General features: G+C 69.3%; 48 protein-coding genes and 2 pseudogenes. 25 read left to right on the forward strand and 25 right to left on the reverse strand.

Translation table 11 applies throughout. The features are described from left to right. The first annotated feature begins 153 nt into the window (after positions 1 to 153). Positions 154 to 336 carry a hypothetical protein gene (locus ACFVH5_RS06505; RefSeq protein WP_385832518.1) on the forward strand — a complete coding sequence of 61 codons (183 nt, stop codon included), beginning with the start codon at positions 154 to 156 and terminating at the stop codon, positions 334 to 336. A gap of 86 nt (positions 337 to 422) precedes the next feature. Here the strand turns inward: ACFVH5_RS06505 and ACFVH5_RS06510 are convergent, their stop codons facing one another. Next, positions 423 to 1,625, reverse strand: a complete 1,203-nt coding sequence (locus ACFVH5_RS06510; protein WP_385832469.1) for an MFS transporter — start codon at positions 1,623 to 1,625, stop codon at positions 423 to 425. Between the two features lie 280 nt (positions 1,626 to 1,905). On the opposite strand from ACFVH5_RS06510, the gene ACFVH5_RS06515 reads away from it, so the two are divergent. Both ACFVH5_RS06515 and ACFVH5_RS06520 read left to right on the forward strand, forming a co-directional pair. Beyond that, positions 1,906 to 2,994 (forward strand): NADH:flavin oxidoreductase, encoded by a 1,089-nt coding sequence (locus ACFVH5_RS06515; RefSeq protein ID WP_385832470.1) that lies wholly within the window; start codon positions 1,906 to 1,908, stop codon positions 2,992 to 2,994. Positions 2,995 to 3,034: 40 nt separating this feature from the next. Further along, positions 3,035 to 3,868, forward strand: coding sequence for an alpha/beta fold hydrolase (locus tag ACFVH5_RS06520; RefSeq protein WP_385832471.1), 834 nt, complete (start codon positions 3,035 to 3,037; stop codon positions 3,866 to 3,868). On the opposite strand, the gene ACFVH5_RS06525 is transcribed toward ACFVH5_RS06520, so the two are convergent. Then, entirely contained in the window at positions 3,820 to 4,194 is a 375-nt protein-coding gene (locus ACFVH5_RS06525; protein ID WP_385832472.1) for a MerR family transcriptional regulator, read from the reverse strand. The two genes, ACFVH5_RS06520 and ACFVH5_RS06525, sit on opposite strands and share 49 nt — an antisense overlap. 83 nt (positions 4,195 to 4,277) lie before the next feature. Between ACFVH5_RS06525 and ACFVH5_RS06530 the strand changes: the two genes are divergently transcribed. The 5 genes from ACFVH5_RS06530 to ACFVH5_RS06550 all read left to right on the forward strand — a co-directional run bounded on the left by ACFVH5_RS06530 (position 4,278) and on the right by ACFVH5_RS06550 (position 8,377). Beyond that, positions 4,278 to 4,844, forward strand: coding sequence for a TetR/AcrR family transcriptional regulator (locus ACFVH5_RS06530; protein ID WP_385832473.1), 567 nt, complete (start codon positions 4,278 to 4,280; stop codon positions 4,842 to 4,844). 327 nt (positions 4,845 to 5,171) lie between these two features. After that, positions 5,172 to 5,552: a hypothetical protein gene (locus ACFVH5_RS06535; protein WP_385832474.1), complete on the forward strand. Its 381-nt coding sequence runs from the start codon at positions 5,172 to 5,174 to the stop codon at positions 5,550 to 5,552. Between the two features lie 394 nt (positions 5,553 to 5,946). Beyond that, entirely contained in the window at positions 5,947 to 7,023 is a 1,077-nt protein-coding gene (locus tag ACFVH5_RS06540) for an NADH:flavin oxidoreductase (protein WP_385832475.1), read from the forward strand. A gap of 60 nt (positions 7,024 to 7,083) precedes the next feature. Then, positions 7,084 to 7,809, forward strand: a complete 726-nt coding sequence (locus ACFVH5_RS06545; protein ID WP_385832476.1) for a hypothetical protein — start codon at positions 7,084 to 7,086, stop codon at positions 7,807 to 7,809. 277 nt (positions 7,810 to 8,086) lie between these two features. Then, positions 8,087 to 8,377, forward strand: a complete 291-nt coding sequence (locus tag ACFVH5_RS06550; protein WP_385832477.1) for a hypothetical protein — start codon at positions 8,087 to 8,089, stop codon at positions 8,375 to 8,377. Between the two features lie 37 nt (positions 8,378 to 8,414). On the opposite strand, the gene ACFVH5_RS06555 is transcribed toward ACFVH5_RS06550, so the two are convergent. From ACFVH5_RS06555 to ACFVH5_RS06570, 4 genes are all read right to left on the reverse strand, one after another. Then, positions 8,415 to 10,070: a nickel transporter gene (locus ACFVH5_RS06555; RefSeq protein WP_385832478.1), complete on the reverse strand. Its 1,656-nt coding sequence runs from the start codon at positions 10,068 to 10,070 to the stop codon at positions 8,415 to 8,417. Next, positions 10,067 to 11,404 carry a tetratricopeptide repeat protein gene (locus ACFVH5_RS06560; protein ID WP_385832479.1) on the reverse strand — a complete coding sequence of 446 codons (1,338 nt, stop codon included), beginning with the start codon at positions 11,402 to 11,404 and terminating at the stop codon, positions 10,067 to 10,069. The genes ACFVH5_RS06555 and ACFVH5_RS06560 overlap by 4 nt, the downstream gene beginning before the upstream one ends. Positions 11,405 to 11,487: 83 nt before the next feature. Next, entirely contained in the window at positions 11,488 to 13,050 is a 1,563-nt protein-coding gene (locus ACFVH5_RS06565) for a DUF4331 domain-containing protein (protein ID WP_385832480.1), read from the reverse strand. Positions 13,051 to 14,831: 1,781 nt separating this feature from the next. Further along, entirely contained in the window at positions 14,832 to 15,275 is a 444-nt protein-coding gene (locus ACFVH5_RS06570) for an ATP-binding protein (protein ID WP_385832481.1), read from the reverse strand. A gap of 847 nt (positions 15,276 to 16,122) precedes the next feature. On the opposite strand from ACFVH5_RS06570, the gene ACFVH5_RS06575 reads away from it, so the two are divergent. Together ACFVH5_RS06575 and ACFVH5_RS06580 are read left to right on the forward strand one after the other, a co-directional pair. Then, the gene (locus ACFVH5_RS06575) at positions 16,123 to 16,458 is read left to right on the forward strand and encodes an STAS domain-containing protein (protein WP_385832519.1); all 336 of its coding nucleotides are present in this window, start codon (positions 16,123 to 16,125) and stop codon (positions 16,456 to 16,458) included. Between the two features lie 67 nt (positions 16,459 to 16,525). After that, a complete protein-coding gene (locus ACFVH5_RS06580) occupies positions 16,526 to 18,226 on the forward strand; it encodes a SpoIIE family protein phosphatase (protein WP_385832482.1) in 1,701 nt (566 codons plus the stop codon). A 66-nt stretch (positions 18,227 to 18,292) separates the two neighbouring features. Here ACFVH5_RS06580 and ACFVH5_RS06585 read toward each other — a convergent pair whose 3' ends face one another. Then, positions 18,293 to 18,538: a hypothetical protein gene (locus tag ACFVH5_RS06585; protein ID WP_385832483.1), complete on the reverse strand. Its 246-nt coding sequence runs from the start codon at positions 18,536 to 18,538 to the stop codon at positions 18,293 to 18,295. A gap of 423 nt (positions 18,539 to 18,961) precedes the next feature. Between ACFVH5_RS06585 and ACFVH5_RS06590 the strand changes: the two genes are divergently transcribed. Together ACFVH5_RS06590 and ACFVH5_RS06595 are read left to right on the forward strand one after the other, a co-directional pair. Further along, positions 18,962 to 19,318, forward strand: a complete 357-nt coding sequence (locus ACFVH5_RS06590) for an STAS domain-containing protein (protein ID WP_385832484.1) — start codon at positions 18,962 to 18,964, stop codon at positions 19,316 to 19,318. Between the two features lie 1,020 nt (positions 19,319 to 20,338). After that, positions 20,339 to 20,548, forward strand: a complete 210-nt coding sequence (locus ACFVH5_RS06595; RefSeq protein WP_385832485.1) for a hypothetical protein — start codon at positions 20,339 to 20,341, stop codon at positions 20,546 to 20,548. Between the two features lie 113 nt (positions 20,549 to 20,661). On the opposite strand, the gene ACFVH5_RS06600 is transcribed toward ACFVH5_RS06595, so the two are convergent. Both ACFVH5_RS06600 and ACFVH5_RS06605 read right to left on the reverse strand, forming a co-directional pair. After that, positions 20,662 to 20,904: an ANTAR domain-containing protein gene (locus tag ACFVH5_RS06600; RefSeq protein ID WP_385832486.1), complete on the reverse strand. Its 243-nt coding sequence runs from the start codon at positions 20,902 to 20,904 to the stop codon at positions 20,662 to 20,664. A gap of 272 nt (positions 20,905 to 21,176) precedes the next feature. Beyond that, positions 21,177 to 21,749 carry a hypothetical protein gene (locus tag ACFVH5_RS06605; protein WP_385832487.1) on the reverse strand — a complete coding sequence of 191 codons (573 nt, stop codon included), beginning with the start codon at positions 21,747 to 21,749 and terminating at the stop codon, positions 21,177 to 21,179. A 265-nt stretch (positions 21,750 to 22,014) separates the two neighbouring features. Between ACFVH5_RS06605 and ACFVH5_RS06610 the strand changes: the two genes are divergently transcribed. Further along, the gene (locus ACFVH5_RS06610; RefSeq protein ID WP_385832488.1) at positions 22,015 to 22,803 is read left to right on the forward strand and encodes an alpha/beta fold hydrolase; all 789 of its coding nucleotides are present in this window, start codon (positions 22,015 to 22,017) and stop codon (positions 22,801 to 22,803) included. Between the two features lie 231 nt (positions 22,804 to 23,034). Next, entirely contained in the window at positions 23,035 to 23,355 is a 321-nt protein-coding gene (locus ACFVH5_RS06615; protein ID WP_385832520.1) for an STAS domain-containing protein, read from the forward strand. 494 nt (positions 23,356 to 23,849) lie between these two features. Here ACFVH5_RS06615 and ACFVH5_RS06620 read toward each other — a convergent pair. Next, a pseudogene (locus ACFVH5_RS06620) lies at positions 23,850 to 24,607 on the reverse strand (ABC transporter substrate-binding protein); the annotation flags it as partial. Positions 24,608 to 25,102: 495 nt separating this feature from the next. Between ACFVH5_RS06620 and ACFVH5_RS06625 the strand changes: the two are divergent. From ACFVH5_RS06625 to ACFVH5_RS06645, 5 genes and pseudogenes are all read left to right on the forward strand, one after another. Next, positions 25,103 to 25,297, forward strand: coding sequence for a hypothetical protein (locus tag ACFVH5_RS06625; RefSeq protein ID WP_385832489.1), 195 nt, complete (start codon positions 25,103 to 25,105; stop codon positions 25,295 to 25,297). 31 nt (positions 25,298 to 25,328) lie between these two features. After that, entirely contained in the window at positions 25,329 to 25,676 is a 348-nt protein-coding gene (locus ACFVH5_RS06630; RefSeq protein ID WP_385832490.1) for an ArsR/SmtB family transcription factor, read from the forward strand. Between the two features lie 4 nt (positions 25,677 to 25,680). Continuing rightward, positions 25,681 to 26,115: an SRPBCC domain-containing protein gene (locus tag ACFVH5_RS06635; RefSeq protein WP_385832491.1), complete on the forward strand. Its 435-nt coding sequence runs from the start codon at positions 25,681 to 25,683 to the stop codon at positions 26,113 to 26,115. 149 nt (positions 26,116 to 26,264) lie between these two features. After that, positions 26,265 to 26,792: a ferredoxin gene (locus ACFVH5_RS06640; protein ID WP_385832492.1), complete on the forward strand. Its 528-nt coding sequence runs from the start codon at positions 26,265 to 26,267 to the stop codon at positions 26,790 to 26,792. A gap of 329 nt (positions 26,793 to 27,121) precedes the next feature. Then, a pseudogene (locus tag ACFVH5_RS06645) lies at positions 27,122 to 27,256 on the forward strand (ATP-binding protein); the annotation flags it as partial. A 297-nt stretch (positions 27,257 to 27,553) separates the two neighbouring features. On the opposite strand, the gene ACFVH5_RS06650 reads toward ACFVH5_RS06645, so the two are convergent. From ACFVH5_RS06650 to ACFVH5_RS06665, 4 genes are all read right to left on the reverse strand, one after another. Further along, a complete protein-coding gene (locus tag ACFVH5_RS06650) occupies positions 27,554 to 28,441 on the reverse strand; it encodes a DUF317 domain-containing protein (RefSeq protein WP_385832493.1) in 888 nt (295 codons plus the stop codon). Between the two features lie 379 nt (positions 28,442 to 28,820). Next, positions 28,821 to 29,942, reverse strand: coding sequence for a DnaB-like helicase N-terminal domain-containing protein (locus ACFVH5_RS06655; protein WP_385832494.1), 1,122 nt, complete (start codon positions 29,940 to 29,942; stop codon positions 28,821 to 28,823). Next, positions 29,942 to 31,144, reverse strand: a complete 1,203-nt coding sequence (locus ACFVH5_RS06660; RefSeq protein ID WP_385832495.1) for a DNA cytosine methyltransferase — start codon at positions 31,142 to 31,144, stop codon at positions 29,942 to 29,944. The genes ACFVH5_RS06655 and ACFVH5_RS06660 overlap by 1 nt, the downstream gene beginning before the upstream one ends. Continuing rightward, positions 31,141 to 32,025 carry a hypothetical protein gene (locus tag ACFVH5_RS06665; RefSeq protein WP_385832496.1) on the reverse strand — a complete coding sequence of 295 codons (885 nt, stop codon included), beginning with the start codon at positions 32,023 to 32,025 and terminating at the stop codon, positions 31,141 to 31,143. Before ACFVH5_RS06665 ends, ACFVH5_RS06660 begins: the two co-directional genes overlap by 4 nt. Between ACFVH5_RS06665 and ACFVH5_RS06670 the strand changes: the two genes are divergently transcribed. Beyond that, positions 32,024 to 33,451, forward strand: coding sequence for a tyrosine-type recombinase/integrase (locus ACFVH5_RS06670; protein WP_385832497.1), 1,428 nt, complete (start codon positions 32,024 to 32,026; stop codon positions 33,449 to 33,451). The two genes, ACFVH5_RS06665 and ACFVH5_RS06670, sit on opposite strands and share 2 nt — an antisense overlap. A gap of 160 nt (positions 33,452 to 33,611) precedes the next feature. Here ACFVH5_RS06670 and ACFVH5_RS06675 read toward each other — a convergent pair whose 3' ends face one another. The 5 genes from ACFVH5_RS06675 to xylB all read right to left on the reverse strand — a co-directional run bounded on the left by ACFVH5_RS06675 (position 33,612) and on the right by xylB (position 40,527). Further along, positions 33,612 to 35,135 carry an aldehyde dehydrogenase family protein gene (locus tag ACFVH5_RS06675; protein ID WP_385832498.1) on the reverse strand — a complete coding sequence of 508 codons (1,524 nt, stop codon included), beginning with the start codon at positions 35,133 to 35,135 and terminating at the stop codon, positions 33,612 to 33,614. A gap of 107 nt (positions 35,136 to 35,242) precedes the next feature. Next, complete coding sequence (locus ACFVH5_RS06680) at positions 35,243 to 36,511, reverse strand: GAF domain-containing protein (RefSeq protein ID WP_384811237.1); 1,269 nt, start codon at positions 36,509 to 36,511, stop codon at positions 35,243 to 35,245. 174 nt (positions 36,512 to 36,685) lie between these two features. Beyond that, positions 36,686 to 37,297 (reverse strand): N-acetylmuramoyl-L-alanine amidase, encoded by a 612-nt coding sequence (locus ACFVH5_RS06685; protein WP_385832499.1) that lies wholly within the window; start codon positions 37,295 to 37,297, stop codon positions 36,686 to 36,688. Positions 37,298 to 37,762: 465 nt separating this feature from the next. Further along, positions 37,763 to 38,974 (reverse strand): ROK family protein, encoded by a 1,212-nt coding sequence (locus tag ACFVH5_RS06690; protein WP_385832500.1) that lies wholly within the window; start codon positions 38,972 to 38,974, stop codon positions 37,763 to 37,765. 107 nt (positions 38,975 to 39,081) lie between these two features. Next, complete coding sequence (gene xylB, locus ACFVH5_RS06695) at positions 39,082 to 40,527, reverse strand: xylulokinase (RefSeq protein WP_385832501.1); 1,446 nt, start codon at positions 40,525 to 40,527, stop codon at positions 39,082 to 39,084. Positions 40,528 to 40,716: 189 nt separating this feature from the next. Between xylB and xylA the strand changes: the two genes are divergently transcribed. After that, on the forward strand, positions 40,717 to 41,883 hold the full coding sequence (gene xylA / locus ACFVH5_RS06700; RefSeq protein WP_385832502.1) for a xylose isomerase: 1,167 nt from the start codon (positions 40,717 to 40,719) through the stop codon (positions 41,881 to 41,883). Between the two features lie 415 nt (positions 41,884 to 42,298). Then, positions 42,299 to 42,883 (forward strand): hypothetical protein, encoded by a 585-nt coding sequence (locus ACFVH5_RS06705; protein WP_385832503.1) that lies wholly within the window; start codon positions 42,299 to 42,301, stop codon positions 42,881 to 42,883. A 96-nt stretch (positions 42,884 to 42,979) separates the two neighbouring features. Here ACFVH5_RS06705 and ACFVH5_RS06710 read toward each other — a convergent pair whose 3' ends face one another. The 3 genes from ACFVH5_RS06710 to ACFVH5_RS06720 form a co-directional block, all read right to left on the reverse strand. Next, the gene (locus ACFVH5_RS06710; protein WP_385832504.1) at positions 42,980 to 44,320 is read right to left on the reverse strand and encodes an esterase-like activity of phytase family protein; all 1,341 of its coding nucleotides are present in this window, start codon (positions 44,318 to 44,320) and stop codon (positions 42,980 to 42,982) included. A gap of 191 nt (positions 44,321 to 44,511) precedes the next feature. Further along, on the reverse strand, positions 44,512 to 45,780 hold the full coding sequence (locus ACFVH5_RS06715) for an SWF or SNF family helicase (RefSeq protein WP_385832505.1): 1,269 nt from the start codon (positions 45,778 to 45,780) through the stop codon (positions 44,512 to 44,514). Beyond that, positions 45,777 to 48,719, reverse strand: a complete 2,943-nt coding sequence (locus ACFVH5_RS06720) for a DEAD/DEAH box helicase (protein ID WP_385832506.1) — start codon at positions 48,717 to 48,719, stop codon at positions 45,777 to 45,779. Before ACFVH5_RS06720 ends, ACFVH5_RS06715 begins: the two co-directional genes overlap by 4 nt. Before the next feature lie 271 nt (positions 48,720 to 48,990). Here ACFVH5_RS06720 and ACFVH5_RS06725 point away from each other — a divergent pair, with 271 nt between their 5' ends. Both ACFVH5_RS06725 and ACFVH5_RS06730 read left to right on the forward strand, forming a co-directional pair. After that, positions 48,991 to 50,034 carry a fatty acid desaturase family protein gene (locus ACFVH5_RS06725; RefSeq protein ID WP_385832507.1) on the forward strand — a complete coding sequence of 348 codons (1,044 nt, stop codon included), beginning with the start codon at positions 48,991 to 48,993 and terminating at the stop codon, positions 50,032 to 50,034. 105 nt (positions 50,035 to 50,139) lie between these two features. After that, positions 50,140 to 50,322 carry a hypothetical protein gene (locus tag ACFVH5_RS06730; protein ID WP_385832508.1) on the forward strand — a complete coding sequence of 61 codons (183 nt, stop codon included), beginning with the start codon at positions 50,140 to 50,142 and terminating at the stop codon, positions 50,320 to 50,322. A 204-nt stretch (positions 50,323 to 50,526) separates the two neighbouring features. Here the strand turns inward: ACFVH5_RS06730 and ACFVH5_RS06735 are convergent, their stop codons facing one another. From ACFVH5_RS06735 to ACFVH5_RS06745, 3 genes are all read right to left on the reverse strand, one after another. After that, positions 50,527 to 51,420 (reverse strand): hypothetical protein, encoded by an 894-nt coding sequence (locus ACFVH5_RS06735; RefSeq protein ID WP_385832509.1) that lies wholly within the window; start codon positions 51,418 to 51,420, stop codon positions 50,527 to 50,529. 150 nt (positions 51,421 to 51,570) lie between these two features. Beyond that, entirely contained in the window at positions 51,571 to 51,888 is a 318-nt protein-coding gene (locus tag ACFVH5_RS06740) for a hypothetical protein (protein WP_385832510.1), read from the reverse strand. Positions 51,889 to 52,141: 253 nt separating this feature from the next. Beyond that, a complete protein-coding gene (locus ACFVH5_RS06745) occupies positions 52,142 to 52,750 on the reverse strand; it encodes a class I SAM-dependent methyltransferase (protein WP_385832511.1) in 609 nt (202 codons plus the stop codon). Positions 52,751 to 52,920: 170 nt separating this feature from the next. On the opposite strand from ACFVH5_RS06745, the gene ACFVH5_RS06750 reads away from it, so the two are divergent. After that, the gene (locus tag ACFVH5_RS06750) at positions 52,921 to 53,721 is read left to right on the forward strand and encodes an MHYT domain-containing protein (protein WP_385832512.1); all 801 of its coding nucleotides are present in this window, start codon (positions 52,921 to 52,923) and stop codon (positions 53,719 to 53,721) included. Positions 53,722 to 53,829 lie beyond the last annotated feature (108 nt).

A 53,829-nucleotide genomic window follows, 5' to 3' on the forward strand; every position in this document is an offset into this window, starting at 1 on the left:
CCCGGGGGTTGTCGGCCCGCGGGGCCCGGGCCCCCCCCCCCCCCACGCCAACTGAAATGGCGTCAGGCCGGCATCGGCGCCTCGATCGGCAGCGTGGGCGACGCCCTGGACAACGCGCTCATGGAGTCCTAGATCGGCCTCTGCAAGACGGAGCTGATCAAGCCCCGCAGGCCCAGGCGCGGCCTGGCCGACGTCGAGCTCGCCACTGCGGATTGGGTCGACTGGTTCAACAGCCAGCGTCTTCACGCAGAGATCAGAGATATCCCGCCTCACGAACGCGAGAGCAACTACTACGCTCAGCACCAGCCCCGACGGACAGCTGAGATCAACGCATAGAGCCTCCACCGATCCCGGAGCGGTTCAATCTGAGTGCTGGCCGAGACGATCAAAGGCTTCGTAGGCAAGGCCGGTTCGGCGAGCCGTCAACTTCGCGCACGGGGTCCGGGGAATGCGTGAGTGCGTGCGAGGACCACGACGATCACTGTGAAGACGGCGAGGACCGCAACCGCGATCATGAGCGACGCGGATCCGAGGCCGGCCAGGAGGATGCCGCCGATCAGGCCGCCGAGTCCGATGCCGCCGTTCCACATCGTGACCATCAACGGCTGGGCGGCGTCGGCGTGTTCGCGCGATGCTGTCATCAGTGCGCCCTGGAAGAGGGTCGCGGCCCCGCCGAAGGCGAGTCCCCATGCGGTCACCGCGACATGGTCCACGACCACGTTCCCGGACCAGAGGGTCAGTGCCACCGCCGCCGCGGCGAAGAACACCGTGCTGAGGATGACAAGGCGCCGGTGGTGCCGGTCGACGAACACGCCGGTGAGCCAGATGCTCAGGATCGAGGCGATACCGAAGGTGAGCAGGATCCACTGCACCTGGTCCGCGAGCCCGACTCCCGCCAGCACGGGCGCGATGTACGTGTAGAGGATGGTGTGTGCGAGCACGTACACGCCCGTGACGGCCAGGATGGTGCGAAGGCCTCCGATGCGCAGGAGGCGGCGAAGGGGCAACCGCTCGGCGGCCTCCTGGCCGGGGACGTTGGGCAGCTTCCACATCGCCCAGACGATGAGCAGCCCGCTCAGCACCGACATGAGGCCGAAGGTCACCTGCCAGCCCACCATCTGGCCGAGGAATGCCCCGATGGGAACACCCAGGGCGAGCGCGACGGGCGTACCGGCGAAAGCGAAGGCCATGGCCCTGCCCTTCAACGCGTCCGGAGCTATGCGCTGCGCATAGCCGCCGAGGATGCTCCACGTGACACCGGACGCCGCGCCCGCGACGAACCGCGCCACCATCGTGACCGTGTAGTCGACGGATATGGCCGTGCCGAGGTTGGCGATGAGGAATCCGATGAGCGCGACGATGAGGAGGTGTCGTCTGGGCCAGTTCGTCGTGGCGACCGCCACGGGGATCGCCGTGAGCATCGTGGCGAGGGCGTAGATGGTCACCGTCTGCCCGGCCATCGATTCGGAAACACCGAGCGCACGGCTCATCTCGGGGAGCACCCCTGCGGGCAGGGCCTCGGTGAGCGTGGTGATGAAACCTGCTGTGAAGAGTGCGACGAGAGCCGCGACGGGGAGGCGGTCCTCTCTCTGCGCATGCGGGATCGTGTCCTGAACCTTGGTCATTTCTTCTTCCTCCCGGCAGGCCGGAGCCGAAGCTCGACGGCCTGCCACGTCTCGGTGCATCACGTCTGCGTGCACCGCGTTCGCGGAACGTGGAGGATCCTGCAACTTTGACATCAATGTGAAGGCAAACAGGGCTGCCAGCGGCTTTTCTGGGGGGTGGACGGCTTGCCTTCTCATTGATGTGAAGGTGTGAACGTGGGTCACGCGCCGCCGGTCCGAGTGAACGACGAGCCGGCCGCACCCGTCCGCCGAGTGACCGCTGTTGAACTGGAGACTGTCCGTGACCGTTTCAGACCTCTTCGAGCCCCTCCCTCTTCTGCACGGCCCTGCGATGCGAAACCGGTTCATGATGGCGCCGCTGACAAGTCAGCAGAGTGAGCCGGGCGGTTTCCTGTCCGAGTTCGACAAGGACTGGATGCGCCAGCTGGCCCGAGGCGGCTACGGGCTGGTCCAGACGGGCGCGACGATCGTCGAAGCCGGTGGGATCGCGTGCGCTCGACAGCCGGGCATCTTCAGCGATGAGCACCTGCCCGGGCTGACAGAGGTGGCCGCTTCGATCCGCCGGAACGGCGGCCTGTCCGCGGTCCAGCTCCACCACGCGGGTCACCGTGCGAACCCGCGCTTCGGCGGTGTGCCGTCGCCTGCCTCCGGCAAGACGCTCCCCGACGTCTCGGCGCTGTCGACGGCAGAGGTGGAGCGCATCCGGGACAGTTTCATCGCAGGCGCCAAGCGAGCCGAGGCGGCCGGGTTCGACGGAGTCGCGGTCCACGGCGCCTTCGGTTGGATCCTGTCGGAGTTCATGTCCTCGATGCTCAACGACCGGACCGACAGGTACGGCGGCAGCCTTGGGAATCGCGCACGTTTCACCATCGAGGTGATCGAAGGGATCCGCCGGGAATGCGGACCCGACTTCCAGATCGGATGGCGTCTGTCGATCGAACGGTACGGCCTGCGCCTCGGAGAACTCCGGGAGATGACCGCGGAGATCCTCGACCGAGAGCTGATCGACTACCTGGATCTGGCCCTGTGGGACTACGGCCAGATCGTCCAGGAGGGTGCGTTCCGAGGGCGCACGATGCTCAGTGTCTTCGCTGATCTGCCGCGCAAGGGCGTCCGGCTTGGTGCGGCGGGCCGGATCAGGAGCGCCGAGCGTGCCGCGCGACTGCTGGACGAGGGATGCGACTTCGTGCTGATCGGCCGGGCCGGCATCCTGGAGCGGAACTGCCCCGTTTTGGTGGAGTCGGACTTTTCCCACCGGAGCCCGGCTCTTCCCGTGTCCGCGGACTTCCTGCGGAGAGGCGGATTGAGCGAGCGCTTCATCGACCATCTGCGCGGCTGGGGAGACTTCGTACGGCCCGGCAGCCTTTAGGAAGGGGACTGACCGGATCCGGCTGGAAGGATGCGAAGCGATGGAACTGGACTGGCACGGAGAGACACTTCACTACACCGACGAGGGCATCGCCGGTGACGCGATCCTGTTCCTCCATGATCTCGGCGGCAACGCGAACAACTGGCTGCATCAGCGCCGGGCCTTCGCACGGCATCATCGCGTGATCACCCTGGACCTGCCCGGTCACGGGCGATCCACGGGAACGAGAGTCCCGTTCGGGCACTACGCGAACGCCGCTCACGCGGTGCTCGACCATCTGCGAGTGGACCAGGTCTCAGTCGTGGGACTGGCGATGGGGGCGAGAGTCGGCATCATGCTCGCGGCACGGTCACCGCATCGTGTCAGGCGTCTGACGATCGTGAACGGGTACCTGGAGCTCCCGCCGCACGAGCGCCGGCAACGCGCCGAACTCTACGACCTGCTCCTGCGCCCGGGTGGTGCCCGCACATGGGCGGAGCTGCTGCTCGACGGCATGGGCGTCCACGGACACGCCGGCATAACGAGAGGTCTTCTGAAGTCGGCGGACCGCATCGATCCCGCACACGTGAACGCCGTCTTCCACCAGGTCGACGAGGCCGATCAGGTCGAGGAGTTCCGTGCATTGACCGTTCCCGTGCAGCTGATCGTGGGGGAGCGGGACCGCCTCGTCCCGTCGTCGTCCACCGATCAACTGGCCTCGCTCGCAGGTGAGGTGACGATCAGTCGTCTCTCCGGCAGTGGACACCTTCCCTACTTGGAGGATCCGGCGACGTTCAACCGCGTGCTCGGTGAGTTCGTGCACGGTGAGGATGGGTTCGTGCACGGTCAGGCGGCATCGGCGGACGACGCACCCCGGGACACAGCGCTCAGATAGTCGTCCAGAGCGTTCAGGTTCCGTGTCAGAACGGTGACGCGCTCCCGCAGCCGGTCTCGTTCTGCTGCGATCCGGCGAACGAAATCGGGGTCGTCGTACTGAGAACACGCGGCGGCGGCCAAGCACGGGAGGACCTCACGGATGATCTCGGTGGTCAGCCCCGCCCCCAACAGACCGCGGATCTGCCCGACCCTCTCCACGGCCGCCTCTTCGTAGCACCGGTAGCCGTTCTCCTCGCGACGAGGAGCGAGGAGACCCTGCTCCTCGTAGTAACGCAGAAGACGGGTCGACACACCGACCCGCTCCGAAAGCTCCTTGATCCTCATCAGCGCCCCTGCGGTTGAACGTCATACGTCGGCCGGCGTCGGCCTCGCCTTCAATGTTACCGAAAGTTCGGTAACATTGAAGAATGGCGCGTCCCCCCTCCATCGGCGAGGCTCAACTACTCGACCTGCTCATGCCCGTCTTCCGCGAGAAGGGCTTCGAAGGAGCCCTGATCGGCGACCTCTCGGCGGCCTCGGGCCTGCAGCGGGCGAGCCTTTACCACCGGTTCCCCGCCGGGAAGGAAGGGATCGCGGAGGCGGTCCTCACCGCCGTGGGCGAGCGTTTCCTGTGGATCCTGGAACCGCTGCGGACGGAGTCCGACGTCTCGCAGGGGATGGACGAGACCGCTCGCCGGCTGAGTGACTTCTACGGGGCGGGGGCGTTGTCGTGCGTCCTCGACACCATGACGCTGGCGGGCGCTCCGGCGAAGGTTCGTGAACACGCCCGCTCGCTCGCCGTGACGTGGATCGAGGCGATGGTCGAAGCCGCGCAGCGCGCGGGTCGGGGCCCCGATGACGCGCGGCGCGTCGCCAAAGACGTGTTCCTGCGGATCGAGGGGGCCTTGGTGCTTGCCCGGGTGTTGGGTGACACGGAGCCCTTCACGGAAGCCGTGGCCCTTTTGCCGACCCTTCTGGCGCCCGAGCGGGTCTAGGTGCCTGTCTGAACCGGGCTGGAGGCCGAGCGCCGCTGTTCCCGGGATTCCGGCACCGGCCCTTCTCCCGTAGCGCCTCGGCAGCTGCCGCACGGTGACTGTCCACCCACCGGCCGCCCATGCGCTGATGTCGATGAGCGGCCTGCGAGTCGTGCCCGGCCGACCCTGCGGACGCTGGCCGCACTCCACCGAACGCGCCGCAAGAGCTGAGCCCAGGAACGCGACACGCACCTTCACGAATGTGGCACAGGTCACTTTTGCAAGTTTACCGAACGTACGGTAAAAATGAACTCGTCCACCTCGTACGACTCTTGAGGAGCATCCGTAATGAGCAGTAAGACCGCAGTCGTGGTTCTGTCCGACCCGTCGACCGGTACTGACGAAGCGCTGGGGCGGGTCTTCGACGCCCTCGCCACTGCCTGGGAGTTCGCGCAGGAGGGCGAGGCCCTGGTGCTGTTCCAGGGAACCGGCACGCGCTGGCCCGCCGTGCTGGCCGACTCGGATCACCCCGCCCATGAGCTCTACGCGGCGGTGAAGAAGCAGGTTGCCACGGTGGCCTCCTCGGGCTGCACGACCGTCTTCGGCGCGAACAAGGGCATCGAGGATGAGGGGATCAAGCAGATCGGCCAGAACCAGGCGCCCGGCACCCCGGGCGTCGCGAGCATCCGGGAACTGGTGGAGTCCGGCTACCGGATTCTGACCTTCTGATGCCACGGCGCCTTTCGCCGCTCATGGAGCGCGGCAGGGCGCTGTGATTCTCCGGGAGCGGTCGGAGAGCCCGGAACCTGGAGTAGCCGGAGTAGCTGGAACAGGGAGAGGGCTGCGGCCGATCACCTCGCCCGGCCCATGCGGGGGAAGTGCATGTTCCCTTGCTGTCGGTGGCCGTCCCGCACGCTGCGGGACGGCCACCGGAACGGTTCCCTCGGTCCCTCAGCCCCTTGGGCGAGGTTGCGCGAAGGTACCGGCGACGCGAGACGAGGCGGCCGGATGCCGGCCCCACGCGACGGCCGCTCAGGACGCCCTCTACGCCGTATGACGTTGGGCGCGTCGTTGTACATCCCTCTGGCCTGTGCCCTCGCCCCCACGACCACCTGGAGTCTTGATGTCAGTCCCAGATCTGTTCAATCCGCTCACTCTTTCGCACGGTCCTGCCATGCGAAATCGGTTCATGCTGGCGCCGCTCACCAATCAGCAGAGTGAACATGACGGTTCCGTGTCCGCAATCGATCAGGAGTGGATCAGGCAGCTCGCGCAAGGCGATTACGCCTTGATCCAGACTGCTGCCGCCACCGTCGAACCCGGCGCCAAGGCATTCGTGCGCCAGCTCGGAATCCACAGTGATGAGCATCTTCCCGGCCTGGCCGAAATGGCCACTTCGGTCCGGGAGGGAGGGGCCTTGTCGGCAGTACAGCTGCACCACGCCGGCCATCGCGCCCGCCCGGAACTGGGAGGCGTTCCGGCTCCGGCTTCCAGCAACACGGTGCCGGGTGTCAAAGCACTTGCAACGGAACAGGTGGAGGGCATCCGCGACAGCTTCATCGCGGCCGCGGTCAGGGCGGAGAGGGCAGGATTCGACGGCGTCTCCGTGCACGGCGCTTTCGGATGGATCTTGTCAGAGTTCATGTCCCCCCTGCTCAACAACCGTACGGACAAATACGGCGGAAATGCTGAGAATCGAGCACGCCTCACCATCGAGGTGATCGAAGGGATCCGCAGGGCGTGCGGTCCCGAATTCCAGATCGGCTGGCGTCTGTCGGTCGAGCGTTACGGGCTGCGTCTGGCGGAACTGCGCGAGATCGTCACCGAGATCCTTGATCAGGAATTGATCGACTACCTAGATCTTGCCCTGTGGGACTCCGCACAGATCGTGCAGGAGGGGGAGTTCCGCGGAAAGACGATGCTCAGCGTCTTCACGGACCTTCCCCGAAAGGGTGTGCGCGTGGGAGCCGCGGGAAAGGTCAGGAGCGCCCGGCGTGCTGGGCAGTTGCTGGACGAGGGCTGCGACTTCGTACTGATCGGCCGAGCCGGCATTCTCCAGCGGGACTTCCCCCGGCAGGTGAGGTCCGACCCGCTGTACGAGAGTCCGGAACTTCCCGTGACGGCGCAGTACTTGCGGGAGGGAGGGCTGAGTGAGCGCTTCATCAACTACGTCAAGGGATGGCAGACCCTGGTCTACTGAACCGGCACCGTTCCAGCACTCATCGCACAGGAAATCACCCGACCCAGGATTGTGGCCACGATGACGAAGAAAGCCGACATCAACTTCTACTTCGACCCCGTCTGCCCCTTCGCATGGATGACGAGCAAGTGGATTCGGCTGGTTCAGGCACAGCGCGAGTACACCGTCGAGTGGCGGTTCATCTCCCTGCGCCTGATCAACTCGCACCTCGACTACGACAGTCACTTCCCCCCGGAGTACGCGGCCCAGCACACGGCGGGCCTACGGCTGCTGAGAGTGGCCTCGGCGGCCCGGGAGAGACACGGTCGCGACGTGACCGGACCGCTCTACCAGGCCTTCGGCGCGCGCATCATGGAGGCCGGCCCCGACGACGGGCGGGCCCCCGGGTGGCAGGCCGACCCTGCCCTCGTCTCGGAGGCCCTCGCGGAGGCCGACCTCCCGACCTCGCTCGTCGACGCACTCGACGACACGGCCCGCGACGTCGAGATCCAGGCCGAGTCCGACGAAGCGCTGTCACTGACGGGCAAGGACGTCGGCACACCGATCGTGCACTTCGAGCCGCCCCAGGGCGTCGCCTTCTTCGGGCCGGTGATCAGTCGGCTGCCCGACGAGGAACAAGCAGGGGTGCTGTGGGATCACGTCATCGGTCTCGCCCGATTCCCCGGCTTCGCCGAGCTCAAGCGCAGTCTGCGTGAGCGGCCGCAACTGCCCTCGTTCGGGGTGACGCCAGGGCAGACGGGCACGACCGAGGACTGGCACGCGGGAAGCCGCCGACTCAAGAAGTAGGCGCAGTGGCGCATCGGTGGCGACCGGCCCCAGCTCTGACAAGTACGAGCTCCCGGTTTTGGAGGGGCCGGCCGGGACGGGCCCAAACTGTGAGGGCTGACGCACTCGGGCTGGAGGCGTCCTCGCGGATCCAGGCCCGCCCGCTGAACGAGATGGGTGGCATCGCCCGGAGCGCGGGCTGCTCGGGAGCCCCGTACGCGATCGCGGTCGGTCGGCTACTGCTTCGATCCCGCGGAGTCGGCCGGCTTGCCGGAGAAGGGACTGGAGCCGTCGGCGCGTGAGCTTCGCTGCGGCGGTGGGTGTGGGAACCGCGGCAAGGATCCACCTCGCCGCCCACACCGGACTCGCGCCCGCGGACCGGACCACGAGCGGTCGGCCCGGAGAGGGTGGGCAGCACTGGCGCCTGGTCGGCGGAGGCAAGGGTGAGGCATACGCCTGGGGGTTCTGGAAGACGGCGGGGCCAGGACGCAGGCTGCTGGTCCGGGTCGATGCCCAGAAGCGTGTGCTCAGGACACGGGAGCGCAGGAAGCAACTCCAGCGCTGGACTCACCGCCGCGACCGACTCTAGACCTCTTTGAGGCGCAGAAGGGAGTCGCGCTGAGGGCTCAAGCGGACGCGATGACCGCTTGGGCGGTGAGGCCTAGGCCGACGATTACGACCAGGAGAGCGGTGGCCACGGGTCCGAGGCGGGTGAGGACGCGAACGGCGCGAGTGTGGCTGCCGGATGACGATTTCAGGCGGGCTTCCAGGCGTTCCCGCAGTCCCACCAGGAGGAGGCCGACGAGGGTGAGAGTCGCGGCCATGCCTAGGCCGTAGGCGATGACCAGGAATACCCCGAAAGCGGTCCGGCCCAGCGCTACGGCGCCGAGGAGGACGACGAGGGCGGACGGGCTGGGTACAAGGCCGCCGGCGATGCCGATCCCGATGAGGCCGCCCCGGCCGGCGCGGCTGGGCTCGGTGTGGTGGTGGGCGGCGCCGAGAGGTGCGGCGTCCGCGGGCTTGACGAGCGTGGCCACGGCGCCGCTTCTGCCCGGCTGAGGAGCCCGGCGCCGTGGGAGGAGTTCCCTGAGTTCCTTGAGGCTGCTACTGACTGAAATGGGGTCATGGTTCTCATGGCTGTGGTGGCTGTGGTGGCTGTGGTGGCTGTGGTGGTGCCCGTGGTCGTGGCCTTCGCCGTGCTGGTGGTGGTGACCGAGATGGGGCTTGTTGCGCAGGGCGGAGGCGAGGAGCCACAGCCCGATGCCCGTGACGATCAGGCCGCTTGCCGCGCCCAGCCAGGTCAGGACGGTCTCGCCAGCCAGGTGGGTGGCGACGGGGAGAGCGAGTCCCAGTACGAGCACACCTGCCGTGTGGGTCAGGGTGACAGTGGCGCCGACCGTTACCGCGTCGCGTCGCGTACCGCGCCGACCGGCGAGGTAGGAGGCCATGATGGTTTTCCCGTGCCCTGGCAGCACAGCGTGCGAGGCTCCGAGAACCAGCGCCAGTAGCAGGGCCAACAGGCCGATGGGCAGGGTGAGTTCGCGGGCGCCGACGAGCGAGTCGAAGGCGGCTGAGGTCTTCCCCAGGACCTGGTCGAACCAGCCCGCGCCGGGCAGGGCGGTCCCGCCCGAACTCGCCTCTGCGCTCGCGCCCGGCACCGTGCGCAGTCGGGCGGCTCGTTGATCCAGCGGGCTAGCCGCCGGGTCATCCGGGTAGTGCCTCAGTTCGTCGGTGCGGGAGACGCTCGGCAGGTCGGTACCGGGGATGCGGACGCCGTCGCCCGACACGGTCATCTCGCGCCAGCCGATGCGCTGTGCGGGGTAGTTCGTACGGATGCCGATGTTTGCGGGGCGGGAGAGGTCGGCGGCGGTCGTGTAGGCGCAGGTGAGGCGGCTGGTTGTGAGGCCCGCATCGCCGCGTTCGTAGGTCAGTCCCGACGAGATTACTCGCCAGGCGACGGGGGTTTCCCGCACGGTGGCATGGAGTTGGTCGGCGAGAGCCGAGCAGCCGACCTCGGCGTATGCGCGTGCCTCGGTGGGGGAGATGGCGCCGTCGAAGTCGTCGTCGATGTCGGCGCGTTCCTGCAGTGTTGCGATCTCCGCTCGGTCGACGATGACTGTCGCGTTGATCCGGTCGGGGTGCAGGCGGAGACCGGTGTGGTAATTGACGGTGAAGTTGCCCAGGGGGTGTGCGGGCGCCGCGTCGGCCGGGGAGAGCCCGCCTGCGGTGGCCAGGGCGATCGAGACGGCTGTGAGTGTGGCGCGTTGCAGGGCGTGGTTCATGAGGTGTCGTCGATCCGTTGGAGCAGGGCACGTGCCGTGGCCGCGTGCAGGGGATGGAAGTGCGGCTCGGTACGCAATGCCGTCTTGAGGTCCGAGCGCGCCGCGGTGTCGTCGCCGAGGGAGTGGTGGATGACCGCGCGGTGGTACAGGAACAGTGCGCTGCGGGTACCGAGGTTGAGTGCATGGTCGGCCTGTCGCAGTGCCTCGCGGTTCTGGCCGTCGCGGTGCAGGGCCCAGGCCAGCGCGTCGTGAACGGCGATGAACGGCCGTGCGCGCAAAGTCTCCTGCGCCATCGTCACCGCTTGTGCGGGGCGGCCGTGGTCGGCTTCGAAGAGGATCGCGTCGGTGTCGGCCGGGGTGGCGCCGGAGCGGCGGATGGCTTCCTGGCCGCGCAGGACGGCGTACTGTGCCTCGGCTTCCTGCGGATGGCCGAGTGACTGCTGGAGTTCACCCAGGCCGAGCAGGTAGTGGGGCAGCGGGGCGATGGCGATCGCGGCCCGGTAGTCGGCAAGAGCCTGACGGGTGTTTCCCAGGGCTGCCTGAGCCCGCGCGCGGGCTTCGAGGAGGGCCGAGTCGCGCGGTGCCTGGCGCAGACCTGCCTGCGCCTCACGTTGCGCCTGACGGGCGTCGCCGCTCTGCAGGGCGAGGGTGGACAGGACGGCGTGGGCGAAGGACCGCTCGCCGGTGGTCGAGGCGGCGTTCAGCGAACGCCTCATGAGTGTGACTGCCTGGCCGGTGTCGCCGCGCAGCTCGAAGGTGTACGAGGCGCGGGCGAGGGCGGGTGCGTCCGGGCGCAGGTCGTTCATCCGCTGAACAGCCCGGTAGGCGGCGGGATACCGGCCGAGCTGGGTGTAGGCGTCGGCGAGGACTCCGTAGGCGACCGGGTTGTACGGGTTGCTCGCGGTCGCCTGCCGGGCCCAGTCGAGTGCGGTGCGGAAGTCGTGGCGTGCTGCCGCGAGGGCCCCCATGCCGATCTGTGCGTTGGTGTTGTCGTCGGGTTGTGCGGCCAGCGATCGCCGCAGGGCCTTCTCGGCACGGTTGTAGGTACCGGGATCGGCGGTGGTGCGGGCCTGCTGGACGTAGGCCATGCCCAGAGCGGCCCACGCGCCGGCGTCCTGAGGCACGTGGTGTACGCGGTCCTGCAGGGCGCCGAGCGTGCCTCTGGCCGGTGCCGGGCGGCCGGTGGCCTCGGCCGCCGTCGTGGTGTTTGCGTCCGGAGTCAGGACTACGGCGCCGGTGGTGAACAGGGCCGCGCCCAGTGCCAGGGTGACGACGGCACTGCGCAATCGGCGGCTGGCCCGTGAGGGGCCCGGTGTGGAGGCTTGGTTGTGCATGAGGGCTCCCTGCTGAGGTAGCCGGTGCCCGGCCCGCTGTGGCAGGGGCGGACACCGGCGCAATGCCTCGTGACCCGAAGGCGTCAGCTGGTCTTGTTGCGGCGGCGCAGCCGCCAGCCGCCGACGCCCAGCATCAGGGAGCCCAGAGCACCGGCACCGGCGGCGCTGGAGGTCCTCAGCGACGACTGCTGTGCCTGGGTTCCGCCGGGCCCGCTGTTCACGGACTTGGTGTGGGGCAGGGCCAGGTAGGGGAACGACGTGTCGAAGGGCCGGTCGTTGGCATTGACCTTGTCGCCGTCGGCCAGTGCGGGGACGAGCGTGCCGGTCTGGGCCGCGCCCTCCACGGCCTGGAGCGAGATGTCGATGGCGTCGTCGGTGAGGCGACGACCGTTGGGGAATCCCGCGAGGTCTCCGGCGAGCACGCCGTACCGCTGGGGGTTGGCGGTGGGAGGCACGGCCATGTTCAGGCGCAGTTCCTCGGCGGGCACGATCTGCTTGCGGCTTGCGTCCCTGTTCAGCCGGTGGGCGTTGAGGTCGGCCTTGATGGGCCCGCATGCCTTGCAGATGCCGGTCAGGTAGATCTCTGCGAGGTCGTTGCGGGGAGTGGCGGGTGCCGGAACTCCGTAGACCTTCTGGATCAGCTTGGGCAGGATGGGGTCGTAGACCTTGTCCACGACCGGCTTGACGGTGCGGTCCTGGTCCGGGTTGAGAGTGTTGAAGGCGTCCTTGTACTTCAGCGGGACGACGACCTCGTTGACCAGCGGATTGCCCAGCCGTGAAACCTGCCGCCACTTGTCGTGGCGGGTGCGCGAGTCGGCGACCTGTACGCCCTCGCGGTCGGTGGTGGACCAGACGCCGATGACCGGGTTGCGTGAGCTGTTACCCCTGAGCGCAAGCTCCTTCTTGGGGATCTGCAGGGCGACGGAGTTGACGTTGTAGCCCGCGAGGGTGTCCTGTCCTCGCTCGGACAGGTTGCCGCCGTACAGGAGGTCGAAGACGCGCAGGTCCGCGAAGAACGGGTCGTCGGCCTGCCCCGCGAAAGTCTTGCCGCCCCCGGCGAGGGAGCTCACCGCCTGGTTGCGCAGCGCGCCGTAGTTGGGCATCGAGGCAGGTCCCACCCGTGACGGTGCCACCGGCACGTTGGACTTGAGGACCCGGCTCCTGCCGTTCTTGGTGAGGACCAGGTCGTAGACCTGGCGGAAGTTCAGGTCCGGGTCGGTCAGTGAGGTGACCTGTCCGGTGTTGTAGAGGAACTGGTTGGCCGCGTCGCGGACCTGGTTGTGGAAGCGCCAGGTGTAGGTGACGTCCGACACCCCGTCACCGTTGTTGTCGATCTTGATGTTGTAGCGGGCGTCGTCCGCGAAGGCGTAGAAGTTCGGACCGCCGTTGGGCTCCTCGAACGGGATCCAGTTCGCGACGAGAGTGACGCTGTCGGACTTGTCGGGACTGGTGAATGCGTAGACGTCGGTGTTGTCCGCCCGCGGGTCACCGGCGATGAGCGGCGCCTCACGGTGACTGGACGCCTCACTGACACCGGGCGCCAGGCTCACAACGCTCACCGAGACGGCCAGAGTGCCGGTGCCGAGTGCGAGCAGGGAGTGGTCCAGGACACGTCGCGAACGGCGTCTTGCGGTCGTTGCCTTCACAGAGTTCCTTCCAGGGGCAGACAGGCTTCACCCGACACCCTGTGGACGGGATCGGATGGAGATATGGGAGACGGATGGCATTGACGGTCGGCACCGCGGCGAAAGAACACGCACTGTCCGGAGCGACAGAAAGGCAACGGGGCTGTCGGTCCGGGACACACCACCACGCAATTGCTGCGCAAGCAGCATGAAAGCATGCCAAGCGGTCGGCGGGGTGGAGTTCTGCCTCCGGCCGGATGGTCGGCTGGCCCCATGCGGCGGCGAATTCACATGTCAGGGCGGCGTTCCCGGGCTGGACCGCCACCCAGATTCCGTCTCCGACACGAAGGAATCCGCTAGTCCGAACGATGAATCGCCTCCTTGTCGCATGAGGTGCGCAATGAGATTGGTGAAGCAACGAGACTGCCGGTAGGCGCTGTTGGCCATCCGCCGGTCGCGCGACCAGGGCTGGGCCGGGGACATGACCGGGCATGGAGGCGCAGCGGGCGGCGGTGCCGAAGCCGCCGCCCGCACGGATCCCCTTGCCCGTACCGCTCCTGATCAAAGTGGCGCACTGCGCCAGCCATGATCCGGACAAGGGGACCATCCGGTCCATGGCGCCCCGTTAACGGCCATGGACTGGAGCATCAGGGCGTCGCGGAGCGACGCTGCCGGGTACGTGGCTCGTACCTGGCACTGACCCTCACCACGTATTCCGGTACGGCAAGCCGGATGGCTCGCTCCGAGAGCTCTCTTTCGCTCGATCGGCCTATCGCTGACGTCGCTCAGTGGGGGTGGTGGCACCGTCATGGAGGGTGGAGCTGTCCCGAAGCTGCTGGTTCGCTCCGGCTGCGAGCTCAGCTACGGTGCCGCCGTATCCGCAGTGGTGGACAGCACTTTGTTTTCCTGCCTCATGCCGAGGGCGGTGAGGAAAGGCCGGGGGCGCTGGAGGCTGCCTGAGTGTCGGTCCCCGTGGTGACTTCACCTATGGGGTTCTTCACGTTAAGTGATGCGGAGGCCCAGGGGGCCGGGCAGGGTTCGGGCTTCCACGACACGCATTTGCTCAATGAGGGAGGGGGAGCCGGTGCCGGACCTGTCCAAAGGCCGGGGCTGGCATTGGATGCGCTGGCCGGCCGGGATGTGCCTGCGCCCGTCGATGCGGCATGAGCCCGCGTCGAACCTGCTCGACGCTGCGCCGGGGCAATGCGGTAGATCATGAGGCGGCGCTGTTGCGGTCAGGTTCCGGCTGCCGAGGCGGGCGTGACGTCGGCGGTGTTCACCAGAGGGCGGGAACGGTTTGGCGAACGTCGTTCCCGCAGCGAGATGAAGCTCTCCGGCAGGGGCAACATTCGCGGTTGCCCCTGGCGAACGGCCTCGGGCCCCTGTGCTCCCGAGATCGGGCCATGTGTGCTGCACACCCACTCGTGTCCGATGGAGCCTCGTCGTCTTCCTCGTCGCCCGGAATCCGAGGACCGGACGAGGGGACTGGCGAAGGCGTTGTTGTGGTCCACCGTCTCCGAAAGGGCCCAGGTGTGAGCGTTTTTCGGGCGGGTATCGGTCGCGCCGGACTCGCCTTGATGACGGACGCCAGCGGGAGACCGCCAGCATCCGTGAGAGCAGGGGCCGTGTGAGCCACCGGCGGCAGCACGCGGCTTTCCGAGCCCGGCCCGCTCCGTACTTCACGTTGCTTGGCGACGGCACCTGATGGTGGGACGCCGCAGCCGAGTGCCTCTCCGCACCTGCTATGGCCGTCCCGTCAACAAAGAAGGATCAAGCAGACGGCTGAGGTGCGAGCTGAATGGCTAGGCGGTGAGAGGGACGCGGGCGCTGACGCGTTTGCCGGAGGGCTGGAGGCAGACGTGGAAGTGGCTGGCGACGGCTTTCACGATCTCAAGTCCGTGCTGGCCGATCCGTTTGGGGTCTGCGGAGCGTGGGATCGGCCGGATCCGGGTGCTGTCCTGGACGGTCACTTCGACCATGGGACCGGTGATGCGCAGTTCCATTCGGATCGGGCCGGGGGCGTGGCGGTGGGCGTTGGTGACCAGTTCGCTGACGACGAGCTGGGTGAGGTCCACGGCGCGCTCGGAGACGGTCACGTTCTTCTCGGTTTGGGCGCGGGTTAGGAAGTCGGCAGCGAGGCGGCGTGCGTGGGCGATGCAGAAGGTGTCTCCGTTCAGAGGTGTTGCGAGGGACAGGGGACGAGGGGTGTCCGGCGTGTGTTCACCGTCGTCCCGGATCGACTTCATCTATGTATGCCCGCCTTCGCTATTGCTTGTCCGCCCCGGGTACCCGTATGCGCCCTGCCCCAAGCAGTTCCAGCCGGACCGGACGGTGTGGCCGTGCATGCTGCTCGGCGTTTCCGGGGCAGTATGGGGATATGGGCTCGGTTTCGAACACGTCAGCGAACGCAGTCGAGGACACGGTGGCCACGTCGCGCTCCGCACAGCCCGGCTTGCTGTCGGCCGGTTCCACCAGCATCGACGGCGTGCACGTCGTCACCCTGCGCGGCGAACGGACCACACGGCACGCGAGCACGCGGGGAAGGCACTCGCTCCTGCGGCCGGTGATACGCCCGCGAGGACGGTGACCGACTCCAGCGGTGTCGGCGTGCTCATCGACGCCTGCAAGGCAGGAGAGGCGACTGGGTACGGGTGGCCGGCGCGCAGGCGCCGGTGATGCGCCTGCTGAGCTGGTCGGCCTGGACACCGTCATCGTCTGCTACCCCACAGTGGATCAGACCTTGAAACGCTGACGCCGCCAGGCGCGGCCAAGCCGGATACTTCCCCGTGCCCGTGCCCGTGCCCGTGCCCGTGCCCGGTCGGCGCTGGGATGCGGCGTCCGGCCCACGCCCCGCGGTGTTAGCGAAAAAAGGCCCGGGTAGGTCTGCCACGAGGGCGCCGCGATCCCTTGCGGCCGCTCGCTGCTCCACACATGAACGGTCCCGCGGGGACGGGGCCCTTCGACGCCGCGCACCGATCCGGCCGGGGGCCGGGGGGATGGCGTCGGCTTCCGCGCGTGCCGGTGGCTGGCCGGGCGTCCGCCTGGTGGGATGATCGGGCTATATGAGGTGGGGAGGGACCCCGGGTGTCCGGTGTGGAGCGCTCCCGTGACTGTGGGACGTGGGCGGTTTTGACGCTGTCCGGTGAGATGGACCTGGCAACGGTTCCGCTGCTGCGTGAGGCGGTCGACGAACTGGTCGTGGCGGGCCGGGCGCATCTGGTGTGGAACCTGCAGGCGGTGAGTTTCATGGACTCCAGCGGGCTGGGAGTGCTGGTCTACGCGATGCGCTCGACAGAAGCCGTGAAGGGCTGCGTGCGGCTGGCCGGCGCCGGCCAACAGATCCGGCAGCTGCTGGAACTCACCGGACTGGACACAGTGATCGAGCAGTACCCCGATGTGCCTTCAGCGACAGGCCCGGTGACCGCATGAAGACCCGGAGCGCCGTCGGAGGGCCTCCCTCTTCGCGCGGGGAAGAGGGTTCGGCACAATACGGCGGGTGGAGAGTTTCACTGAAACAGGCATCCCCGCCGCCCCGCTGGCGGGCGATGCGCTGATGTCTGCCCTGTTCGCTGCCGCCGGGGCCGGCATCTACGCCATCGACAGCCAGGGACTGGTGATCGCCTGCAATCCGTGGGCGGAACACCTGCTTGGCTACCAGCCCGGAGCCCTGATCGGCGTCAACGCACACGACGCGCTCAATCCCGCCGCCGGCAACACGGAGGGCCTGCGCGAACAGCGGTCGGTCCTCAAGGACGTCGCCCAGGGCAAGCGGATCAGCGGTGACCGTGCGGTACTGCTGCGCGCGGACGGCAGCGCGCTGCCGGTGTGGTGGTCGGCGCTTCCCCTGCCGCCCGAAGCCGGGCACGGCAACGGCGCGGTCGTCGTCTTCCACGACGCGTCCGCCCAGCGCGAGCGCGCCGAACGGCGGGCGGACCGCTACGCGCACAGCGAGACGATGCGCGAACAGGCCGAGTACGACCTCGCGGAAATCACCTGGCTCAGCGAACTGACCCTGGCCATGGTCAGCACCCTGGACGCGGAACAGGCACTGGAACGTCTGGTACGCCAGCTGGTTCCCCGCCTGGCGGACACTGCGCTGATCGACCTGGCCGACGGGCCCACCATGCGCCGCGTGGCCTGGGCCCACCACGCGCCTGGCGTACTGCCCGTCACCCCCGCGGACCTCAACGTTCCCGAACACCCCGAACACCGGGCCGCCCTGGTCCGCATCCGTCAGGGCGGCACCGCCCAGCACCTGCCGCAACCGGCCACAGGAGCAGGCGAGGATCTGCTGAACCTGGTGGAAGCCGCCGACGCCTTGATCGTCCCACTGCGGATGCGCGCACTCACTCTGGGAGCGCTCACCCTGATCCGCGCCGCCGCCAGCCCCCCGTTCAACGAAGCCGACCGCCTCGTGGCCGAGGAGATCGCCCGCCGCACCGCCCTGGGCCTGGACAACACCCGGCTGCACGCCGCCCAGGCCGACATCGCCGCCACACTCCAGCGCGCCCTGCTCACCGACCTGCCCCACGTACCCGGTCTGGAACTGGCCGCGCACTACCAGCCCGCCCAGCACGCCGCCGAAGTGGGCGGCGACTGGTACGACGCCTTCCCCCTCCCCGACGGCGACACCGCACTGGTCATCGGCGACGTCACAGGCCACGACATCAAAGCCGCCTCCCGCATGAGCGAACTGCGCAACATGCTCCGCGCCCTGGCCGTCGACCGCCCCGAAGAGAACCCCGGACAGATCCTCCAGCGCCTCGACACTGCCCAGGCCCACCTGCGCCTCGCCGACTCCGCCACCGTCGTCCTCGCCCGCCTGCACCCTCACCCCGACGGCACCTGGGAACTGTCCTGGTCGGTCGCCGGCCACCCGCCACCCCTGCTCCTCGCCGCAGGCAGCACCAGCACCTACCTCACCGGCCCCCACGCCATGCTCCTGGGACTGAGACCGACCATGCAACGCCCCACCGCCCGCATGACCCTGCCCCCCGCGGCCACCCTCGTCCTGTACACCGACGGCCTCGTCGAATCCCGCACCCAGAACCTCGACACCGGCATGACCCGCCTGCGCCAGCACCTCGACACCCACCACGACCTGCCCCTGCCACGCCTGTGCGCCCGGCTCGCGCAGGAACTGGGCGACACCCGCGACGACATCACCCTCATCGCCGTCCGCACCCCCACCTCCTGATCCCTGCCCGGGCCGTCTTGCCGCCGACGGCGATCAGCGTCCCGATAATCGGCTCAATGACAGACGTCAGCCGGTCACAGGCTGGGGGCCGGCGAGTTGTTGCGCGGTGAGGCGTTCGAGGAGCTTGCCCAGCGTCGCCACATCCTCCGGGTCCCACCCGGCGGACCGCGCACGCTGCCAGCGGTCGTCGGCGTCGTAGGCGGACGACGCGTACATCGCCCAGAAGGAATTCGCCGAGGGGCCCGCAGCGCTCGTCACGGGTCTGCGGACCGCGGTGGTGGTGTTCCCCGCGGCCCTCGGTGCCGGGATCACTCTCCTCTGCACCGCCCGCACGTACCGCCTCACCCGCCGCGCGCAGATCACCGACCGCTTCACCAAAGCCCTCGAACGCAGCGCATCAGACGCGAACAGGACCGGGGCGTGTACTGGTCTGCGGACTCATCCCGCGCCTTTCAGATCATGAAAGTCTTTGCCCTGCCCTACGAACTCCACCTTGGATGGCAGGACACCTGGCATCCCTGACAGCACCGACACCCGCGACGAGATCCGCTCGGCAGACGAGATCCGCACGGCATTGGACTGGGCTCTGGCCGCCGTCCGATCCGCGTGAAGTCGAAGGCCAAGGGGAAGGACTTTGCCGTCCGGCCGCTTTCTTGGCCCGCGCCTCGGTGCGGGTATGCGCGGGTGGCTTGTCAGCGGCTGGTTGGGCGTGTGCGCCGGCGCCATACTGTCCCGGTGGATGTTGTGCCGTCGTTTACTGTGCTGGGAAAGCAGTACGCGTGCCGTGGGGCGTGGGTGGTGTCGGTACGCGGTGATCTCGATCTTGCCTCGCTGGCGGATCAGCGCATGCGTCTGCAGGGCACGGCGGCCGCCGTGCCTGTCCTGGTTCTGGAACTGAGCGCGGTCACGTTCGCCGACTCCACCTTCTTGAACCTTCTGCTGCTGTTGCGCCAGGCCACGGACCTGCGGCTGGCGGACGTGCCGCACGCGATGGTGCGTCTTTTGGAACTGACCGGCGCTAACGAGGTGCTGCGCCTGTATCCGAGCGTCCAGGACGCGCTTCCCGAGACGAAGCCCGGCACCGGCCGCTGACCACGGGGCCCTCCCGTCCGGAAGGATCTGCTGGCGGTGCGCGACGACGCGGGCGCCTGCGCAGTGGTGAGGGGCGAACCGGTGGCCCTTCCCGGCCGGAAGGTGAAGGATGACGCCGGCCCGGCAGGCCCTGTGCCGACAATGGCGGTGGCGGATTATCTGATTCAGACCAGAAGCGGTCTCGGCACGGCAGGGGCCGGCTGCGCGTGCTCCCCCTGTTGCGCAGCCGGGCCTGCCTCCAACCGCATGCGCCGCAAGGGCGGGAGAACCTCGGGTGCCTGCGGGAGTACCGCCGTGTACTCCATCGGCGCGAGCACACGGCCTATTGAACGGTTTGCCGGTCCGGCGTTTTCCACACCTGCCGCGCGCGCACCTCAACCGTGCCCGCTTGGCCCACGCTCTCTACGAACGGCTGGACCGGCTCGGCGAGACCCGCACCGCTTACTGACAGCTGATGGTGCCACGGCTTCGTGAACAACGTGATCGAAGGAGAGGGAATGACGAACTCCGTCCCCGTCAGCTTTGAGCCCCTGAAATTCGGCGCGTGCGCCCTCCCTGTGAGCCACCCCGACTACGCGGCCTACGTGATCCGGGTAATGGTCCGCCCTGGGGCCAGTGGGCGATCTTCCATGCCGGTCCGCAGGGTGGTCACGGTGGCACGTACCTGAGTGCCGACGGCACCTCCTGGTCCCGCGAGGAACACCTCTTCGATCTCGAAGAGGCACGTGCCCTCGCCATGGACGCAGCCTTGATTGTCTCTGTGCACGGCCGCACCGTGGCCGACGTGATCGCCGCGGACACGTCGGCAGTGGTCCGCTGACCACGCAGGTTCTCAGAGGCTGATGCCGGGAGAGCCGTTCGAGCTGGGGGTTGCTGCGCCGGTTGAGGGACGACAGGACGCGGAAGACCTCCCGGCCCATGGGACGGATGCGGGCCATCTGCGGGGCGGTGTCGAACGCGGTCGACAGGTTCTCCAGCGCGCCCCCGCGGTCGCCAATGCCGAGTTGAGCGCGCGCGTAGTTGATCCGGGTCGGCGAGACCCGGATCGGCGGCAGGCCAGGCGAGCGCGTCGTCCAGGTTGTCGGTGAGGGACAGCGCGATGCGCGGTCGGCCCAGGTCGACCTGGGTGGCGAAGATGTGGGAGAACGTGTTCTGCGGCCCGAAGGCCAGCCCGTGCGCGGCCACATCGAGGGCGAAGGCGTCGGCCGCGCACGGGCGGACCGGATGTGACGCTCCGCCTCCCGCCAGGCGCCGGGGGTATGCACAGGGTCTGACGGTCACCGGCCGGGGCTGCCGGGCACCGCACAGCCCAGCAGTTGTGACGCGTGAGCTTTGCGCGTGAGTCAGTGTGCGCGTAGCCGTGCGACGGCGGCGGCCAGATGTTCCTGCAGGGGTACGGGCAGCGGCCCGCCGTGGGCGCTGGCGAGGACGGCTTCGGCGATGTCGTGCAGCTTGGTGTTGGAGTGCTGCGACACGTTTACCAGGAGCTCCCACGCGTCGTCCTCGGAGCAGGACCACCGGGCCATCAGCATGCCGCGGGCCATGTCGATGACCGGCCGCCTCTGCACCGCAGCGCGCAGCTGCACAACCTCCTCGGACAGTGCTTCTGTCGGCCCGGCAGGAGACCGGGCGGACGTGTGGGACGGGCAGGAGCGGGACGCCTGGTCGTGTGACGCCGGACGCTGTTGCTCAGTAGCGCCGCGCCGGGTTTCGGGACGGGAGAGCGGGCTCATACACCGAACGTACCCGTGGCAGAAGCACGTCTCACGGATTCACGGCAGGCCCCCTCGGCTGACGTTGAGATGAAACGTGACCGTTATCGCCGGTCACGGCTGTACCGATGTGAGCCGAGGTGGGTCTACCGGAAGTCCTGTCGCACCAAGGCTTTGCCGTTCGGCAAGGGGTACTCGCAGCGGCCCAGGGCCACGAATCCCGCATCCGACATTGCTGAGGCCAGGGTCTCGGGGTCGATGTCGGAGGACACCGAGGCGAGGCCGTCGAACGACGAGGAGTGCTCCGTCGAGCTGACGAAGCCTGCCACGTCGTTGCGCTGGATCACGCACGACAGCACGCCGATGGAACGGGCGTTCGCGGCAGCGAAAGCGACGAACTCCTCGGTACCCACGTATTCGACGATGAGGTTGGCGATGAGGAGGTCGACGGGCTCGATCCTCACCGAGCGGTCGATGCTCGTCTCGATCAGATGGAGTCGATCGCCGAGGACGTCCCGATACCGGGCCTCGCAGGCGTCGAGGTAGCCGGGGTTGATGTCGTACCCGTACACGGTGTCCGTGCTCTGCGGGTCGATGAGGTCGAGCCCGTTTCCTCCCGCGACTCCCAGCACCCCGACGGCGCGGGACGGGTACGCCGCGAGTTGCTCACTGGTGATGGCGCGGAGCTGCTGGAGCTGCCCGACCCGTGAGTCGCCCATGTGCCGCTCGTACACGTCCAGTTCGATGCCTCGCCAGGGATGTTCAGGCGTGCCCCCATCGGGGCCGGAGGCGGTCACCGTGCCGGACCGGACGGGTGCTGTGGTGGCTGCATCGTCCGGTTCACTCCTCAGTTGCTCCGCAGACGGCATGGAGCAGTCAAGCACAGAGGTGAACACGCAGGTCATAGAGTCCATGCCGTACTGGATTACGGACGCTCTCAGCGTCACGCGCGCTGAATCCTGCCCATGAGGAGTGACGACCTGAATGCCGCACACGACGACGCCTGACGGGGTTGATATCGCCTATCAGGTCCGAGGCGAGGGGGCACCGCTGGTTCTCCTGGCGGGCCAGGCGAACAACCATCACTGGTGGGACGGCGTGCGCGACGACTTCCACGCCGACCGCAGCACCATCACGCTCGACTACCGCGGAACGGGTGAGAGCGGCAAACCCGACAAGCCCTACAGCACGGAGGGTTTCGCTCTGGACGTGATCGCGGTGCTCGACGACCTCGGTGTCGACCGGGCCGACGTCTACGGCACGTCCATGGGCGGACGCGTGGCCCAGCAGCTCGCGGCCCGCCACCCGCACCGGGTGCACGGCCTGGTTCTCGGGTGCACGTCACCAGGCAGCCCGCACGGCGCCGAACGCGACAACGACGTACGCGCGTCACTGGCACAGACCCAACCGGGCGCGGCGCGACAGGCCCTGCTGGAACTGATGTACACCCCGGCCTGGCTGGCAGCCCACCCCGGCCCCTACCAGACGCTCGGCGACCCGGACATGCCCGCCCATGCCCGGCGCCGCCACCTGGTGGCCAGCAGCCAGCACGACGCGTGGCAGCTCCTGCCCGGTATCAGTGCGCCCACCTTGGTCATCCACGGAAGCGACGACCTGCTCAACCCTGTCGCGAACGCCTCCCTGCTCGCGAATCAGATCCCCGGCGCCCGGCTGCACATGATCCCCGGAGCACGGCACGCCTATTTCGAGGAGTACCGTGCTGTCGCAACCCGGCTCGTCCTGGACTTCCTGAGCACGATGCCGCACCGGTGACCTGGGGCGGGAGGAAGCGCAGGATTCCTGTCGTATCCCGTCCCCGTACATTCCTTTCATGATCATGCCGCTTGGGTGTGCGATAGCCGCTGATGGTGGGCGGGGCAGTTCTGATGGTGCGGGTGGCGGGGACGGCACGTAGGGTGGTGCCAGCTCAGCCTGCGTGCAGGGGTGGGTGGTGTGCCGGGAAGTCTGGTCGGCAACTCATCCGTCGCGCCCGAAAGGCTTATCGTGCAGCTCAGGCCCCCTCCTCGCCATCGCGCTCAGGCCGTTGTCCGGCTGCGGGGGAAACTGACGTCCCGCAGGGTCCCGCGCGTGCGTAAAAGGCTCCTGAGAGCGTTCGCCCGGGCTCCCGGCGTCGTGGAAGTAGACCTGGGCAAGGTCACCTACCTCGCACCGGAGACCAGCACACTGCTGTTGTCTGCCGCGGCCACTGCGCGCCGTTGCGGTGTCCGTCTCGTGATCACCCGCGCCTCGTCCCGCAGCCTGCGGGTGCTAGAGGAACTGGGTATGCAGCGTCTCCTCGACGCACCTCTTCGTCCCCGTCCGTAGCTCGTAGAGAGACAAGAACCCGGCGATGCCAATCCCCACCGGTCCCTCCGCTGTGCCCCCGTCCACTGCGCAGGAGCGTGCGGTCCAGGAGGTCCTCGCCTCCTTCGACGCCTATGCCCGTGTCCGCGCAGCCCGGGACGGTGTCCTGTCTTCTTCCCGCGTCGGGCCGCGGGAAGAAGAACGCGCCTTCGACGACCTGCAGCAGGCCATCGCCCGACTCCGCACCGCTTCCCACCCCCGATAGGACCCGAAGGGGACGTCATCTGGAACAGCAGCCATCCTTGCGTTCAGCTGGCCGCTGCAAGTTCTCATGAGGCCCCCAGCGGTACGAGCACAACGCACGCTCCCAACGCAAGCCCTCAACTGACGTCAAAACAATAGCTCTGGCCCACTTCGTGTAGTGGAGTGCAGGAGCCGCTCGACAGTAACCATCCGGAGTCGGCGGGCGAGTATGTCGCGGGCGACGTCGAGAAGCGGGCGGCTGTGGCTGAAGGCTTCCTGCCGCCCTCGTTCTTGAAGGTGGCGGCGAGGCTGGGTGGGAGGATCGCGCCATCGCCGGAGCGCAGCCGGGTGGCGCGTACGTTGTCGTCACCGATGACCGCCATGGTGAACGTCTTCACCTTCGGCTCGCCGCCCCAGTAGTCCGCGTTGGCCTTGAACGTGAGCTTCTCGCCCTTGTGCCAGGCGGCCAGGACGTATGGACCGGTGCCGATCGGTTCGGTGTTGAAGGAACCGGTGTTGGGATCCTGTCCGCCGGCCAGGTGCTCGGGGATGATGGGCAGCACGGTGTGCCCGGCGAAAGGCGCGTACGGGTACTTCAGCGTGAAGACGACCTTGCTGTCATCGTCGGCCCGGACGTCCTTGATGGCGTCCAGTTCGCTGCGGGCGGTGTTGTTGGTCTTCTCGTCCAGGATGGTCCGGTAGGTGAAGACCACGTCATCGGCCGTCAGCGGTTCGCCGTCGCTGAACTTCACCCCTTCGTGCAGGGCGTACGTGTAGGTGAGGCCGTCGTCGTCGACGCCGGGGAGCGCCTCGGCGAGGACGGGTCCGAGCTTCAGGTCGGTGTCCCGAGCAGACCGCCGAAGACCTTGCCGTAGCCGAGGAGCGGGCTGAGCGTGTCCGGCTCGGAAACCACCCCGATCACGACGGAGTCGGCGGACTCGTCGCCGCCGCTGCTCGGAGCGGAGCAGGCAGTGAGCCCGGTGACCATCGCCGCTATGACGGCGGCACCTCGTATCCGGCAGGGCGTCATCAGCCCCACGCCCTTGCTGCAAATCAACCGTTCTTGCGATGAGTTCGTGACACTAGGGCTAGCCGGGACAGTCGGGCATCAGTCCTCCTCCTGGATCGGGGTAACCGTGCTGCAGTTGAGGGGTGTTGATGTCTCGTGCGGCGGCGAGAAGAGTCGCTCCCGACTTGCTGCTTCACGAGGTGTCGTGAGAGGCGGGGGCGTCCGGTTCAGAGCGGAGCGGAAGGGGTGCGCCCGGGAAGTTCAGGGCGGTGCGTGGATCCTCGTGCCCACTTTTGAACACCCGAGAGACTCGCTGCATTACATATGTGACTGCATATAACATGCAATAGCAGGAGTGTCGGCTCCGGGTTCCTCCCCTGTCGCGCCCCTGCAATTCCCCATGCGGGTCCGCTGGTTGCCGTTGCGGTGGCGATCGGAAGGTCGCCCGCACTGGCGGCGGATCCGTACGGCATGCGGCCTTCCCGTTCGGGTGCCGCGGAATAAGGAACGAACGTGATGCCCAAGCGGATCTTCGACAGTCTCCTTGACGAGCGCGTGGTGGAGGCGGTGACCTGTCCGATGGTGCGGGCCCATGTAGCCGACCGGCTGCCCCAGATCGCCGTTGAGGCCGGTCGCGGGGTGGTGCACGCGTTTATTCCGCAGTCGCACCGGCCCGGGGGGGCGGCGGAGGTGGAACGTTCATGCCGTTGAAGTTATATAACTGAGTGAGTATATTGAGGGTGTGTCCCTGCCCTTCGATGTACTGGCCGACCCCACGCGGCGGCGGATGCTCGGGCTGCTCCTCGGGCGCCCCCGACTCGTGGGGGAGATCGCCCACGAGCTGGAGATGAGCCAGCCGCGGGTGTCCAAGCATCTGCGGGTGCTGCGTGACGCCGGGCTCGTCACAGTGCGGGCGGAAGCGCAGCGCCGCTGGTACGAGCTCCGCCCGGAGCCGCTGGCGGATCTCGACGCCTGGCTCGCGCCGTATCGTCGGCTGTGGACGGAACGCCTGGAAGTGCTGGAGCAACACCTGGAAACCATGCCCGACGTCCCCGAGGAACAGCCGTGTCAGGCGGCCGAGGAGCAGTGAAGCGATGAGCACGACCACCACCATCATTGACGGTCGGCCTGCCCTGCAGTTCGAACGTCACCTGAAGCACAGCCGGGAGAAGGTCTGGCTGGCCGTCACAGATTCCCGGCATCTGAGCCAGTGGTATCCGTTTCGGGTGACACAGCTGGAGCCGAGGGTTGGCGGTCGGATCGTCTTCGACGACGGCGAGGGCACGGTCTACACGGCCACCATCACCCACTTCGACCCGCCTCGGCTGTTCGCCTTCGACGAGCACGACCCGGACGGCAAGGAACGGGAGTTCGACGATCACCTCAGGATCGAGCTGCGCGACGAGGGGACCGGCTGCCTCCTGGTGTTCACGCACATCATGGCCGATCCCTCGACCGCCGACAGCGCCTCCGGAGGCTGGCAGAGGTGCCTGGACGAGCTCGAGGCGCAGCTCGAGACGGCTGGATGACCGCCCGAGCCGGTGGGCCAGCCACTGTCCGGCGGGTCACTGGCGAAGCCAGATGGCGACGGCTGCTGCGGTGGCCGGTGCCGACGTGCGCTCATGGGCTCCTCAAGGCCTGTTCGGTGGATTGATCGTCACATGGCTAATCTTGTGCCGTGGACCTCTACTTCGATCCGGTGCCTGTGCTCGACGATGCGCGCGGAGCGTTCTTGGGACAGTGGTCGGATCGGAAGTGGCTCAACGTGCCCGGACCGTTCTACGGGGCTGAAACCGACAACTGCGGCACGGGCCGTATCCACGCCCCGGAGCTTGTGCTCTACGAGGCCGACTACTTCACCGAATACGTGTATCGGCAGCCCCGGACGCTGGAGGAGCTTCAGCAGCTGGTTGATGCAGCGGAGGCTGAGGCATTCTCCGGCTACGGCTGTGACGGTGACACTCATTGGACGCCGGCAGCGGTCCGGGAGTGGTGGTGTGACCGAGGGCGGATCAGGGAGTACCTGGCGGGCAGGCGTGCCGACTGGGAGGCTGACGATGCGAAGGTCGGGCAGGGAGTGGCCGACGCGGCCTTGGATTATGCCGCCTACCTCGACGGTGAGCTGGCGTCGCACCTGCGTGTTTATCTCTTCTGGCTTGAGGAGCGACGCGCTCCCACTGTTGCGGACCGACTGCCGCAACTCTGATGACAGTGGTGTGGCTGCCGCGGAGGCGGAGCTGTTATGTCAGATCCTCGGCCTGGTCGACGTGCGCGTCACGCAACTCGGAACAGACCTTGCCGTGGTGAAGCAACAGGTCGATGACCAGCAGTGCGCCGTCGACCGGATCAGTCAGGACGCTAGCGCAGCCATGAGCAAGGGACTGTCCGAGAGCTGTGCCGACATCCGCAACGTACTCGTGCAAGCCAGGAAGTGGTCAGCGACCCGAACTTCCAGAAGCTGGCCGCCTTCACGCCGAGCGTTTCGGCCAGGGCCAGGGCCAGGCGCTTGCGGTCGAGGGCGTCGATGACTTCGGCGGGGGCTCCGGTACCGGCACGTCCCACCTGCTTATCGCATCGGGCACCGCGGCCGCCATGGCTGGACACCGCGTCCGCTACATCAGCGCCTCCGACCTGGTGAGCGAGCTCGTTGAGGCAACCGACGACAAGCGGAGCGGGCGCAGGAGCTGTTTCGGGCGAGCTACGCGGCAGCGTGACGGTGGCACGGCATCTTGGGCGTGAGTATCGGGCGTCGAGGTCTTCTCCCTTTGGCGAGGGGGCAGTTCGTGGCGGTGGAGCATCCATGATGCGTGGGATCGCCGGTTCGGCGAACCGACGATCCCACGCTACGTAGCTCTGCCAGTGGCTGCTGGCCGGCCCGGCGCCTGCTGCCTCTCACCTGAAAGGCTGCCCTGTGCCGGGCGCGGCCGGGGGCGCCGGTGGGCCGTTTGTGCGTGCGGGACGATTGGGTCAGCGTGCGGGGCCGGTTGCAGGGCCAACTGACGCTGGCGGGTGCGTCGGTGCGGTGCTGGCGGGGTTCTTTCGGTGTTCGGTGCGGGTGGTTCGTGTCTGGCGGGTGCCGGTGTTGTGGGCGAGGTCCTCGGTGAGAGCGGCCAGGAGCGGGGCGGGGGCGTAGCGGGAGGCGTGGATGGCCCAGGTGGGGTGGTCGATGTCGGGGCCGGCCCACAGAGTCCAGGCGGCGAGGTGGATGTGGGAGTCCTGGGCGGCGAAGACATCGAACTGCACGCCGGCGTCGCCGTGGTGGGTCTGCCAGCGGATGTGGCGTCCGTCGATGGTGTGCTTCCAGCCGGCGTCGGTGAGGGGCCGCGTAGCGGCGGAAACCGTCCGCTCGATGGCGGGACGGCCCAGCGCGGTGTCCCAGGCGTCGCCGTGGGCAAGGCTGATCAGCAGGGACTGGAGCAGGGGGTCGGGGGTGGCGGCGGTGAGGGTGAGGTGCCACATGCGGTCGGAGACGGGGGTCTCGTAGGCGGCGAACGTCCAGGCAGCCTCGCGGAGGTCGGGTTCGTGGATGAGTTCGGCCCGCAGAGTCTGTGACTCGTGGACGAGGTGGGTGGTGTGGTCGGACCAGGTGCGCCACTTCGCCCAGTCGCCGTGTTCGTTGACGAACGCCTCCAGGACGGCGTCGTGATCGGCGGGGTCGGCGGCATAGGCCGGCACCGTTTCGATGCGCGGGAGGGCCGGCCCGGCTTCCACGGGAGCAGTGGTGAGGGTGCTGCGGGCTTCGTCGGCCTGGCGCTCGACGTCGGTCTGCGCAGGAGGCCCGGAGCGCACCGTGCCACGGTGGACGCGGTCGAACGCGGCGAGGGCGTCGGCAGCTGCGTGGAAGGAAGACTCCACGGTGCGCAGGTGATTTTCGCCGTGCAGGACGACGCTTTTGCCGTCCCGGTAGCTGCCGACGGCCTTGGTGGTCGAGCCGTCGTGGGCGTGATCTCTGCGGTGATGCGCTCGGCGGTGAGCGCTTCGGCGGCGCGTTCTGCCCAGTACGGTTCCTCGCGGTCGATGCGGGCCATGACCAGCGTGTCGGCGGCAACGGACTCGAAGCCGCGCATGCTCAGGTGTGCTTGGGCGATGTGCCGGGCGGTGCCGGTGAGGGTGGCGACGACGGCGCTGGGGTGGTGGGGGTGGGTGTCGAGGCGGACATGCGCGTCGATGTGGGGTGTGGCGCTCACGTGGACGTGGTCTCCTGGGGCTTGGGCTGGGGGCGTGCGGGGCTGGGTCAGCGAGGTGTGTGGGTGGCGTGTGCGGCCGTGGTCGTCGGCGGGCCGGCACGGGGCGCGGGCGCGGGACGTGGTCGCTGCGGCGGGACTGTCCTGGTGGCGTGCTGCCAGCGGGTTTGGATGGCACCGAGGTCGGCGAGGGCTCGTCGGGCGCCGACGACGAGCTGGGACGGGGTGTTCGCCGGGTCGTCGGCGTAAGCCGTGATGCGGCGGGCGGCATTGGAGGCGGTGGCCAGCAGGGAGCGCCGCAGGATGCGCTCGCCCCAGTGCTCCAGGGAAGGGGTCGGCTGGGCCAGCAGACGCAGGATCTTGTCTGGCGCGCTGCCGTCGTCCAGCAGGCCGTACTGCTGGGCCTGCCACAAGACGGTGACGGGGTCGACGGGCTCGCCTCGGCGGTCGAGGGCGATAAGGCACTGCCACAGTCCGGCGTGCAGGGGCTGGGTGAAGTCCCCGGGCAGCAGCCATCGTGCCGGGCCGATGTCGGCTGGGCGGGCGGCTGCCGTCGCGAGCAGCGCCTGCTCCTCCTCCTGCACGGTTTCGTCGTGGGCGGGTGTGAGGCCGGGCGGGGGCGTTGGGGTGCGGGGCAGGAGGCCGGCGCGGGGTGGGAAGCGGGTTGCGATGTCGTCCACGACCGCGGTGAGGGTGTCGGCTTCGGCGAGCACGGTGTGGACGGGGTGGGGGAGGGAGATGTCGCGGATGCTGTGCAGGAGATACGCGGCGCTGGCGCGCAGACGGCGTCGGGCGTGTTCGGCCTCGACCATCCGTGCGTACGCCGGTGCGTGCTGCGGCCAGGGGCAGACCTGGATGAGGGAGTGCAGATAGGGCACGGTGAGCGCCCGGGCCTGGTCGCGGGCGGTGGCGAGGACGTGGTTGATCCACGTGGTGTCCGTGGCGTGGGTGTCTGGAACGGGGGCGGGCAGCGTGGTGATGGCGGCGAACACCGCGGTGTGCTCGGCGGTGGAGAACGAGTCGGCGGTGACGTTGGTGAGGGTGTCACGGCGGTGAGGTTCGAGGAGGAGGGCGCCGAGGAGGGCCTGTTCGGCGTGGAAGACCGCTCTCGGTGCGGGGACGGTGTCGGGAGCGAGATGGTCGTCCTGGCCGGGATCGCGAAGAGGGGGCATCAGGCCGCCAGGGTGAAGTCGTCGGGGTCCAGGGGGGTTTCGAGGTGCGGGGCCAGGAGATGAGCGGCGAGCAGCGGGGGGACGGCGTTGCCGATCTGGGAGAACTGCTGGCTCTTGTTCCCGGCCCAGGGGTAGTCGGAGGGAAAGGTCTGCAGGAGTCCCGCCTCGCGGGCGGTGATCCGGATCGGTTCCGGCACCGCCGGGGACTCCTCGGCGGGCAGGTCTTGGACGGGCTCGGCGATCCAGGTGCATTCGTTGGAGCGGTGACCGAAGAACAGCGTCCCGGCGGGCTCGTCCAGCGTCCGGACGGTGGCGTTGGCCTGGTTGTTGCTGCGCAGGGTCCACCTCCAGCGGGTGGCCGTGCTGGAGGCGGGTCCGGGCGCTGCGTTGGTGGGGGTGTTGCGTGGCAGCCACAGTCCGCGGTCGCGGGCGGTGATGAGGGTCTGGCGGGAGCCGGAGGGGAAGGGCTCGGGGCCGCCGCCGGGCCCGCCGCCGGCACACACGGTGGGCACCGGCCGGTCGGTGGCGCCCCAGCCGAGGGCCTGGGCCATGCTGACCCACCGGGCCCGTCCCGCGCCGAACAGCGACTCGGGCTCGGCGACCCGGGCGTGCGTGGGAGGTGGCGGCTGGGCGGTGCGGACACGGGAGGCGAGAAGGATCGCCCGGCGTCTGGTCTGGGGGACACCGTAGTCGGCGGCGTTGAGGATGCCGGCCCACACCGAGAAACCCCAGGCGCGCAGGACGGCCGCGTACTGCCGCCATAGCGGCAGGACGTCGGGTACCTCTTCCATGGCCACCCACTCCGGCTCGCCCGCCCGGTGCAAGGCGTGGAGATAGCGCATCGGCTCGGCGGCCAGCAGCGAGCGAGGGTCCCGGCAGGCAGCCAGCAGCGCGGCGCGGGTATCGCGTCCGGCGGCGAGGTCGGCGACCGCCTGGTGCACGAGCGGCTGGTCCACCCGTCCGAGACGCTTGCCGGCCATCGACCACGCCTGGCACGGCGGACTGGCGATCACCCCCCGCGTGCGACCCACCCACGGCCACACCGGATACAGCGCCACATCCGTCCGCAGCGTGAGCAGACCCGCCCGGGCCCGGGTGGTACAGGCCCACCGGTCCCACTCCAGGCCGACATCACGGACCCCCAGAACGGCCAGGGCGTGACTCCAGCCGCCCGGCCCGGCGAACAGATCCACCACCGTCACGACGTCAGCCCGAAATCGTCCTGCACCAGGTCGGCGTCCGCCTCCCCGCGGCACGCCCACGGCGAGCAGCCGTCCACCACCCCCAGCTCCGCCTCGTCCGCATCCGCGGCGTCCTCGGAGTCGGGCGGTTCGTGCTGGCGCGCGGCCCGTTCCGCGGCGGTGACATGGTCGATGGGAGCCTGGTCAAGGGGCACGCGGGAGCGGTGCAGAAACGCCTGCCCCAGCAACGGGTTGCCGCTCGCGTTCGCCCGGGCGTTTCCCGCCCGGATGGCGGCGTCGAATTCCACGACGTCCTGCCACTCTGCGGGACTGGTGTCCCGGATATTTCTCCACTGCGCATTACCGTGGAACGGACAGCCCAGGCAGCTCGACTTCGGCGTGCTGTTGAGACCGATGGAATCCAGGTACCGGGTGGCGTCCCTGCGCGACCAGTTGAGGTCGATGAGCGGGTGCCGGTTGCGCATGTAGCGGACGTCGGCGTCCTTGGCGCGATGGAACTCGTCGGTGGATATGCCGACCCACTGTTCGACGAAAATTCCGTTCGGGATCCGCTGCGGGTACGGGTATCCGAGGAGTTCCCGGACCTTCTTCTTGATCGGCTTGATCTTGTATTCCCCGGTGCTCTGGCGCCTGGTCATGCCCTGCTTCCCGTCCTGGTTGAGGATGTAGAGCGGCATGGAGGCGAACCGGTGATCCGGATCGAGTGCGTCGTTGCGGATATTGCCGGAGGACACCCGGAGGATGGGGATCCCGGCAGGTGTGGCGATCTCCTTTTCGAGCCGGTCGAGATGGATGTAGACGGCCTTGGATTCCCATCCGGTGTCGGCGAATATGGCGTAGTCGACTTTCGGGAGAATTCCTTCGGCGGAGAGGGCGAGCATGGCGCTGGACTGGATGCCGGCGCCGAGCGATATGCAGGCGATGAGTTACAGAGTTCGCTTTTGGGACACACGCGAGCGGCCGGACCGTCGCAAGGGGTTCGAGGTTCGATGGACGGTCAATGGGCGGGAGAAATCCGAGTCCTTTCTCACGAAGGGGCTTGCGGAGAGCCGACGTTCCAAACTCGTGACTGCCGCGCGCGATGGCGAGCCGTTCGACACAAGGACGGGCCTGCCGGCCTCCGAGCTTCGGGCCCTGAAACAGCGCACCACCTGGTATGTCCTGGCGCAGGAGTACATCGACCAGCGTTGGGACCGTACGCCGGGAAACACACGTCGAACGCTTGCCGACGCTCTCGCGACCATCACTCCAGCCTTCGTCGAGCCGGAGCACATGTCCCGGGCACCTCGTGAACTGCGGAGAGCGCTGTATTCATGGGCTTTCAACAAAAGAGCCTGGAGACAGGATCCGCCCGAGGAGTGGCAGGCGGCACTGGATTGGATGCAGCGTCATTCGCTGCCCGTGAGCGAGTTGACGGAGCCCGATGTGCTGCGCCAGGGACTCGACGCTCTGTGCCGCAAGGTCGATGGGGCAGCCGCTGCAGCGAAGACCGCGAAGCGCAAGAAGGCCGCCGTCAACGAGGTGTTCGGGGTCGCAGTGGAACGTGGCTACTTCACCCAGAACCCGCTGAGCGGCTTGCGGTGGTCTGCACCGGAAGTTGCCGACGAAGTCGATCCGGACTGCGTGCCCAATCCGGAACAAGTAGGCCGCCTGCTCGCTGCGGTCAGGGCGCTGCCCGGCCGAGGCCCACACCTGTACGCCTTTTTCGGGTGTATGTACTACGCCGCGATGCGCCCTGCTGAGGTCATTCACTTGCAGAAGTCTCAGTGCCGACTGCCGGCAAGCGGATGGGGGCTCCTCAACCTGAAGGGCGGGGTGGTCACGGCGGGGAAGGAGTGGACGAATGACGGTGCCGTTCACGAGGTCCACTCACTGAAGCGACGGGCGGCCAAGGCGACGAGGCCGGTGCCCATCCCGCCGGTGCTGGTGCGCATGCTGCGCGAGCACATAGAGAGTTTCGGTGTCGCACCCGATGGACGTCTGTTCCGCAATGCAGCGGGAAACTACGTCGATACTTCCGCGTACGGCATCACATGGGGACGTGCGCGTGAGGCTGCACTGACTCTCGATGAACACGCCCTTGAGCTTGCGAAACGCCCCTACGACCTGCGCCACGCGGGGATCTCATTCTGGCTTGCCTCCGGTGTCGACCCGGCGGAGTGTGCGCGCCGCGCCGGACAAAGCATCCAGGTTCTCTTCCGCTTCTACGCCAAGTTTTTGGCCGCGGCGCGGAACCATGCCAACAGCCTGATCGAGAAGTCGATGCGAAGGTGGGAGGGGCAGGACGGCAGTGCGGAGGACGCGTGAGCCGGGCCTTGGCCCGGAAATGCCCCGGAACAGCTGGTCAGAGATGGGATAGCGGTGGGGCATATCGGGAGTTACTCTGCACTTCGCCCCGTGGCTTAGATGCACGCCTGGAAGGGTGCCTGACAGGTGAAGTGCCTGGTCAGGCGCCCTTTTTCGGCGTCTAGAAGAAGCCCAGCTTCTTCGGCGAGTACGACACCAGGAGGTTTTTCGTCTGCTGGTAGTGCTCCAGCATCATCTTGTGGTTCTCGCGGCCGATACCCGACTGCTTGTAGCCGCCGAACGCCGCGTGCGCCGGGTACGCGTGGTAGCAGTTCGTCCACACCCGGCCCGCCTGGATCGAACGGCCCGCGCGGTACGCCGTGTTCATGTCCCGCGTCCACACGCCGGCACCGAGCCCGTACAGCGTGTCGTTGGCGATCTTGATGGCGTCGTCGAAGTCCGTGAACGACGTGACGGACACGACGGGACCGAAGATCTCCTCCTGGAAGATCCGCATCCTGTTGTCGCCCTGGAAGATCGTCGGCTGTACGTAGTACCCGCCCGCCAGCTCGCCGTCGTACTCGATACGGTGACCGCCCGTGAGTACCTTTGCGCCCTCCTGCTGGCCGATGTCCAGGTAGGAGAGGATCTTCTCCAGCTGGTCGTTGGAGGCCTGAGCGCCGATCATCGTCTCGGTGTCGAGCGGATGACCGGGCTTGATCAACTCGGTACGGGCGACCGCCGCGTCGATGAACTCGCTGTAGTGGCCCTGCTGAACGAGCGCCCGGGACGGACAGGTGCACACCTCGCCCTGGTTCAGCGCGAACATCGTGAAACCTTCGAGCGCCTTGTCCCGGAAGTCGTCGTCCTGCGCCCACACGTCGTCGAAGAAGATGTTCGGCGACTTGCCGCCCAGTTCGAGCGTGACCGGCTTGATGTTCTCCGAGGCGTACTGCATGATCAGCCGCCCCGTCGTGGTCTCGCCCGTGAACGCCACCTTCGCCACCCGCGCGCTGGACGCCAGCGGCTTGCCCGCCTCGACACCGAAGCCGTTGACGATGTTCACGACGCCCGGCGGCAGCAGGTCCGAGATCAGGCTCATCAAGTAGTGGATGGACGCCGGGGTCTGCTCGGCGGGCTTGATCACGACGGCGTTGCCCGCCGCGAGCGCCGGCGCCAGCTTCCACACCGCCATCAGGATCGGGAAGTTCCACGGAATGATCTGCGCGACGACGCCCAGCGGCTCATGGAAGTGGTACGCCACCGTGTCGTCGTCGATCTCGCCGAGGGACCCCTCCTGCGCACGGACCGCCCCCGCGAAGTAGCGGAAGTGGTCGATGGCGAGGGGGATGTCGGCGGCCAGGGTCTCCCGGACCGGTTTGCCGTTCTCCCAGCTCTCGGCGACCGCCAGCTTCTCCAGGTTCGCCTCCATCCGGTCGGCGACCTTGAGGAGGATGTCGGCCCGCGTGGTCACCGACGTGCGGCCCCAGGCGGGGGCGGCGGCGTGCGCCGCGTCCAGGGCGCGCTCCACGTCCTCGGCCGTGCCCCGCGCGATCTCCGTGAACGGCTGCCCGTTCACCGGGCTCGGGTTTTCGAAGTACTGCCCACGGGCGGGCTCCACGTACTCCCCGCCGATGAAGTGGTCGTACCGTGACTGGTAGGAGACGATCGCGCCTTCGGTGCCGGGCGCTGCGTAACGGGTCATGTGCTCTGCCTCCCGTGGAAGGGCCGCCCGCCGTTGGACAGCTCTCGCGGCGAGCGTAGGGACGGGGAGGTTGCAGTTACGTTGCGCGGCGGACCTGGTCGTGCCCGTCAGTGCCGTGCCCGCCACGGGTACGCCGACTGCTCTGCCTCCAGCTCTGCCAGCCGCGCCCGTATCGGAGCCGTCGGCCGGACGGCGGCCAGCGCCCTCCACACTTCGAGGTCGTCCTCGCCCCACGACGCCTCGGCCCAGCACGCCAGCAGGTCGGGGTCGCCACCGGAGACGAGGGCCGCGCGCAGCCCGTCCGCGAGCCGTCGGCGCAGCCGCACCACTGCCGGTGCCTGGGAACCGGGCAGCAACGGCCCGGCGTACGCCGCCACAGCCGCCGTGATCGCGCCGGCGGCGAGTCTGCGCTCCACGACGGAGACATCGGACTCGACCGGAACCGCGAGCCGGTAGGGCCGCGAACCGAGGACCCCGGTCCCGAGCAGCCGTCGTAGGCGGGCCAGTTCCGCGCGCAGCGTCACCGGTGTCACCGACTCGTCCTCGTACAGCGAGCACAGCAGCTCGTCGCCGGTCAGGCCGTCCGGATGCCGGGACAGCAGCAACAGGAGCTCGCTGTGCCGGCGGCTCAGGCGCAGTTTGCGGCCGCCCGACACGAGGAGGGCCTCGTCCCGGCCCAGAGCGGTCAGCTGCAAGGCGTCGGTGGCGGCCGGTATCGGGGTGAGCAGTGCCAGCTGGGACTCGGCGGCGCGCGCCACGGCCTGTACGAACCCCAGGCTGTGCGGATGCGCCAGCCCGTCCCCGCCGGTGATGTCGACGGCGCCGAGCAGCCGTCCCGTACGCGGATCGTGCACCGGGGCCGCCGCGCACGTCCACGGCTGGACGCGCCGGATGAAGTGCTCCGCCGCGAACACCTGCACCGGCCGGTCGAGCGCGACCGCCGTACCAGGGGCGTTCGTTCCCATGGCGGACTCCGCCCACCGCGCGCCCGGCACGAAGTTCATGCCGTCCGCCTTCTGCCGGGTGGCGGGGTGGCCCTCCACCCACAGGAGTCTTCCCTGCGCGTCGCAGACCGCGAGGAGGTGCTCGCCGTCGGAGGCGAACGTGCCCATGAGTTCACGGAACAGCGGCATCACAGGGGCCAGCGGGTGCTCAGCCCGGTACGACCCGAGGTCTCCGTCGGTGAGTTCCACGTACGCGGAGCCGTCCGGTCCTACCCCGGCCCGCGCCGAACGCCGCCACGAGTCGGCGACCACGGAACGCACCGGTCGCGAGACCGTACCCGCCTCGGTGAACGTCTCGTGGGCGCGGCGGAGTACGCGAACCCGCTCGACGGGGTCGGCGCCCGGATTCAGGGCCACCCATGGATCGGTCAACCCGGCCTCCCGCGAAGCGATGGGACTGGACGTGATGAGGAGATGAGGACTGGTCGTGATGGGGACTGGTCGTAAGGAGAAGCGGACGTGATGCAGACCGGACGTGATGCGGCTTGGGACATCGTCACTCGGGCGGCGGACGCGGACAAGCGTCCTGACCCAGTCCTCGGTCGGTCAGGCGAAGTTGACGAGTCTGATGTAGCGCGTCCAGTCCCAGTGCGGGCCCGGGTCGGTGTGGTCGCTGCCCGGCACTTCGTAGTGGGCCAGGATGTGCGAGCGGTCCTTCGGGATCGCGTACTTGGTGCAGATCGCCGCGGTGAGCTTCGCCGACTCCTCGTACAGGGCGTTGGTGAAGTACGCCGGCTTGTCCACCCAGCCCTCGTGCTCGATGCCGATGCTGCGGGTGTTGTAGTCCCAGTTCCCCGCGTGCCAGGCGATGTCGCGCTCGCGCACCATCTGGGCGATGTGGCCGTCGGTGGATCTGACGACGTAGTGCGCGGACACCTGCTTCTTCGGGTTCTGGAAGATGGCGAGCGTGTCCGCGTACGTCGCCTGTGTCACGTGGATGACGACGAAGTCGACGGGGTGGCTCGTCGGGCGGTCGGCCACCGTGTAGTTGGACGTGCTCGCAGGGGACCACTCGGACTGCGGGTAGTCGAGGCCCCGCGGCGCGGCGCCCGCCCGCACGGTGGGGAGCAGTGCGGTGGAGAGCGTGGCGAGGGCCGCGCTCTGGAGCAGGCGCCGCCGGCTGGGAAGGGTGGCTGGCAGGTACTTGGCTCGGTCCACAGGTTTCCTCTCGGAGGGACGACGTGCTCGGCGTGGGCGGGACACGCACGAGCCTCGGGACGGCGGTAGGAGCGGTAGAAACAGACGGCGGACGGGGTTCGGACGGCGGGCGCGGTTCGGACGCCGGAGGTGCTTCAGACGCCGGAGGTGCTTCGGACGGTGGATGCGGCTCGGACCGTGGGGCCAGGGCTCAACGAGTCAGGGCTGCGCCGGTTTCATGCACGAACTCGTGGTCGCGCTGCCCTCACGTGAAACACGGTACGGGTCTTGCCGGTTGGGGAGGAGAGGCCCGCCCAGGTCCGTGGACAGCACTGTGACTGTGGACAACTCGGCCACCCGAAAGGGTGATTACAGCCCCGCGACCGCCCAGACGTCCCTCGGGCCAGACGTCCCCCGGCCAGGCGCCCCCAGGGCCCAGGCGCCCCCCTTGGGAGGCCCGGACGTCCCCCGACTCAGGCGTCAGGCCTACGCCCCGCCGGCCCCCACCGCCGCCGGATCATCCAGCACGGCCCGTACGACGGAATGCGCGGCGCCCAGCAGCGGGCCCTCCGGGCCGAGCCGGGAGACCGACACCGCGCAGGCGGGGCCCGCCGTCCTGCGGGCCAGCTCCCGCTCCAGCGAGGGCAGCAACCAGGGCGCCAGCCCGGACAGCGCCCCGCCCAGCACGACGGCCTCCGGGTCCAGCAGATTGACCGCGCCCGTCAGCGCGATGCCCAGCGCGGTACCGGCGTCGCGCAACGCACGCCGGACGTTCTTGTCGCCTCCCGCGGCGTGCTCGGCCAGCAGCCCGACCCGGTCCTCGCCCGGTTCGAGGCCGGCCGCGCGCAGCACGGCCTCCTCACCGGCGTACTGCTCAAGACAGCCACGGCCGCCGCAGGCGCACGAGGGTCCCTCGGGCCGTACCGGCACATGTCCCAACTCGCCCGCGAAGCCACGCGTCCCGCGCAGCAGCCGCCCGTCCACGACCACGGCCCCGCCGATGCCGATCTCCGCGGAGACATGCAGAAAGTCGCGCGGCGCGTCCTCGTTGAGCCAGAGTTCTGCCAGTCCGCCGAAGTTCGCCTCGTTGTCGACGGTCAGCGGCAGTACGTCCGGCAGCAGGGGAGCGAGGTCCGTGTCGAGCCAGCCGAGGTTCGGGGCGCGCACCACGGTCCGGGCGTCGCGCGCCACCAGACCGGGCACGGCGACGGCGAGACCCGCAGGCCACAGCCCCTCCTGGTCCGCCTCGGCGACGATCTGGCGTACCAGGGCGGTCAGTTCACCGAGTACCGGCTCGGGCGCACGGCCGCGGTTGGTGCCGTGCCGGACGACCCGAGCGCGCACCTTGCCCCGCAGATCGACCGCGCACACGGCGAGATGGTCGACGCCGATCTCCGCGCCGATCCCCGCCGGACCGCGTCCGCTCAGGGCCAGCGCCGAACCGGGCCGCCCCACCCGCCCCGGCCGCTCGGGGCCCAGTTCGTCGAGGAGCCCGGAGCGGATCAACTCGTCCACGAGGGTCGACACGGCCGCCCGTGTCAGGCCGATGCGCGAGGCGACGGCGGCACGGGAGAGCGGCCCCTCGGCGTTCACGGTGTGCAGTACCCGTGCGAGGTTGCGGCGGCGCATGCCCTGTTGCGTATCGGGCAGTCGTCGGCCGGGGCTGCTGGGGTGGGCCTCGTGGAGCGGTGCGGTCATCTGCCTGAGTCGGTCCTCGTCCGGCCGGTCCCCTGAGGGCTGTCCTGTCCGTGCTGGCGCCCCGGGGAGCCGGCGGCAACCGGCCCCGCTCCCCGGAGGCGAACCCGTCAGCGCTGATCGGCCTCCCGCTCCAGCAACGGGGCCGCGTCGGAGATTACCCCGGCGATCCGCGCGAGCGCCGCCTCGTCCCGCTCCCCGGCTTCGAGGACCGGCCCGCGTGCCGTGTTCCAGCGCCGGGCCACCGCCGCCGGATCCTCGCCGGTCAGCACGCCCGCGGCCTGCGCGGCGGCGCCGAGCGCGACCAGTTCCTTGGCCTCGGGAACCTGGACGGCACGCCCCGAAAGCCGTCGTACGGTCTGCTGCCAGGCCTTGCCCCGGGCGCCCCCGCCGATGAGCAGGAGCGGCGCCGAACGGTCCGCGTCCTCGTCGAGCACCAGGTCGAGCGCGCCGAGCAGCGAGTGGACCGCCCCGTCGTACGCGGCCTGGAGCAACTGCCCCGCTGTCGTGTCGTGCCGCAGCCCGTGCAGCAGGCCCGAGGCGTGCGGCAGGGCCGGGGTGCGCTCGCCGTCCAGGTAGGGGAGCAGCGTCACGCTCGTACCGGGCTCCACGGCCTCACGGTTTATGCCCAGGAGGGCGGCGACGCGGTCCACGGCGAGGGTGCAGTTGAGGGTGCAGGCCAGCGGCAGCCAGTCGCCCCGCGCGTCGGCGAAACCCGCCACGGTTCCGGTGGGGTCGGCGGGCCGCCGCGTCGACACCGCGTACACCGTGCCGGATGTGCCGAGGCTGAGCACCGCGGTGCCCGGGCGCAGGCCCAGGCCCAGCGCGGCGGCTGCGTTGTCACCGGTGCCGGGGGCGACCAGCGTGCCCTTCGAGAAGGGCAGATCGGCGGAGTCGCGGACGGTTCCGACGACTTCGCCGGGCCGGACCACCCGGGGCAGCAGGGCGGGGTCGAGCCCCACGTGGCCGAGGACCTCCTCGTCGTACGCCTCCGTCCCGGACGCCCACCAGCCCGTACCGGAGGCGTCGCCGCGGTCGGTCGTGCCCAGTCCGGTGAGGAGTCCGGTGAGGTAGTCGTGGGGCAGCCGTACCGCCGCGGTGGCGCGGACGGACTCGGGCTCGTGCTCGGCGAGCCACGCCCACTTGGTGACGGTGATGGACGGCCCCGGCACACTGCCGGTGCGCTCCGCCCACGCCTTGGGCCCGCCCAGTTCCTCCACGAGGCGGCGGGCCTGCGGCGCCGACCGTACGTCGTTCCACAGGAGCGCGGGACGCACCGGGGCGCCCTGCGCGTCGAGAGTGACGAGCCCGTGCTGCTGACCGGCGACGGAGACCGCCGCGGCCTCGCGTGCCGCGTCCCCGCACTGGTGCAGCGCCTCGCGCAGCGCGTCCCACCACTGGAGCGGGTCGCTCTCGCGCCCCGCCCCGGAGGACACGGTGTGCGGCGCCTGACCGCTCGCCACCACTTCGCCGGTGGCCACGTCCACGACCAGGGCCTTGGTGGATTGGGTGGACGTGTCCACGCCGACGACGAGCGGACCCTCGGCTGCTGACATCGAGCTCTCCCTCTTCCGCGGCTCCGCGGGGTCTGACCTGGTGTTTTCGGGTTCCGTCCGGGTCGTCACAGCCCTGATTTCACCCGCTGTCCCTCTTCCGGGACATCTAGTCCCTTCCCAGGGATGCCTCCGCATACTAATTTGTTAAGCGCCATGACGAAATAGTCGGAGCAAGCAAGGAGCCGCGGCATGAACTACCAGCCCACCCCCGAGGACAGGTTCACCTTCGGCCTGTGGACCGTCGGCTGGCAGGGAAGGGACCCGTTCGGCGACGCCACCCGGGCCGCCCTCGACCCGGTCGAATCGGTACAGCGCCTGTCGGAACTCGGCGCCCACGGAGTGACCTTCCACGACGACGACCTGATCCCCTTCGGGTCCTCGGAGACCGAGCGCGAGTCGCACATCAAGCGCTTCCGGCAGGCTCTCGACACGACCGGTATGACCGTGCCGATGGCCACCACGAACCTCTTCACGCACCCCGTCTTCAAGGACGGCGCCTTCACCGCCAACGACCGCGACGTGCGCCGCTACGCGCTGCGCAAGACGATCCGCAACATCGACCTCGCGGTCGAGCTGGGCGCGCAGATCTACGTGGCCTGGGGAGGCCGTGAGGGCGCCGAGTCCGGCGCCGCGAAGGACGTACGCGTCGCACTCGACCGCATGAAGGAGGCCTTCGACCTCCTCGGCGAGTACGTGACCTCCCAGGGCTACGACCTGCGCTTCGCGATCGAGCCCAAGCCGAACGAGCCCCGCGGCGACATCCTCCTGCCGACGGTCGGTCACGCACTGGCCTTCATCGAGCGCTTGGAGCGGCCGGAGCTGTACGGCGTCAACCCCGAAGTCGGCCACGAGCAGATGGCCGGGCTGAACTTCACGCACGGCATCGCCCAGGCCCTGTGGGCGGGCAAGCTCTTCCACATCGACCTCAACGGCCAGTCCGGCATCAAGTACGACCAGGACCTGCGCTTCGGAGCGGGCGATCTGCGCTCCGCCTTCTGGCTGGTCGACCTCCTGGAGACGGCCGGTTACGCCGGCCCGAGGCACTTCGACTTCAAGCCGCCGCGGACCGAGGACTACGACGGCGTGTGGGACTCGGCGGCGGGCTGCATGCGCAACTACCTGATCCTGAAGGAGCGGACCGCGGCCTTCCGGGCCGACCCCGAGGTCCAGGAAGCCCTGCGGACCTCGCGCCTGGACGAACTGGCGCAGCCCACCGCCGAGGACGGCCTCCAGGCACTCCTCGCGGACAGCGCCTCCTTCGAGGGCTTCGACGTCGAGGCGGCCGCCGCGCGCGGGATGGCCTTCGAACGTCTCGACCAGCTGGCCATGGACCACCTGCTGGGCGCCCGCGGCTGATCGCGTACAGGGCCGACGAACAACCCCTGCCCCTGCGCGGAAGCATCCGGAATCATGCGGTCCACGCCGTGAGTCCGTGACAAGTCACGCAGCAGGTTCCGCATGAAGTTCCGCGCAGGGGTCGCTTCGTGACCGGTTCGAGGCGACTCTTGATGGTATGGCCACGCCGCCCTTACCGCCCGAGCCTCCTCGGCCGCCGGACAACACGCCGCCCTACGGTGGTGGCGGGTACGGCCCACCGCCCGGAGGCTTCGGCCCTCCTCCTGACGGTTACGGCCCACCGCCAGGAGGTGGCGACCCGCCGTGGAACGGCGGGGGAGGGGGCGGCTGGCAACCGCCTCCACCGTCATCGCCGCCGCCCGGACCGCCGGGCGGCCCCGCCGGCCGCCGCAGGACGCTCCTGATCCTGCTCGCCGTGATCCTGGGCATAGGCGCCGTGTCCGCGGTCGCCCTGGTGGTCACCAGTGGTGACGGCTCGTCGGACAAGAAGCCGCCTACGGAGAGCAGTTCCACCAAGGGGCGGCTGCCGTCGCCCTCACTGAGCATTCCGTCGCAGCTCCCGACCGAACTGCCGTCGTCGCTGCCCTCCGGTGTGCCGTCCGAACTGCCCAGCGGTGTGGAGTCGCTCCTCCCGTCCCTCGCGAGCGACGAAGTGCCCTACTACATGCTGCGGACCGGCGACTGCTTCGACATCGACGGCAGTCGGCCGGGCCAGGCGGTGAAGCGTTCGTGCGACCGGAAGCACGACGCCGAGGTCGTGACGGTGACCGAGCTGGAAGGCGCGTACACGACCGATGCCGCCCTCAAGAAGGCGGCATCGGGCCTGTGCCAGGACCCCTTGGACACCAAAGCGGCCAAGCAGCCCGCCGACACCGTCCGCGGCACGCTGGTGCAGTACCCCGACCCCGCCGGATTCAAGATCGGCATCGACAACGTCGCGTGCAGCCTGGCCGCCGACAGCGCCGACGGAAACCGCAAGCTCACCAAGCCGTTGAGGTGAACCACGCGCGCGTGTGGGCAGGAGCGGTCACGCCATGAGCGACCGGAGTGCTTCACGCGCGCGTGGAGGACGAAAACGCCGAGCGGAGCCGTCCGTTCAGATCCCGTGCGGCAGACGTACGTACGTCACGGTGGTCTCGATCCCGCTGTCCACCAGGCGTCCCTGGGCGTCGAAGGCCCCTGTCCCGTCCGTCATCCCGAAGTCGTTGTCGTTGATCAGCGCGAGCGTGTCACGGTCCACGCGCGCGACGCCCTCGATCTTCCCGGGCACCCCCTTCACCTTTCCGAGGTCGACGACAAGACGCTTGCGCAGCACGGGAACGCCGGACGCGGCGGGGTCCTCCAGCTGCTCAAGGGACGGCGACGTCGTGCTGTCGTCCCACTTGTCCCCGAGGATGTCCGCACCGCGGCTCAGCTTCACGACCTGCAACCGGGCCGCCTTGTCGGTGCGCTCCTCGACCAGCAGCTCGTCGCGGCCCACGGCCACCACGGACGAGATCTTCAGCTCGGAGGTGTCGTCCTCGCCCGGGTCGACCGTGCCCACCGGGTCGAACCGGTACGCGTACTCGGCGGTGACGGCACGCTTCTTCGGTGAGAAGCGCAGCAGACGCGCGGTCAAGGACTCCTCACCCGCATCGGTGTCAGGCAGGGACAGCGGGCTCTGCACGGCCAGCACCAGGTCGCCGCCCGGGAGCAGGGCGAGCCCTTCGAAGCCGCGGTTGATCTTCCGGTGCAACAGGACCGCGGGCAGCGCCTCGACCACCGGATAGCCGGCGCCGGTCAGGTTCAGCCCCTTCGGCACGTACCGGGTGAGTACCTTCCCGCGCGCGGAGACGTGGACCAACGAGGGCCCGTACTCGTCGACGAGCCAGAAACTGCCGTCCTTGGAGCGCACGATCCCTTCGGTGTCCAGACCGTTCGGGTTATACGAGAGCGGGGTCGTCGCGTCGTAGGAGTACGGAGCCTCGTCGCGTGCCGCCTGGTTGGGCAGGCCGGTGACGGGCTTGCCCGAACCGGTGGTTATCGGAATCGCGTCCAGTACCTTCACCGAGTCACCGGACACCCGGATCTTCACGATCGCCGGGTCGAAGCCGGGCACGGGAAACGTACGGCGCTTCACCCCGTCGACCTTGATCTGGCCGTTGGGGCCACGGTCGGTGACGGTCCAGAACTCGCCCTTGCGGCCCGTGGGGTAGATGTCGCTCCCGATGCCGCCGAGGTCCACACCCCGGTCGTCGGCCACCGTGCCCGGCAGCAGCCCGTTGCTGAACGTGCCGAGGGGGATGTCGCCGAGCGTCGCGGAGCCCGTGACCCGCGCGTCCCCCGAGGGCGCGCCGACCGCGGGACCCGCCACCACGAGAGCGGCCAGCACGGCGAGCGGCACGCCCGCGACGACGGAACGGTGGACGCGGCGCCGGCCTGCGGCGTACGGGGACATGGGGCCTCCTGGTGCACAAGTTCGATGACTGTCGCCAGATTTCGCCCTCGCGTAGAACGCCGTACGGCCGCTGGGTGAACACCGGGCGTCCAGCGCTCATCCGGTGAACGCGGGCCACGCCGTCGCCAGCCCACGGTCCTGTGCCCCGCCCGTCCCACGAGCCGGTGCCGCACCCGGCCCTCGGTCAGGTGTCACTCCCGCCCGTCGGCCAGGGCCAGGGCTGTCGCCGGGTCCTGGGAGGCCGGGCCGACGGGAGCCCAGCGACCTCGTTCCTTGCGGTACGGCCACCAGCGGCCGTCCGGCCCCAGCCGGAGCTGGGTCTGTCCGCCGACCACGGTCCAGCGACTGCGGGACGCGCGCAGGACGGGCCGTTCGTCCTCCTCCCAGGCCGACTCCAGGACCGCACGCGCGCGTGCGAGCGTTTCCGCCTCCGCCGGCCGGTCCGTCTCCAGTACGTCGAGTGCGGCCGCACCCCCGTACTCCCAGGAGCGGACCGCGAGCGCCAGCCCTTCGCGGTCGCGCCCCGAGCCCTCGGCGAGCCGGGCGGCCACCGGGACCTCGGGTCCGCCCGACGCCAGCCGTACGGCATCCTGCGCGGGCGTCAGTTCGGCCTCCGCGGCGCGCTCCTCGTGGCCCGCCCTGAGTGCGTCGACGAGCAGCCGGTGCGCCTCACAAGTGGCCTGTGCCGCCAGGAACTCCAGCGCGGACGGATCGACCCCGGGAGCGGGGTCGGTTTCCGTGTCCAGGGACGGCGGCAGGCCCGGTTCCGCGGGCACGGAAGGCACCTCGGGCAGCGGCGGCAGGATGTCCCCCGCCGCGTACGCCTCGGCGGCGTCCACGCCCGCGTAGGTCTCCTGCGGCACTATGACGGTCTCGGCCTGGGAGACGCTGCGCAGTTGCAACTCGTCGAGGAGTTCGCGCTCGCCGCGGCCGCGCAGCAGGAGCAGCACGAAGGGGTCTTGGTCGAGCAGGCGTGCCACCTGGTAGCAGAGGGCGGCGGTGTGACCGCAGTGGTCCCACGCGTCGCAGTCGCACTCCGCCTCCAGATCGCCCATGCCCGGCAGGAGTTCGACACCGGCGGTCGCCGCGTCCTCGACGAGATGGGGCGGCATCTCGCGGTCGAGCAGTGCCGCGATGTGTCCCGCCCGCTCGACCGCCATGCCCAGGAAGCGGTCCCACTGCTCCTCGGACAGCTCCGGAAGCAGGACGTCCGCGCGATGAGCCGTGTGGTCGCGGTCGTTGACCACGGCGGTGACACGCCCGGGGCGGACCGACACGGCGCCCACGGCTCCCGCGCGCGCGAGCCGGCGGCCCGTCTTCAGCTGCTTCAGGTCCAGCGTGGCGTCCTCCAGCGCCTTGAGCCAGGCCTGCCCCCACCAGCTCTGGGCGAATCCCCGGCCCTGCGTGGGCGGCAGGGCGGCGAAAACGCGCTCCGGAGTGTTCTCGTACGGATCGCTCATCGGGCGCCTCCTCGCAGTTCCACCAGGTCGGCCAGTTGCGCGTCGGTGAGTTCGGTGAGGGCCGACTCCCCGGAACCGAGCACCGCGTCCGCCAACTCCCGCTTGCGCAGCAGCATGTCGGCGATGCGGTCCTCGATCGTCCCCTCGGCGATCAAACGGTGCACCTGCACCGGCCGCGTCTGGCCGATGCGGTACGCGCGGTCGGTGGCCTGGGCCTCGACGGCCGGGTTCCACCAGCGGTCGTAGTGCACGACATGCTCGGCCCGCGTCAGGTTGAGGCCCGTGCCCGCGGCCTTCAACGACAACAGGAAGACGGGCACTTCGCCCTCCTGGAAGCGCTCGACCATGGCCTCGCGCTCGGGGACGGGCGTCCCTCCGTGCAGGAACTGCGAGTGCACACCGCGCGCGTTCAGATGCCGCTCGATCAGACGGGCCATGCGCACGTACTGCGTGAAGACCAGAACGCATGCCCCCTCGGAGAGGATGGTGTCGAGGAGTTCGTCCAGCAGCTCCAGTTTTCCGGAGCGCCCGGCGATCTTCGGCCGGTCCTCCTTGAGGTACTGCGCCGGGTGATTGCAGATCTGCTTCAGCCCGGTGAGCAGCTTCACGATCAGTCCGCGCCGCGCCATGCTGTCGGCGCCCGCGATCTCCGCCAGGGTCTCGCGGACCACGGCCTCGTACAGACCGGCCTGTTCCTTGGAGAGGGACACCGCGCGGTCGGTCTCCGTCTTCGGGGGAAGCTCCGGTGCGATCCCGGGATCGGACTTGCGGCGGCGCAGGAGGAACGGCCGCACGAGTTGGGCGAGCCGGTCCGCCGCCCCCGGATCCTGCCCTCCCTCGACGGCCTTCGCGTACTGGTTGCGGAACGTGCCGAGCCTGCCCAGCAGACCCGGTGTCGTCCAGTCGAGGATCGCCCAGAGCTCGGAGAGGTTGTTCTCCACCGGAGTGCCGGTGAGCGCCACACGCGCGCGTGCGTCGATCTTCCGCAGCTGCCTGGCCGTGTCCGAGTACGGGTTCTTCACATGCTGTGCCTCGTCCGCGACGACCATGCCCCAGGAAGCGTCCGCCAGACGTGCGGTGTCGAGGCGCATCGTGCCGTAGGTCGTGAGGACGAACTCGCCGTCGGCCAGGCCCTCCAGGCTCCGCCGGGACCCGTGGAAGCGGCGGACCGGGGTGCCGGGAGCGAACCTCTCGATCTCGCGTTGCCAGTTGCCCATGAGGGACGTCGGGCAGACGACGAGTGTGGGGCCCGCCGCAGACTCGTCGGTCTGCCGGTGCAGATGCAGCGCGATGAGCGTGATGGTCTTGCCGAGACCCATGTCGTCCGCGAGACAGCCGCCCAGTCCCAAGGACGTCATCCGGGCCAGCCAGTTGAGCCCGCGGAGCTGGTAGTCGCGCAGAGTCGCGGCCAGCGCGGGCGGCTGCCCGACCGGCTCCTGCCCCTCCGGATCCGACAAATGGTCACGCAGCGTCGCCAGCCACCCCGTGGGCCGTACGTCGACCCGGCGGCCGTCGACCTCCGCGGAACCCGTGAGAACGGCGCTCAGCGCGTCGACGGGCGTCAGTTTGCGGTCGTGCTGGGTACGGGCGCGACGCACCTCCTGCGGATCGACAAGGACCCACTGATCGCGCAGCCGCACCATCGGGCGGTTCGCCTCGGCGAGCTGGTCCAGTTCCTGGCGCGTCAGCTGCTGGTCCCCCAGTGCGAACCACCAGGAGAACGTCAGAAGTGCGTCGGCCGACAGGAAGGAGGGCGTGTCCGAGGCCGGTCCGTCACCGGCCCGCTCGTCGTCCGGGGGGCCGATGACCGCGCGGGCCGTCAGCTTGTGTGCCAGTTCCCTGGGCCAGTGCACCTCCACACCGGCGGCCGTGAGCGATCGCGCCCCCTCGCCCAGGAGTTCGGTGACCTCCTCGTCGGCGAGTTCGATCGAGTCGGGCACGGTCGCCGACAGCAGGGGTGCGAGCGGTGCCCAGGCCCTGGCCGCGCGGCGCAGCGCGAGCAGGGCGTCCATCCGCGCGCGCGGGCCGAAGGCCGGACTCGACCCGCTCCACACCTCGGCCGCGTCCGCCAGCAGGGCCGGGTCGTTGACACTGTGCAGTTGCAGCACCGCACGGAACGGCAACCGGTTCTCGTCCGACACGGCCGACGCGAGCCCCGGCACCTCTACGCGCAGCGAGATCCTTACGCCGGCGTCGTGGCCCGCCGCGACATCGGCCGCCCACGCGCGATGCTCGGGCACGTGCTGCGGTTCGGCGGCGGCGAAGGCCGGGCCGCCCGCGGCGAGTGCCGCCGCGGGGGAGCGGGGGAGGGCGTCGGCGACGGCGTCCAGGAAGGCGCGCAGCAGCCACTCCGGATCGGGCAGCCGCAGCGGTTCGGTCGTGTCGACGGGCACCGCGTGGGCGTGCGGCGGCATCGCGGCGGCCAGCTCACGGATCCGCTCCAGGTCCCGCGAGCCCAGGGGTCCCGCGCGCCACGCGTCGTGATCACCGGAGCTCAGGCCGGGCAGCAGCAGCCCGCGCGCGGCGAACTGCAGCGCCAGTACGGCCGCGGCACCCCAGAAGGCGGTCGAACCGTGGGTCCGCGCGGCGGCACGCGCGCGCGTGAGGACCGGGAGCGCCATCCGCACCGGCAGGACGACGGCCGACACCCTCACCAACTCGACCCCGTCCTCGCCGGGAAGAACGACGGACAGCTCCTCCACGGAGCCGTGACCGAGGCCGTGCCCGAAGCCGGAACCGGAGTCGGGATCGGGTCCGGAGTCGGATCCCTGAACGGCGCCGAAACCGTAGCCGGCGGAACCGATGACCGGAGGCTCCTCGCCGTCGGGCAGCCAGAAGGCGACGCTGCCCGTGCGGGCCGGGTCGGCGGGGACGAAGACGGCGCAGCAGCGCGCCAGTTCGGAGATCTCGGAGGGAGTGGGGGCAGGAATCCTCTGCACAGGGATGAGCGTGTTCCTCAATTTTGACTACCGGGGGTGGAGGTCGCCGAGGGTACAGCGCAGCACAGGATGAACCAAGTGTCCGATCTGTGATGCCAGTCACTTCTCACTGAAGGTGGTGTCAGGTCCACCCCGCGGTCCGGCTTTCCCCCGCCCGGACCCGGGTGGTGGCGCCATGGCCGTCGACGGTCGCCCATCCGTACGTTTCTACAGGTCAGGCCCCGCCGGTTGCCCGCTCGGCCCGCTTCCTCCAGAGATCCGGAGTCCAGCCATGCCCGAAATCGCCGCAGTCGTGCTTGAGCCGCCCTCCAGGGCCGCTGCCGCCAGTGAGTTCACACCGCTCCTGCGCACGATCAAAGGGCAGGGACTCCTGAACCGTCGACAGGGCTGGTACGCGCTCACCATCGCCGGCAACGCGCTCGCCCTGGCAGCCGTCGTCACGGGCATCGTCCTGATCGGCCACTCCTGGTGGGTGCTGCTCCTGGCGCCGCTGCTCGCCGTCCTGTGCGCCCGTACGGCCTTCATAGGCCACGACGCCGGCCATTCGCAGATCACCGGCAACCGATCGACGGGCCGAGCGATCGGACTCGTCCACGCGAATCTGCTGCTGGGCCTGAGCTACGGCTGGTGGAACGACAAACACAACAGGCATCACGCCAACCCCAATCACATCGACAAGGATCCCGACGTCAAAGCCGATGTGCTGGTCTTCACCAGCGGGCAGACCGCGGACCGCACCGGATTCCGGCGATGGCTCACCCGCTACCAGGCCTGGTTCTTCTTTCCGCTCACGCTCCTCGAAGGCGTCGCTCTGAAGATCCACGGCTTCCAGGACCTGCGTCGGCGGTCTCCTCGTGAACGTCCGGTCGAGGCCGCCCTGCTGATCACGCACCTCGCCGCGTACACGACCCTGCTGCTGTGCGCCATGCCGCTGGGCACGGCCCTCGTCTTCGCCGCGATCCACCAGGCACTCTTCGGGCTGCACCTGGGCATGGCCTTCGCACCGAACCACAAGGGCATGGACATGCCCGACCCCGACGGCGAGGGGTGGGGACACCTCCGGCGTCAGGTGCTCACCTCGCGCAACGTCCGCGGAGGCCCCCTGACGGACTGGTTCCTCGGCGGTCTCAACTACCAGATCGAGCACCATCTGTTCCCGAGCATGCCCCGCCCGCATCTCAGGCTCGCCCAGCCCCTGGTGCGCGCACACTGCCAGGAGTTGGGTATCCCTTACGTCGAGACGGGGCTCGTTGACTCCTACCGTCAGGCTCTGAGGCACATGTACGAGGTCGGAGAACCCCTCAGGGTCGAGTAGGGGGCGCACCTCAGGGTCGTATCAGGGTCGCGGTCCGGAACCGCAGAGAGCGCGGGTCCGTTCTCAGAACAGAGAGCGGCAGTGGCCGCTAAGGAGGCTACGCACATGTCAAGAAACGCGAAGATAGCCGCAGGCGGTGTCGCGGTCGGCATCATCCTGCTCTTCTGGCTGCCCTGGTGGGCCGCCGTGCTGATCGTCCTGGGAGTTCCCGCGGCGGCGTATCTGACGCTGGACCCCTCACAGCGGCGCAGGCTCCGCCGCGTCGGCCGCAAGGAACTGGGCCGCTGAGACAGACACGACCCGCTCGATCAGTTCCCTTTCAGGAACATCTTCAGGCACATCCTTTTCGGTCACCTTCTCTTCGGAAGCTTCTTCTTGGTCAGCTCCGTTTCAGCGCACAGGAGCTGACCTCGTCGCCGCTCGTGGGCCTGCCGATGGTGCGGCCCACGGGTGGCGACGGCGCTGTCGGCGCACTACTTCGGCGTGCCGGGTTCAGTTCGGGCGTACGGCCATCTTGTCCAGAGCCTCCAGAAGGCCGGGCAATTCGGGCCCGCGGCCGACGGTAAGGATCTCGCCCGGCTTCTCGTCGAGCAGTACGAAGGCGATGTCGTCGGTGCGTGCCACCAGCGACCAGCCGGGCCCGTCGGCGCGCAGCGTCCGCGCGTCCCCCGGGGCGAACGACGAGCGCACACGGCCGAGCGGCGGAGGCGTGTCCACGTAGGAGTGGGCTTCGGAGAGGACGCGCTGGAGACCGGTGAGCGGCACCCGCCCGCCGTCCCCGCCGCTCACGTCCTTGTCGCCACCGTCTTCGGCCTCACGGTTCCCGGCAGTCTGGGCGATGCCTTCACCGGGAGCGGCCTTCCGTTCCGCCGAAGCGGCGAACTCGGTCTCGTCGATCTGCTCACGCCAGACGGCCCACTGCAACGCGATCTCGTCCGCGCCCATGCGCCGCTGCGCCGCACCCCAGGCGGACGCGTCCGGCGGACACAGCGGCGCCTGCTCCGCGATGTCGGGTGCGGGATCGTGCGGGGCGGGCACACCGGGCGCCGCGACCGCCACGGCCAGCGGCCACCCGGGCAGCGCGGCCACCATCGAGCGCTCGTCCGGCGACAGGTCGTACTCCATGCCGCAGTCCCAGGAAGCGATGGCGACGGCCACCAGCGAGACATCGTCGATGACGACGGTCCACCGCGCGCCGTCGCCGTCCTGCCCCAGCACCAGCCCGTACCCGTCGGCCAGAGGCGCGAGACCGAGCGCGGCGCAGGCCTCCGGGTAGTCGTCGCCCAGCACGCTGGGGAACTGTGCCGGCGTCAGGAGCACCGCCGTCAGTACATACAGTGCGTCGTCGTCCTCAACGGCTACTGCCTCATCGTCCGTCCCGGTCATCCCAGCCTCCCCTCGCTACATCCGTCGGCGCACCCTAATGCGCGTCGGGGCCGTTGTCACGAGGCCGGAACACGCGGGGACCTGCCCTCATGCTGCAGAACGAGGTTGAAGCGACCACCCGCGGTCGCGCTGATTCCGCTTACGGCCCCGTCAGGCGGCCGGCAGGCCGAGGAGCGTTCGGGCCACCGCGGTGGGCGACTCGTCGCGTTCTCGCGCGAGCGCGATGACGGCCCGGCACGCAAGCTCGTTCACACCGAACGACAGCGCTTCCGGCGACACCCAGGCCGCGGCCTCGTCGACCCCGTCCTGGTCGTCGTCGACACCCGCCGCCACATAGGCCGCAGCGGCCTCGAACAGGTTGTGGGTCTGCTTCTTCGGACGGGAGCCGGCCGATGGCGCGGGGTTCCCGGCCCCGGCCGACCGTCGACGTGAAAAGAACTTCCGGAATCGAGCCATCGTGCCGGACATTCGGGCCACCTTCCCCCGCATACCGCTTCTTCGGTCATCGCCCATCTGTCTCTGCTCAACGTAGAGTTGAAACTTCGACACCAGAAGGGGGCGGTGTCGTGAACCCTTGCCGAACGCCCTCGTCGAGCGTGCCGATCATGGATCGCAGCCGCAGCCGCAGCCGCAGCCGCAGCCGCCATCGCGGCCACGTCGGCCAGGCCCACTCCCGTACGCCTCCGGCCGGCTCAGCGAACAGAACGGTCTTCCCGGGGCTTCAGGGTCGGCGCACGGCCAGAGCGAGGAAACGGGCGTCCTCGTCCACGTACGACGTCATGCGCCAGCCGGAGGCGGACAGGAGCGGGCCGAGGTTGGCCTCCGCCCGCAGGTCGTCCGGGGTGATCCGCCGTCCCTGGCGCGCGGCGAGCGCGGCCCGGCCGATCGGATGGAAGAGCGCCAGGACGCCGCCGGGCCGTACAACCCGCGCCAATTCCCGCAGATTCTCGGCGGGGTTCGGAAGATGCGCGATGAGTCCGGCCGCGAAGACGGCATGGAGCGACTCCTTGCGCAGCGGCAGGCGTGACACGTCGACGAGGAGCAACTGCCCCGCCCGGTCACGGCCTGCCCGTACAGCCGCCTCCAGCATGGCCGGCGTCAGGTCCGCGCCGAGGACCGCCCCGGCGGGCCCCACGGCGTCCCTGAGGGCCGGCAGAGCCCGTCCCGTGCCGCAGCCCGCGTCGAGCACGCGGTCGCCCTCCCGCAGCCCCAGCTCGGAGACCGCTGCCGCGTACGCCGGACCGTCGTCGGGGAACCGGTCGTCCCAGCCGGCCGCGCGGGCCGAGAAGAACTCCTGGACATGCGTGTGGTCGTCGCTCATGCACCGCATGATCCCGCATCGCACGGTGAGCGACACGATCGAACGGCGACGCGAAACACGAGGCGGCGCACACGTTCGAGCGTGACGCGATCGTTCCCCCGCACCTCTCCGCCATATTCCAACAGCTTTCGAAACGCGCCCCCTGTGTGCGCCCCGGCCCGGACTAGCGTCCCGGAGCCATGGGACATCTGGACCACGCCACCTTCGGCTGGCTGACCCCCGTGCTGTCGTACGCCATGGCGTGCATCGGTGCCGCCCTCGGGCTGCGCTGCACGGTCCGCGCGCTCGGCGCCCGTGGCCGGTCACGCCGCAACTGGCTGCTCACCGCGGCCTCCGCGATCGGCACGGGCATCTGGACCATGCACTTCGTGGCGATGCTCGGCTTCGGCGTCGACGGCACCGACATCCGCTACAACGTTCCCCTCACCGTGCTCAGCCTGCTCGTCGCGATCACCGTCGTCGGTGCGGGCGTCTTCGCCGTGGGCTACGGCCGGGACCGCGGCCGCGCGCTCGTCCTCGGCGGCCTGACCACCGGCCTGGGAGTGGCGAGCATGCACTACCTGGGCATGGCGGCGCTGCGGCTGCACGGCGAGGTGCGGTACGACCCGCTGCTCGTCGGAGTCTCCGTCGGCATCGCCGTGGTCGCGGCGACCGCCGCACTGTGGGCGGCACTCAACATCAGCTCGCCGATCGCGGTCGCCGTCGCCTCGCTCGTCATGGGCGGGGCGGTCAGCAGCATGCACTACACCGGGATGATGGCGGTCGGCGTCCATGTCACCCCCTCCGGGGCGGCCCTGCCCGGGGCTACGGCGATGCAGTTCGTCTTCCCTCTCGCCGTCGGCCTCGGGTCCTATCTCTTCCTGACCTCGGCGTTCGTCGCGCTCTCCCCGACAGCGGGCGAGCGCGAGGCCTCCGCGTCGGCCCAGCGGCCCGTCGAAAGCGACCGCCCCTCGGCGTCGCCCTCAAGTGCCGTCCCCTAGGGCCTGTCTGACAATTCCCGTCTGCCGGGCGACGCCATGCACGCCCTCTCGCCGCACCGGGCACAGAGCCAAGTACGTCCAGTACGAGGCTCTGCGCCCGGCACGGCG

This window comes from Streptomyces sp. NPDC127119 (genome assembly GCF_042677425.1).
Taxonomy (GTDB): domain Bacteria; phylum Actinomycetota; class Actinomycetes; order Streptomycetales; family Streptomycetaceae; genus Streptomyces.

What these genes read in the sequence shown, in the direction of transcription:
- ACFVH5_RS06690 (WP_385832500.1), bottom strand. Translation starts at nt 38,974, where the DNA reads ATGACCGCACCGCTCCACGAGGCCCACCCCAGCAGCCCCGGCCGACGA.
- ACFVH5_RS06725 (WP_385832507.1), top strand. Translation starts at nt 48,991, where the DNA reads ATGCCCGAAATCGCCGCAGTCGTGCTTGAGCCGCCCTCCAGGGCCGCT.
- xylA (WP_385832502.1), top strand. Translation starts at nt 40,717, where the DNA reads ATGAACTACCAGCCCACCCCCGAGGACAGGTTCACCTTCGGCCTGTGG.
- ACFVH5_RS06740 (WP_385832510.1), bottom strand. Translation starts at nt 51,888, where the DNA reads ATGTCCGGCACGATGGCTCGATTCCGGAAGTTCTTTTCACGTCGACGG.
- ACFVH5_RS06635 (WP_385832491.1), top strand. Translation starts at nt 25,681, where the DNA reads ATGAGCACGACCACCACCATCATTGACGGTCGGCCTGCCCTGCAGTTC.
- ACFVH5_RS06675 (WP_385832498.1), bottom strand. Translation starts at nt 35,135, where the DNA reads ATGACCCGTTACGCAGCGCCCGGCACCGAAGGCGCGATCGTCTCCTAC.
- ACFVH5_RS06560 (WP_385832479.1), bottom strand. Translation starts at nt 11,404, where the DNA reads ATGCACAACCAAGCCTCCACACCGGGCCCCTCACGGGCCAGCCGCCGA.
- ACFVH5_RS06670 (WP_385832497.1), top strand. Translation starts at nt 32,024, where the DNA reads ATGGCGCTGGACTGGATGCCGGCGCCGAGCGATATGCAGGCGATGAGT.
- ACFVH5_RS06750 (WP_385832512.1), top strand. Translation starts at nt 52,921, where the DNA reads ATGGGACATCTGGACCACGCCACCTTCGGCTGGCTGACCCCCGTGCTG.
- ACFVH5_RS06535 (WP_385832474.1), top strand. Translation starts at nt 5,172, where the DNA reads ATGAGCAGTAAGACCGCAGTCGTGGTTCTGTCCGACCCGTCGACCGGT.
- ACFVH5_RS06715 (WP_385832505.1), bottom strand. Translation starts at nt 45,780, where the DNA reads ATGAGCGATCCGTACGAGAACACTCCGGAGCGCGTTTTCGCCGCCCTG.
- ACFVH5_RS06520 (WP_385832471.1), top strand. Translation starts at nt 3,035, where the DNA reads ATGGAACTGGACTGGCACGGAGAGACACTTCACTACACCGACGAGGGC.
- ACFVH5_RS06735 (WP_385832509.1), bottom strand. Translation starts at nt 51,420, where the DNA reads ATGACCGGGACGGACGATGAGGCAGTAGCCGTTGAGGACGACGACGCA.
- ACFVH5_RS06655 (WP_385832494.1), bottom strand. Translation starts at nt 29,942, where the DNA reads ATGCCCCCTCTTCGCGATCCCGGCCAGGACGACCATCTCGCTCCCGAC.
- ACFVH5_RS06710 (WP_385832504.1), bottom strand. Translation starts at nt 44,320, where the DNA reads ATGTCCCCGTACGCCGCAGGCCGGCGCCGCGTCCACCGTTCCGTCGTC.
- ACFVH5_RS06510 (WP_385832469.1), bottom strand. Translation starts at nt 1,625, where the DNA reads ATGACCAAGGTTCAGGACACGATCCCGCATGCGCAGAGAGAGGACCGC.
- ACFVH5_RS06530 (WP_385832473.1), top strand. Translation starts at nt 4,278, where the DNA reads ATGGCGCGTCCCCCCTCCATCGGCGAGGCTCAACTACTCGACCTGCTC.
- ACFVH5_RS06545 (WP_385832476.1), top strand. Translation starts at nt 7,084, where the DNA reads ATGACGAAGAAAGCCGACATCAACTTCTACTTCGACCCCGTCTGCCCC.
- ACFVH5_RS06730 (WP_385832508.1), top strand. Translation starts at nt 50,140, where the DNA reads ATGTCAAGAAACGCGAAGATAGCCGCAGGCGGTGTCGCGGTCGGCATC.
- ACFVH5_RS06610 (WP_385832488.1), top strand. Translation starts at nt 22,015, where the DNA reads ATGCCGCACACGACGACGCCTGACGGGGTTGATATCGCCTATCAGGTC.
- xylB (WP_385832501.1), bottom strand. Translation starts at nt 40,527, where the DNA reads ATGTCAGCAGCCGAGGGTCCGCTCGTCGTCGGCGTGGACACGTCCACC.
- ACFVH5_RS06525 (WP_385832472.1), bottom strand. Translation starts at nt 4,194, where the DNA reads ATGAGGATCAAGGAGCTTTCGGAGCGGGTCGGTGTGTCGACCCGTCTT.
- ACFVH5_RS06570 (WP_385832481.1), bottom strand. Translation starts at nt 15,275, where the DNA reads ATGAAGTCGATCCGGGACGACGGTGAACACACGCCGGACACCCCTCGT.
- ACFVH5_RS06625 (WP_385832489.1), top strand. Translation starts at nt 25,103, where the DNA reads ATGCCCAAGCGGATCTTCGACAGTCTCCTTGACGAGCGCGTGGTGGAG.
- ACFVH5_RS06605 (WP_385832487.1), bottom strand. Translation starts at nt 21,749, where the DNA reads ATGGGCGACTCACGGGTCGGGCAGCTCCAGCAGCTCCGCGCCATCACC.
- ACFVH5_RS06540 (WP_385832475.1), top strand. Translation starts at nt 5,947, where the DNA reads ATGTCAGTCCCAGATCTGTTCAATCCGCTCACTCTTTCGCACGGTCCT.
- ACFVH5_RS06665 (WP_385832496.1), bottom strand. Translation starts at nt 32,025, where the DNA reads ATGCTCGCCCTCTCCGCCGAAGGAATTCTCCCGAAAGTCGACTACGCC.
- ACFVH5_RS06745 (WP_385832511.1), bottom strand. Translation starts at nt 52,750, where the DNA reads ATGCGGTGCATGAGCGACGACCACACGCATGTCCAGGAGTTCTTCTCG.
- ACFVH5_RS06555 (WP_385832478.1), bottom strand. Translation starts at nt 10,070, where the DNA reads ATGAACCACGCCCTGCAACGCGCCACACTCACAGCCGTCTCGATCGCC.